The 57,341-nt window shown below is 69.3% G+C and carries 47 protein-coding genes and 5 pseudogenes (2 of these 52 cut by a window edge); 28 read left to right on the forward strand and 24 right to left on the reverse strand.

Annotation, left to right across the window (positions count from 1 at the left end):
* From ABT115_RS07275 to hutH, 4 genes are all read left to right on the forward strand, one after another.
* On the forward strand, positions 1-736 hold the 3' portion of the coding sequence (locus tag ABT115_RS07275) for an adenylate/guanylate cyclase domain-containing protein (RefSeq protein ID WP_351784966.1). 440 nt of this gene lie to the left of the window's left edge; 736 of the gene's 1,176 nt are visible here — the last part of the coding sequence; the start codon falls outside the window, past its left edge; the stop codon is at positions 734-736.
* An 89-nt stretch (positions 737-825) separates the two neighbouring features.
* Positions 826-1,638 carry an enoyl-CoA hydratase/isomerase family protein gene (locus ABT115_RS07280; RefSeq protein ID WP_351784968.1) on the forward strand — a complete coding sequence of 271 codons (813 nt, stop codon included), beginning with the start codon at positions 826-828 and terminating at the stop codon, positions 1,636-1,638.
* A gap of 110 nt (positions 1,639-1,748) precedes the next feature.
* Complete coding sequence (locus tag ABT115_RS07285; protein ID WP_351784970.1) at positions 1,749-2,912, forward strand: GGDEF domain-containing protein; 1,164 nt, start codon at positions 1,749-1,751, stop codon at positions 2,910-2,912.
* A gap of 78 nt (positions 2,913-2,990) precedes the next feature.
* Positions 2,991-4,541 carry a histidine ammonia-lyase gene (hutH, locus tag ABT115_RS07290; protein ID WP_351784972.1) on the forward strand — a complete coding sequence of 517 codons (1,551 nt, stop codon included), beginning with the start codon at positions 2,991-2,993 and terminating at the stop codon, positions 4,539-4,541.
* A 22-nt stretch (positions 4,542-4,563) separates the two neighbouring features.
* On the opposite strand, the gene ABT115_RS07295 is transcribed toward hutH, so the two are convergent.
* The gene (locus tag ABT115_RS07295) at positions 4,564-4,866 is read right to left on the reverse strand and encodes a hypothetical protein (RefSeq protein ID WP_351784974.1); all 303 of its coding nucleotides are present in this window, start codon (positions 4,864-4,866) and stop codon (positions 4,564-4,566) included.
* Between the two features lie 108 nt (positions 4,867-4,974).
* On the opposite strand from ABT115_RS07295, the gene ABT115_RS07300 reads away from it, so the two are divergent.
* The 3 genes from ABT115_RS07300 to gdhA all read left to right on the forward strand — a co-directional run bounded on the left by ABT115_RS07300 (position 4,975) and on the right by gdhA (position 8,956).
* Complete coding sequence (locus ABT115_RS07300) at positions 4,975-5,403, forward strand: hypothetical protein (protein WP_351784976.1); 429 nt, start codon at positions 4,975-4,977, stop codon at positions 5,401-5,403.
* Positions 5,404-5,621: 218 nt separating this feature from the next.
* Positions 5,622-6,872, forward strand: a complete 1,251-nt coding sequence (locus ABT115_RS07305; RefSeq protein WP_351784978.1) for a L,D-transpeptidase — start codon at positions 5,622-5,624, stop codon at positions 6,870-6,872.
* 746 nt (positions 6,873-7,618) lie between these two features.
* Positions 7,619-8,956, forward strand: coding sequence for an NADP-specific glutamate dehydrogenase (gene gdhA, locus ABT115_RS07310; RefSeq protein WP_351784980.1), 1,338 nt, complete (start codon positions 7,619-7,621; stop codon positions 8,954-8,956).
* A gap of 219 nt (positions 8,957-9,175) precedes the next feature.
* On the opposite strand, the gene msrA is transcribed toward gdhA, so the two are convergent.
* Together msrA and ABT115_RS07320 are read right to left on the reverse strand one after the other, a co-directional pair.
* Complete coding sequence (gene msrA, locus ABT115_RS07315) at positions 9,176-9,841, reverse strand: peptide-methionine (S)-S-oxide reductase MsrA (protein ID WP_351784982.1); 666 nt, start codon at positions 9,839-9,841, stop codon at positions 9,176-9,178.
* Between the two features lie 71 nt (positions 9,842-9,912).
* A complete protein-coding gene (locus ABT115_RS07320; protein ID WP_351784984.1) occupies positions 9,913-11,016 on the reverse strand; it encodes a hypothetical protein in 1,104 nt (367 codons plus the stop codon).
* 68 nt (positions 11,017-11,084) lie between these two features.
* Between ABT115_RS07320 and ABT115_RS07325 the strand changes: the two genes are divergently transcribed.
* Positions 11,085-12,230: a cystathionine gamma-synthase gene (locus ABT115_RS07325; RefSeq protein WP_351784986.1), complete on the forward strand. Its 1,146-nt coding sequence runs from the start codon at positions 11,085-11,087 to the stop codon at positions 12,228-12,230.
* 22 nt (positions 12,231-12,252) lie between these two features.
* Here ABT115_RS07325 and ABT115_RS07330 read toward each other — a convergent pair whose 3' ends face one another.
* The 4 genes from ABT115_RS07330 to ABT115_RS07345 form a co-directional block, all read right to left on the reverse strand.
* Entirely contained in the window at positions 12,253-12,453 is a 201-nt protein-coding gene (locus ABT115_RS07330; RefSeq protein ID WP_351784988.1) for a DUF1059 domain-containing protein, read from the reverse strand.
* A gap of 64 nt (positions 12,454-12,517) precedes the next feature.
* Positions 12,518-12,763, reverse strand: coding sequence for a hypothetical protein (locus ABT115_RS07335; RefSeq protein WP_351784990.1), 246 nt, complete (start codon positions 12,761-12,763; stop codon positions 12,518-12,520).
* Positions 12,760-13,251 carry a sigma factor-like helix-turn-helix DNA-binding protein gene (locus ABT115_RS07340; RefSeq protein ID WP_351784992.1) on the reverse strand — a complete coding sequence of 164 codons (492 nt, stop codon included), beginning with the start codon at positions 13,249-13,251 and terminating at the stop codon, positions 12,760-12,762. The genes ABT115_RS07335 and ABT115_RS07340 overlap by 4 nt, the downstream gene beginning before the upstream one ends.
* Positions 13,252-13,319: 68 nt before the next feature.
* A complete protein-coding gene (locus ABT115_RS07345) occupies positions 13,320-13,868 on the reverse strand; it encodes a MarR family winged helix-turn-helix transcriptional regulator (protein WP_351784994.1) in 549 nt (182 codons plus the stop codon).
* Between the two features lie 183 nt (positions 13,869-14,051).
* On the opposite strand from ABT115_RS07345, the gene ilvA reads away from it, so the two are divergent.
* Entirely contained in the window at positions 14,052-15,281 is a 1,230-nt protein-coding gene (ilvA, locus tag ABT115_RS07350; RefSeq protein WP_351784997.1) for a threonine ammonia-lyase, read from the forward strand.
* A gap of 177 nt (positions 15,282-15,458) precedes the next feature.
* Here ilvA and greA read toward each other — a convergent pair whose 3' ends face one another.
* Together greA and ABT115_RS07360 are read right to left on the reverse strand one after the other, a co-directional pair.
* Positions 15,459-15,956, reverse strand: coding sequence for a transcription elongation factor GreA (greA, locus tag ABT115_RS07355; RefSeq protein ID WP_351785000.1), 498 nt, complete (start codon positions 15,954-15,956; stop codon positions 15,459-15,461).
* A 182-nt stretch (positions 15,957-16,138) separates the two neighbouring features.
* The gene (locus tag ABT115_RS07360; protein ID WP_351785003.1) at positions 16,139-16,555 is read right to left on the reverse strand and encodes a DUF4307 domain-containing protein; all 417 of its coding nucleotides are present in this window, start codon (positions 16,553-16,555) and stop codon (positions 16,139-16,141) included.
* Between the two features lie 153 nt (positions 16,556-16,708).
* Here ABT115_RS07360 and mca point away from each other — a divergent pair, with 153 nt between their 5' ends.
* The gene (gene mca / locus ABT115_RS07365; protein ID WP_351785006.1) at positions 16,709-17,590 is read left to right on the forward strand and encodes a mycothiol conjugate amidase Mca; all 882 of its coding nucleotides are present in this window, start codon (positions 16,709-16,711) and stop codon (positions 17,588-17,590) included.
* 1 nt (position 17,591) lies between these two features.
* A complete protein-coding gene (locus tag ABT115_RS07370; protein ID WP_351785009.1) occupies positions 17,592-17,834 on the forward strand; it encodes a hypothetical protein in 243 nt (80 codons plus the stop codon).
* A gap of 126 nt (positions 17,835-17,960) precedes the next feature.
* Here the strand turns inward: ABT115_RS07370 and ABT115_RS07375 are convergent, their stop codons facing one another.
* Positions 17,961-21,221, reverse strand: a complete 3,261-nt coding sequence (locus tag ABT115_RS07375) for a tetratricopeptide repeat protein (RefSeq protein ID WP_351785012.1) — start codon at positions 21,219-21,221, stop codon at positions 17,961-17,963.
* Between the two features lie 232 nt (positions 21,222-21,453).
* On the opposite strand from ABT115_RS07375, the gene ABT115_RS07380 reads away from it, so the two are divergent.
* Positions 21,454-23,493, forward strand: coding sequence for a thioredoxin domain-containing protein (locus ABT115_RS07380; protein ID WP_351785015.1), 2,040 nt, complete (start codon positions 21,454-21,456; stop codon positions 23,491-23,493).
* A 101-nt stretch (positions 23,494-23,594) separates the two neighbouring features.
* Here ABT115_RS07380 and trhA read toward each other — a convergent pair whose 3' ends face one another.
* The gene (trhA, locus tag ABT115_RS07385; protein ID WP_351785018.1) at positions 23,595-24,287 is read right to left on the reverse strand and encodes a PAQR family membrane homeostasis protein TrhA; all 693 of its coding nucleotides are present in this window, start codon (positions 24,285-24,287) and stop codon (positions 23,595-23,597) included.
* A gap of 211 nt (positions 24,288-24,498) precedes the next feature.
* Here trhA and ABT115_RS07390 point away from each other — a divergent pair, with 211 nt between their 5' ends.
* Positions 24,499-26,325, forward strand: a complete 1,827-nt coding sequence (locus ABT115_RS07390) for a phosphoenolpyruvate carboxykinase (GTP) (RefSeq protein ID WP_351785021.1) — start codon at positions 24,499-24,501, stop codon at positions 26,323-26,325.
* Positions 26,326-26,546: 221 nt separating this feature from the next.
* Here ABT115_RS07390 and ABT115_RS07395 read toward each other — a convergent pair whose 3' ends face one another.
* Together ABT115_RS07395 and ABT115_RS07400 are read right to left on the reverse strand one after the other, a co-directional pair.
* Positions 26,547-26,951 (reverse strand): SCO4983 family protein, encoded by a 405-nt coding sequence (locus ABT115_RS07395; protein WP_351785024.1) that lies wholly within the window; start codon positions 26,949-26,951, stop codon positions 26,547-26,549.
* A 98-nt stretch (positions 26,952-27,049) separates the two neighbouring features.
* Positions 27,050-28,261 (reverse strand): pyridoxal phosphate-dependent aminotransferase, encoded by a 1,212-nt coding sequence (locus ABT115_RS07400; protein WP_351785026.1) that lies wholly within the window; start codon positions 28,259-28,261, stop codon positions 27,050-27,052.
* A gap of 371 nt (positions 28,262-28,632) precedes the next feature.
* Here ABT115_RS07400 and ABT115_RS07405 point away from each other — a divergent pair, with 371 nt between their 5' ends.
* The 3 genes and pseudogenes from ABT115_RS07405 to ABT115_RS07415 all read left to right on the forward strand — a co-directional run bounded on the left by ABT115_RS07405 (position 28,633) and on the right by ABT115_RS07415 (position 30,366).
* Complete coding sequence (locus tag ABT115_RS07405; RefSeq protein ID WP_351785029.1) at positions 28,633-28,941, forward strand: helix-turn-helix domain-containing protein; 309 nt, start codon at positions 28,633-28,635, stop codon at positions 28,939-28,941.
* A 115-nt stretch (positions 28,942-29,056) separates the two neighbouring features.
* Positions 29,057-29,326: pseudogene (locus tag ABT115_RS07410) on the forward strand (DUF3626 domain-containing protein); the annotation flags it as partial.
* Positions 29,327-29,487: 161 nt separating this feature from the next.
* Entirely contained in the window at positions 29,488-30,366 is an 879-nt protein-coding gene (locus ABT115_RS07415; RefSeq protein WP_351785032.1) for a S1 family peptidase, read from the forward strand.
* A gap of 153 nt (positions 30,367-30,519) precedes the next feature.
* Here the strand turns inward: ABT115_RS07415 and ABT115_RS07420 are convergent, their stop codons facing one another.
* A complete protein-coding gene (locus tag ABT115_RS07420; protein WP_351785035.1) occupies positions 30,520-31,911 on the reverse strand; it encodes an alanine racemase in 1,392 nt (463 codons plus the stop codon).
* A gap of 127 nt (positions 31,912-32,038) precedes the next feature.
* On the opposite strand from ABT115_RS07420, the gene ABT115_RS07425 reads away from it, so the two are divergent.
* Genes ABT115_RS07425 through ABT115_RS07435 form a run of 3 tightly spaced genes read left to right on the forward strand, consistent with a single transcriptional unit; the run spans position 32,039 to position 34,263 of the window.
* On the forward strand, positions 32,039-33,091 hold the full coding sequence (locus ABT115_RS07425; protein ID WP_351785038.1) for a sugar kinase: 1,053 nt from the start codon (positions 32,039-32,041) through the stop codon (positions 33,089-33,091).
* Positions 33,088-33,846, forward strand: a complete 759-nt coding sequence (locus ABT115_RS07430; RefSeq protein WP_351785041.1) for an IclR family transcriptional regulator — start codon at positions 33,088-33,090, stop codon at positions 33,844-33,846. The genes ABT115_RS07425 and ABT115_RS07430 overlap by 4 nt, the downstream gene beginning before the upstream one ends.
* A 6-nt stretch (positions 33,847-33,852) precedes the next feature.
* Complete coding sequence (locus tag ABT115_RS07435; RefSeq protein ID WP_351785043.1) at positions 33,853-34,263, forward strand: RidA family protein; 411 nt, start codon at positions 33,853-33,855, stop codon at positions 34,261-34,263.
* 21 nt (positions 34,264-34,284) lie between these two features.
* Here the strand turns inward: ABT115_RS07435 and ABT115_RS07440 are convergent.
* A pseudogene (locus ABT115_RS07440) lies at positions 34,285-34,476 on the reverse strand (IS630 family transposase); the annotation flags it as partial.
* 646 nt (positions 34,477-35,122) lie between these two features.
* Between ABT115_RS07440 and ABT115_RS07445 the strand changes: the two are divergent.
* Positions 35,123-35,302: a hypothetical protein gene (locus ABT115_RS07445; protein WP_351785046.1), complete on the forward strand. Its 180-nt coding sequence runs from the start codon at positions 35,123-35,125 to the stop codon at positions 35,300-35,302.
* 77 nt (positions 35,303-35,379) lie between these two features.
* On the opposite strand, the gene ABT115_RS07450 is transcribed toward ABT115_RS07445, so the two are convergent.
* Positions 35,380-35,976 carry a hypothetical protein gene (locus ABT115_RS07450; RefSeq protein WP_351785049.1) on the reverse strand — a complete coding sequence of 199 codons (597 nt, stop codon included), beginning with the start codon at positions 35,974-35,976 and terminating at the stop codon, positions 35,380-35,382.
* Positions 35,977-35,989: 13 nt separating this feature from the next.
* Positions 35,990-41,110 carry a polymorphic toxin type 28 domain-containing protein gene (locus ABT115_RS07455; protein ID WP_351785052.1) on the reverse strand — a complete coding sequence of 1,707 codons (5,121 nt, stop codon included), beginning with the start codon at positions 41,108-41,110 and terminating at the stop codon, positions 35,990-35,992.
* On the opposite strand from ABT115_RS07455, the pseudogene ABT115_RS07460 reads away from it, so the two are divergent.
* Positions 41,109-42,083 (forward strand): annotated as a pseudogene (locus ABT115_RS07460) (ISAs1 family transposase); the annotation flags it as partial. The gene ABT115_RS07455 and the pseudogene ABT115_RS07460 sit on opposite strands and share 2 nt — an antisense overlap.
* Here the strand turns inward: ABT115_RS07460 and ABT115_RS07465 are convergent.
* From ABT115_RS07465 to ABT115_RS07475, 3 genes and pseudogenes are all read right to left on the reverse strand, one after another.
* Positions 42,075-43,805: a hypothetical protein gene (locus tag ABT115_RS07465; protein ID WP_351785055.1), complete on the reverse strand. Its 1,731-nt coding sequence runs from the start codon at positions 43,803-43,805 to the stop codon at positions 42,075-42,077. The pseudogene ABT115_RS07460 and the gene ABT115_RS07465 sit on opposite strands and share 9 nt — an antisense overlap.
* Positions 43,806-44,013: 208 nt before the next feature.
* A complete protein-coding gene (locus tag ABT115_RS07470; RefSeq protein WP_351785275.1) occupies positions 44,014-44,961 on the reverse strand; it encodes a LamG-like jellyroll fold domain-containing protein in 948 nt (315 codons plus the stop codon).
* A pseudogene (locus ABT115_RS07475) lies at positions 44,898-47,495 on the reverse strand (LamG domain-containing protein); the annotation flags it as partial. The pseudogene ABT115_RS07475 and the gene ABT115_RS07470, both read right to left, overlap by 64 nt.
* A gap of 687 nt (positions 47,496-48,182) precedes the next feature.
* Here ABT115_RS07475 and ABT115_RS07480 point away from each other — a divergent pair.
* Positions 48,183-48,476, forward strand: a pseudogene (locus ABT115_RS07480) (IclR family transcriptional regulator domain-containing protein); the annotation flags it as partial.
* Here ABT115_RS07480 and ABT115_RS07485 read toward each other — a convergent pair.
* The 4 genes from ABT115_RS07485 to ABT115_RS07500 form a co-directional block, all read right to left on the reverse strand.
* Positions 48,457-49,746, reverse strand: a complete 1,290-nt coding sequence (locus tag ABT115_RS07485; RefSeq protein ID WP_351785058.1) for a glycosyltransferase family 39 protein — start codon at positions 49,744-49,746, stop codon at positions 48,457-48,459. The pseudogene ABT115_RS07480 and the gene ABT115_RS07485 sit on opposite strands and share 20 nt — an antisense overlap.
* Positions 49,743-50,966 (reverse strand): bifunctional glycosyltransferase family 2/GtrA family protein, encoded by a 1,224-nt coding sequence (locus tag ABT115_RS07490; protein ID WP_351785061.1) that lies wholly within the window; start codon positions 50,964-50,966, stop codon positions 49,743-49,745. The genes ABT115_RS07485 and ABT115_RS07490 overlap by 4 nt, the downstream gene beginning before the upstream one ends.
* Positions 50,967-51,093: 127 nt before the next feature.
* Positions 51,094-51,561: a cellulase gene (locus tag ABT115_RS07495; RefSeq protein WP_351785063.1), complete on the reverse strand. Its 468-nt coding sequence runs from the start codon at positions 51,559-51,561 to the stop codon at positions 51,094-51,096.
* Positions 51,562-51,572: 11 nt separating this feature from the next.
* Positions 51,573-52,079 carry a SigE family RNA polymerase sigma factor gene (locus tag ABT115_RS07500; protein WP_351785066.1) on the reverse strand — a complete coding sequence of 169 codons (507 nt, stop codon included), beginning with the start codon at positions 52,077-52,079 and terminating at the stop codon, positions 51,573-51,575.
* Positions 52,080-52,720: 641 nt separating this feature from the next.
* Between ABT115_RS07500 and ABT115_RS07505 the strand changes: the two genes are divergently transcribed.
* From ABT115_RS07505 to ABT115_RS07530, 6 genes are all read left to right on the forward strand, one after another.
* On the forward strand, positions 52,721-53,587 hold the full coding sequence (locus tag ABT115_RS07505; RefSeq protein ID WP_351785069.1) for a hypothetical protein: 867 nt from the start codon (positions 52,721-52,723) through the stop codon (positions 53,585-53,587).
* A gap of 75 nt (positions 53,588-53,662) precedes the next feature.
* Positions 53,663-54,370, forward strand: a complete 708-nt coding sequence (gene cpaB, locus ABT115_RS07510) for a Flp pilus assembly protein CpaB (protein WP_351785071.1) — start codon at positions 53,663-53,665, stop codon at positions 54,368-54,370.
* A gap of 7 nt (positions 54,371-54,377) precedes the next feature.
* A complete protein-coding gene (locus ABT115_RS07515) occupies positions 54,378-55,682 on the forward strand; it encodes a CpaE/TadZ family protein (protein ID WP_351785074.1) in 1,305 nt (434 codons plus the stop codon).
* 3 nt (positions 55,683-55,685) lie between these two features.
* Positions 55,686-56,159, forward strand: a complete 474-nt coding sequence (locus ABT115_RS07520; protein WP_351785076.1) for a TadE family protein — start codon at positions 55,686-55,688, stop codon at positions 56,157-56,159.
* Positions 56,160-56,162: 3 nt separating this feature from the next.
* On the forward strand, positions 56,163-56,564 hold the full coding sequence (locus ABT115_RS07525) for a TadE/TadG family type IV pilus assembly protein (RefSeq protein ID WP_351785079.1): 402 nt from the start codon (positions 56,163-56,165) through the stop codon (positions 56,562-56,564).
* A gap of 68 nt (positions 56,565-56,632) precedes the next feature.
* Positions 56,633-57,341: the 5' portion of a TadA family conjugal transfer-associated ATPase gene (locus ABT115_RS07530; protein WP_351785081.1), read on the forward strand. Its footprint extends 629 nt past the window's final position; 709 of the gene's 1,338 nt are visible here — the first part of the coding sequence; it begins with the start codon at positions 56,633-56,635; its stop codon lies beyond the right edge, outside the window.

The raw sequence follows: 57,341 nt of genomic DNA on the forward strand, positions 1-57,341 counted from the left end.
GACCCGGACCGAGGTGACGTACCCGCTGATCGAGCTGCTCCTCCCGGAGCTGGAGGAGTTCCTGGTCTACGTGTGGCGGCGCCAGCTCGCCGCCGCCACCGGCCGGGTCGTGCAGGCCGCCGACGACGAGGAGATGGTCGACCGGCGCCTGGCCGTCGGCTTCGCCGACCTCGTCGGGTTCACCAGGCTGACCCGGCGGCTGGAGGAGGAGGAGCTCGGCGAGCTGGTCGAGGCGTTCGAGACCACCTGTGCCGACCTGGTCGCCGCACACGGCGGCCGGCTCATCAAGACCCTCGGTGACGAGGTGCTCTACGCCGCCGACGACGCGGGCACCGCGGCCGAGATCGCGCTGCGCCTGATCGAGGCGATGACCCAGGACGAGACCATGCCCGCGCTGCGTGTCGGTATTGCCTTCGGCACGGTCACCACCCGAATGGGCGATGTCTTCGGTACGACGGTGAACCTCGCCAGCCGGCTGACCTCGATAGCGCCGAAGGACGCCGTGCTGGTGGACGGGGCGTTCGCGGAGGAGCTGACCCGTACCGGCGACGCCCCGGCCTCCGAGGCGCAGGTGGCGGAGGAGGAGGCCGCGGTGGCCGAGAAGGCGCGCCAGGAGGGCGTGGAGTCGGCGTCCGTGCCCAGGTACCGCTACGGGCTGCAGCCGATGTGGCAGCGCCCGGTGCGCGGACTCGGCGTCGTGGAGCCCTGGCTGCTGGCGCGTCGGCGTAGGTCCTGACCCGGAAGGTCTGAAACTCACCCGGACGTCTGTCCGGGGCGAGCCATAGGATCCTTCCGGTAACGATCGTTAACCGGAGGGGTGCAGTCATGACCATGACGTCCGAGCAGCGGTTCGGGGAATTCGTCGTCGTACGGGTTCACGAGGGGCAGGAACACGTCGCCGAGCTGGTCCTCGACCGACCCAAGGCAATGAACGCCGTGTCCACGGACATGGCCCGCTCGATCGCCGCCGCCTGTGCCTCGCTCGCCGCCGACCCGGGCGTACGGGTCACCGTCCTCACCTCCAGCCACGAGCGGGCCTTCTGCGTGGGTGCGGACCTGAAGGAGCGCAATTCGTTCACCGACGCCGAGCTGCTGCGCCAGCGCCCCACCGCCCGCGCCGCGTACACGGCCGTACTCGATCTGCCGATGCCGACGATCGCGGCTGTGCACGGCTTCGCACTCGGCGGCGGATTCGAGCTGGCCCTGTCCTGCGATCTGATCGTCGCCGACCGCACGGCCGTGGTGGGCCTGCCCGAGGTGTCGGTCGGTGTCATTCCGGGTGGCGGCGGTACGCAGTTGCTGCCGCGGCGGATCGGTGCGGCGCGCGCCGCCGAGCTGGTCTTCACGGCCCGGCGGGTGGAGGCGGCCGAGGCCCGTGATTCGGGGCTGGTCGACGAGCTGGTGGAGGCGGGGCGGGACCGCGAGTCCGCGCTGGCGCTCGCGGGCCGGATCGCCGCCAACTCCCCGGTGGGGCTGCGGGCCGCCAAGCGTGCGCTGCGGCTCGGGCACGGCCTCGATCTGCGGGCCGGTCTCGAAGTCGAGGACGCCGCCTGGCGTTCGGTGGCCTTCTCCGGCGACCGGGCCGAGGGGGTGGCCGCGTTCAACGAGAAGAGGAAGCCGAACTGGCCCGGAGAGTAACGACGAGTAACTACCTCGGTCGTAACTCTGCGTGCCCAAGAGGGCATGCAGCGGACATTGTCGAGGTCTCAAGCTGATCAGATCACTACAAAACTACATAAGCTGTAGCGATGGGTGGTGATGATGCGCGGCTGCGGGCCGTGGTTTCGCTTGCGCAGACGATGGCGGCGGCACACACCCCGCGGGGGTCGTGGCGAGCGGCCGCGCTGGGGGCGTGCGAGGCATTGGGCGGCAGTTTTGCCGCGCTCTCCGTGTGGGAGCGCGAGCGCGGGCAGTTGCGCGTACTGGTGAACGCGGGCGAACGGGGCGAAGGGGAGGAGGAGTTCCCCGATGAGGAGACGTACCCGGTGCACCAGTTCCCGGAGATCACCGAGTTCCTGCACGAACGGTGGGCCGCCGGCGGTGAGCCGGACGCCTGGGTGCAGACCGCTGACGACCCGGCGGACGGGGCGCCGGGCGCGGGGCTGCGGGGGTACGGGCGTCTGTACTGCCGGCAGCGGGTGGCAGCCCTGCGTCGGCGCGGGCGCGGCTGCTGTGTGGTCGCGCCGATCGTGCTGCACGGGCGGGCCTGGGGTGAGCTCTATGTGGCCCGCCCGCTGGGGGAGCCGGTGTTCGGGCGGGAGGACGCGGCCTTCGCGACCGTGCTGGCCTCGGTCGTCGCCGCCGGGATCTCCCAGACCGAGCGGCTCGAAGAGGTCCGCAAGCTCGCCTTCACCGATCCGCTCACCGGGCTGGCCAACCGCCGCGCCGTCGACATGCGGCTCGACGAGGCGGTGGATCAGCACCGGGCGGAAGGCTCGGTGGTCAGCCTGGTCGTCTGTGACCTCAACGGTCTGAAGCGGGTCAACGACACCCACGGCCATGCGGTCGGCGACCGCCTGCTGGAACGTTTCGGCTCGGTGTTGTCCCGCTGCGGTGCCATGCTGCCCGGTGCGCTGGCGGCCCGGCTCGGCGGCGATGAGTTCTGCCTGCTCGCGGTGGGCCCCGAGGAGGACGACGTGATCCGGGTGGCCGCCGAACTCTGCGAACGGGCGGCAGGGTTGGAGCTCGGCGACGGGGTGGCCTGCGGCGTTGCCTCGACCGGTGATCCGATCGGCCCGGTGGTGTCGGCGCGACGGCTGTTCCGGCTGGCTGACGCGGCCCAGTACCGGGCGAAGGCGGCCCGCTCCACGAAGCCGGTGGTGGCGGGGCGCGACGGCGAGGTGCTCCGGCTGGCCGACGCGCCGCCCAGGTCCCCGCACGACCGCCGCCACCTGCGCGGCAGCCGCCCCTGACCGTGTGACCGGATCGGTAAGGGGCCAACCGCACGACCACTAGTGACATGCCAGGATTCAATCCGTACGCTTCTGAATATGGATATGCATACAGTCGTGGTGGGGACGTCCGGTACCACCGCCCAGGACGTCATCGCCGTGGCCCGCGGCAACGCTCGCGTCGAGCTCTCCGCGGCCGCCGTGAGCGCACTTACCGCCGCCCGCGAGATCGTGGACGCGCTCGCCGCCAAGCCCGAGCCGGTCTACGGCGTCTCCACCGGCTTCGGGGCCCTGGCCAGTCGGCACATCAGCCAGGATCTCCGCGCGCAGCTCCAGCGCAACATCGTCCGCTCGCACGCTGCCGGCATGGGCCCGCGCGTCGAGCGCGAAGTCGTCCGCGCCCTGATGTTCCTGCGGCTGAAGACGGTCGCCTCCGGGCGTACCGGCGTACGGCCCGAGGTCGCACAGACCATGGCCGACGTCCTCAACGCGGGCATCACCCCCGTCGTCCACGAGTACGGCTCGCTCGGCTGCTCCGGCGACCTGGCCCCGCTCTCCCACTGTGCCCTGACGCTGATGGGCGAGGGCGACGCGGAGGGCCCCGATGGCACCGTGCGCCCCGCCGGTGAGTTGCTCGCCGCCCATGGCATTTCCCCGGTCGAGCTGCGCGAGAAGGAGGGCCTCGCCCTCCTCAACGGCACCGACGGCATGCTCGGCATGCTCATCATGGCCCTGGCCGACCTGAAGAGCCTCTACACCTCCGCCGACATCACAGCCGCTCTCTCGCTGGAGGCGCTGCTCGGCACGGACAATGTGCTCGCCCCGGAACTGCACGCCATCCGCCCGCACCCGGGCCAGGGCGTCAGCGCCGACAACATGCTGCGGGTCCTGGCCGGATCGGGCCTCACCGGCCACCACCAGGACGTCGCGCCCCGTGTGCAGGACGCCTACTCCGTGCGCTGCGCGCCCCAGGTCAACGGCGCCGGACGCGACACCCTCGACTACGCCGGGATCGTCGCGGACCGCGAGCTGGCCTCCGCCATCGACAACCCCGTCGTGCTGCCCGACAGCCGGGTCGAATCCAACGGGAACTTCCACGGCGCCCCCGTCGCATATGTACTCGACTTCCTGGCGATCGTCGCGGCCGACCTCGGTTCGATCACCGAGCGCCGCACCGACCGGCTGCTGGACAAGAACCGTTCGCACGGACTGCCGCCGTTCCTCGCCGCCGACGCCGGTGTGGACTCGGGCCTGATGATCGCTCAGTACACCCAGGCCGCCCTGGTCAGCGAGATGAAGCGGCTCGCCGTCCCCGCGTCGGCCGACTCGATCCCGTCCTCCGCGATGCAGGAGGACCACGTCTCCATGGGCTGGTCGGCGGCGCGCAAACTCCGTACCGCCGTCGACAACCTCGCCCGGATCGTCGCCGTCGAGCTGTACGCGGCGACCCGCGCCATCGAACTGCGCGCCGCCCAGGGCCTCACCCCCGCACCCGCCTCGCAGGCCGCCATCGAGGCGCTGCGCGCGGCAGGCGTCGAGGGTCCGGGACCGGACCGCTACCTGTCGCCGGACCTGGCCGCGGCGGACGCGTTCGTACGTGCGGGGAAGCTGATCGCGGCGGTCGAACCGGTGACCGGACCGCTGGCCTGAGGGCTGCCCCGGGAGGGCGTGTTCAGGCGGACAGGGCGTCGGTGCGGCGTACCGAGTAGCTGACGAATGCCGCACCGATGCCCAGGAGCGCCGTGCCGCCGATCAGGTATGGGGTGGTGTCGACCCCGGCCCCGGTGTCGGCGAGCCTCGGGCCGCTCGCGGTGTCCACGGCGGTGGTGTCCACGGTGGTGGTGACCTGCTGGCTCTGTGCGCCTGATGCGCCGGCCGACTCGTCCGTCGCGTTGGCGGACGGGACGAACCACAGGGCGGCCAGCAGAGTGCCCGCAGCGGTTGCGGTCAGAAGCGGGCGGCGAGCAGCGGCCACAGAATCGATCCTCCTTGTCACAGCCGTGAGTTAGGCATGTACACCGATGCTAGTGAAAGCAGCGGGTCGCAGGAAAGTCGGGAGGGCGGGAAGCTTACGCTCCGGCATATGAGCACTTCTGAGACATCACGGTTTGTTCGACTTCAAGTCGAAATGGTGCTGGAGATCACAGACCCCGCTGCCCTCAGCGGTACCGCGCTGGAGTCCATCGCCGCAGAGTACGGGGAGCCCGGCGGCGAGTCTGCCGAGGAACGCATGCAGGCCGAGGCTGCCGTACGGGAGGACGGCGCGGAGGCCCTCGCCTCCCTCATCGATCCGTTCGACCTGGTCAGCGAGGTGCCGGGGGTCGAGCTCACCCAGGCGTCCTGGAGCAGCGAGACCGTCGCCTACGACCCGGACGACATGGGTGACTGGGACCTCGACGACGACGAGGACGAAGAGGACGACGAAGGAGGCGGTGGCGACATCCCGCACAATGGTGTGGGCGACGGCGAGCACAGCGGTGTGAGCGGCGGTGCGGAGCGTCGGGTCAAGTAACGGCGGCCCCGGCCCGCTTTCCACGGGCCGGGGACGTCGTGCGTACTGGTACGCGACCGGCGCCGGGAACCACCGCTGGCGCGGATGCGTCGATGAGTGTTGTTCCCCACATCTGTCTTGGATGTGGAACGGAGGACTCCTTCCATGGGTTCTAGGAACGTGGACGGGTTACGCCGGTCACCGGCGGCTCTGCTCGGGGTTTTGGGGATTAGGCAACGATGGAGAAGCGTGTGATGACGGACAGTAAGCGGCGCAAGGGCCTGATGGTCGCGTCCGCACTGCTCGGTGGTGTTCTGGTACTCACTGCCTGCAACGACGGCGGCGCGAGCGCCGGAAGCGCGAAGAATTCGCAGGCGGAGGTCGACGAGGCGGCTGCCCGGGACGCGTCGGAAGCGCAGATCACGATCTCGCCGAAGAACGGCGCGACCAACGCGAGCATCAACAACGATGCCAAGGTCACCGTCGCCGATGGCACGCTGTCCCAGGTCGCCATGACCACGTCGGCCGGCGCTCCCGTCAAGGGCACGCTCGCCGCCGACGGCAAGAGCTGGAAGCCGGACGTCCAGCTGGAGCGCTCGACCACGTACAAGATCAATGCGACGGCCAAGGACTCCAAGGGCCGCGAGTCGCATGAGAACTCCTCGTTCACCACCGTGTCGCCCGCCAACAGCTTTATAGGCAATTTCACGCCCGAGGATGGTTCTACGGTCGGCGTCGGCATGCCGGTCTCGATCAACTTCGACAAGCCGATCACGAACAAGAAGGCCGTCGAGGACGCCATCACCGTGACGTCCAGCAGCGGTCAGGAAGTCGTCGGCCACTGGTTCAACTCCCAGCGTCTTGACTTCCGCCCCGAGGACTACTGGCAGGGCGGCTCCACCGTCACGCTGAAGCTCGCGCTGGACGGCGTCGAGGGCTCGGACGGCGTCTACGGTGTGCAGCAGAAGACGGTCAACTTCAAGGTCGGCCGCAACCAGGTCTCGACGGTCGACGCCGACACGAAGATGATGACCGTCACCCAGGACGGCAAGACGATCAAGACCATCCCGATCTCCGCCGGCTCCCCCGAAAACCCCACGTACAACGGGCAGATGGTGATCTCCGAGAAGTTCAAGGAGACCCGGATGAACGGCGCGACGGTCGGCTTCACCGACGCCGACGGCAAGGGTGAGTACGACATCAAGGACGTTCCGCACGCCATGCGGCTGTCCACCTCGGGCACCTTCATCCACGGCAACTACTGGGGCGCCCCCTTCGGCAGCGCCAACACCAGCCACGGCTGTGTCGGCCTCGCCGACGTGAAGGGCGCGGGCGACCCCAATCAGCCCGCTGCCTGGTTCTACGACAACTCCCTCGTCGGCGACGTGGTCATCGTCAAGAACTCCCCGGACAAGACCATCACCCCCGACAACGGCCTCAACGGCTGGAACATGAGCTGGTCGGAGTGGACGGCGGGCTCCGCGGTCTGACCCGCACACCCCTTTCCCGCCGCAGTCCCGAATCCTGTACGAAGGCGGCGGCACCCGGATCCCCTCGGATCCGCGGTGCCGCCGCCTTCGGCGTCCGTAAGCGTTCTCCGTGAGGTCGCCCCGGTGGACCTGACGCAGGCCCACCGGATCGTCGTGCCCGCTGCTCCAGAAGGCGCTGCGGGGGAGAACGCCGGAGCCCGCGAGGAACGGACGCAGCTTTCCTGCCGCCGCGTGCACCGCCCGTCAAGCGCCTCGACCGGGGCCTCGCCCGTGACGGCGAGAGCGTCGGGCGGGCCCTGGAGGAGCTGAGAGCGGCCGACCCCTGCCTCGACACCATGCGGCACCTGATGCGCCAGGACCTCGGCGTCAGCGACTGAGCTTTCCGCCCGCGCCCGCGCCCCGGTCCTCCGTCCGCGCCCGCGCCCCAGTCCTCCGTCCGCGCCCGCGTCCGCTGGTGCTGCGACCGGAGAGATGTGCCGGGAAGCCGCGGCGTCCGCGTCCGGAGCGGGGCTGTGGATGCTGCGCCGCCCGGCCGAGTCGTAGATCGAGTCCGGGATACGGATACCGTGCACGGCGTTCCGGCGGCCCTGGGACAATCGACACGCCACAACGGTTCTGTACGTCGCTTTCGTGAGCCGCAGAGCGTGCGATGTCTGGGCGACGCCCTCAATGGGGAGGGGGACCGCGGGTGTCCCTCGACGGGGCACCTTCGCGCGCGACGCCGACCCACGGAAGGTCTCACTCACATGCGTGTCATCGAGCCGCTCTACGCGGAGATTCTCCGCCGCAACCAAGGCGAGAACGAATTCCACCAGGCAGTACGGGAGGTCCTGGAGACCCTCGGCCCCGTCCTCGAACAGCGGCCGGAGTTCATGGACGCCCGGATCATCGAGCGAGTCTGCGAGCCGGAGCGCCAGCTCATCTTCCGCGTGCCGTGGTCCGACGACTCGGGCGACATCCATGTGAACCGCGGCTTCCGGGTCGAGTTCAACAGCTCGCTCGGACCGTACAAGGGCGGGCTGCGCTTTCACCCCTCGGTCAACCTCGGCATCGTGAAGTTCCTCGGCTTCGAGCAGATCTTCAAGAACGCGCTCACCGGCATGCCCATCGGTGGCGGCAAGGGCGGCGCCGACTTCGACCCGAAGGGCCGCTCCGACGCCGAGATCATGCGGTTCTGCCAGTCGTTCATGACCGAACTCCACCGTCACCTCGGCGAGTACACCGATGTTCCCGCAGGTGACATCGGTGTTGGCGGCCGCGAGATCGGCTACCTGTTCGGCCAGTACAAGCGGATCACCAACCGTTACGAATCCGGAGTCCTCACCGGAAAGGGCCTGGGCTGGGGTGGCGCCCAGGCACGCACCGAGGCGACCGGGTACGGCTGTGTGCTCTTCACCGCCGAGATGCTCCGCAGCCGGGGCGAGTCCCTCGATGGACAGCGCATCGCGGTCTCGGGCTCGGGCAATGTCGCGATCTACGCGATCGAGAAGGCACAGCAGCTCGGCGCGACCGTGGTGACCTGCTCCGACTCCAACGGGTACGTCGTGGACGAGAAGGGCATCGACCTCGCCCTGCTCAAGGAGATCAAGGAGGCCGGCCGCGGCCGGGTCTCCGAGTACGCGGAGCGCCGCGGCGAACACGCCACGTACGTCCCCGGCAGTGGCCTCTGGAACGTCCCCTGCGACGTGGCCCTGCCCTGCGCCACTCAGAACGAACTGCACGAGACCGACGCCCTGGCCCTCGTACGCAACGGCGTGAAGGCGGTCGCCGAGGGCGCCAACATGCCCACCACACCGGAGGCCGTACGCGTCCTCCAGGAAGCGGGCGTCGCCTTCGCCCCCGGCAAGGCGGCCAACGCGGGCGGCGTCGCCACCAGCGCCCTGGAGATGCAGCAGAACGCCTCACGCGACTCCTGGACGTTCGCCCACACCGAGCAGCGCCTCGCGGAGATCATGCGCCACATCCACGACTCCTGCTACACCACGGCGGAGCGCTACGGCAGCCCCGGCAACTACGTGGTGGGCGCCAACATTGCCGGCTTCGAACTGGTCGCGGACGCGATGCTGGCGCAGGGGCTCATCTGATCTGCTGCTCCTTTGAGTGATCGCTCGGCCCGACCGCCTTCCGCGGCCGGGCCGATGGCAGGTCAGGCGCCCGAGAACTCAAGGGCGCGCCTGCGGCGTTCCGCCGGTCCCGGCCGAACGGCCACTGCCCGCACCCCGAAACGTCGCCCCTGATCAGGCAGGAAGGCGCCCGCCGGCCAAAAGCAGGGAGGCGGGCACTGACTGGGCCCCAGTCAGCTGTCACTCTCCTGCCGGAGCGACCCCCACCGGGCATGCAACGCCCGTCCCCCCGATCCCGCAGTAGCCCGCCGGGTTCTTGTCCAGGTACTGCTGGTGATACGCCTCCGCAGGCCAGAACGTGCGGCCCTCCGCCGGGAGGATCTCCGTGGTGATCTCGCCGTAGCCGGAGCCGGTGAGGACCTTCTGGTACGCCTCGCGGGAGGTCGCCGCGGCCGCCGCCTGCTCGGGGGAGTGGGTGTAGATCGCCGAGCGGTACTGCGTGCCCACGTCATTGCCCTGGCGGAAGCCCTGCGTCGGGTCGTGGGACTCCCAGAACAGCTTCAGCAGCTCGGCGTACGAGACCCCCTTCGGGTCGAAGACGACGCGGACCGCTTCCGTGTGGCCGGTCAGGCCTGAGCACACCTCTTCGTACGTGGGGTTCTCCGTGGAGCCGCCCTGGTAGCCGACGAGCGTTGTCCACACACCGTCGGTCTGCCAGAACTTGCGCTCGGCGCCCCAGAAACAGCCCAGCGCGAAGTCCGCGACCTCCATGCCCTCCGGGTACGGGCCCAGCAGCGGGTTGCCGAGGACGGTGTGGCGGTCCGGGACGGCGAACACGGGCTCGGGGCGACCCTTCAGGGCCTCCTCAGGGGTGGGGAGCTGGGGCGTACGGCGTTGCAGGAACATGCGGGGGCTCCTCCTGGGGTCGGTTTGCCCTTGGTGCAACGCACCCGCAACGTCATGGATTCCGCACGCGGCTACCGCGGCAGCGTCGCCGGGCTACCGCCGTTCGCCTCGTAGCCGGCCACTGCCAGCGCCCGGTGGACCGTGTACGCGGCGGCCGGGTCGGGGTTCTGCGTCCACGGCAGCGCACCCACGTGGCCGTCGATGTGGACGATCTGGTTCATCGCCTCGCCCCAGCGCTCCATCCGGACCAGGAAGAAGAGCAGCAGGTGGCGTACGTGGGCAAGCATCGGGTCGTCCGGACGGGCCGCCTGCACCGCGAACAGGGCGCCCTCGACCGCCTTGGTCACCACCGCGCTCCGGTAGAAGCCCTGTACGAGATTGACCTCGGGCAGATGCTCGTACACCGCGAACAGCGGCAGCGCGGCCAGCAGCGAGCCCTGCGGGGCGCGGGCGGCGGCCGTGGTGGCGAAGCGGTCGGCGTCCTCGCGCGATCCGTGCCACTTCTCGCACCAGTAGTGCAGCGCGGCGATGTGCGCGCCCATGTGGGCCGGGGCCCGGTCGATCACCTTCGCCCAGAGCTGGTCGAACTCCTCGTGCGGGTAACCGAGTCCACGGGAGACCGCCAGCTCGACGAGGTACGGAATGGGGTCGCCCGGTGCCAGCAGCGCCGCTTCGCCGCAGACCGTACGGGCCTCCTCCAGGATGATTCGGAAGTCGTCCGTCCCCGCCGTCGACGTACGCCATGCCTGCTGCACCAGGAATTCGGCGTGCACCGCCGCACCGCCCGCGTCCTTCGGCGCATCGGCCCGCCACTTGCGCAGCCACGAACCACCGACACCGGGCTGCTGCGCCAGCTCCAGCGAGGCGGCACCGGCGAACGCCTGCACCCGCTGCCACCGCACCTCACCCTCCATGGGTGTACCGGCCAGCAATTGCGAAGCCGCCCGCCAGTCCTGGGAACGCTGCACGACATCGAGCACATCGAGAAGATCCTGATCCGGGCCCGGGAGCCGGATGTCCAGCTCCTCCTGGCGCACAAAGCCGTAGTTCTCCGGATCGGCGGCGTCCGGCGAACCGGGCGCGACCTGACGGATACCGCCGCGGCGGCGCAGCACGAAGGGGCCGATGATCGCGGCGAGCATGCACAGTGCGATCAGGAACCAGAGAATCTCCATGCCCCCATTGTCACCGGACGGCCAGGAAGCACAGTGAGCGCCCTCGCGACGAACTACGCTCGGGCCCCATGAGCGACCAGCACAGCTTCGAGACTCTCGCGATCCACGCGGGAAACATCGCCGATCCCCTCACCGGCGCCGTTGTACCGCCCATCTACCAGGTGTCCACGTACAAGCAGGACGGCGTGGGCGGCCTGCGCGGCGGCTACGAGTACAGTCGCAGCGCCAATCCGACCCGTACCGCCCTGGAGGACAACCTCGCGGCGCTGGAGGGCGGCCGGCGCGGGCTTGCCTTCGCCTCCGGCCTCGCCGCCGAGGACTGCCTGCTCCGTACGCTGCTCACCCCCGGTGACCATGTGGTCATCCCGAACGACGCCTACGGCGGCACGTTCCGGCTTTTCGCGAAGGTCGTCTCGCGGTGGGGCGTTGACTTCTCGGTCGCCGACACCTCGGACGTGGCGGCGGTACGGGCGGCGATCACCCCGCGCACCAAGGCGATCTGGGTGGAGACCCCGTCCAACCCGCTGCTCGGCATCACCGACATCGCCGCGATCGCCGGTGTGGCCCACGCGGCGGGTGCGCGGCTGGTCGTCGACAACACCTTCGCCAGCCCCTACCTCCAGCAGCCCCTCGCTCTGGGTGCCGACGTCGTGGTGCACTCCACCACGAAGTACATGGGCGGCCACTCGGACGTCGTCGGCGGCGCACTGATCGTCAACGAGCCGGAACTGGCCGAGGAGCTGGCGTACCACCAGAACGCGATGGGCGCGGTCGCCGGACCGTTCGACGCGTGGCTGGTGCTGCGCGGCATCAAGACCCTCGCGGTCCGCATGGACCGGCACAGCGAGAACGCCACGAAGATCGCCGATCTGCTGACCCGGCACCCCAAGGTCACCCAGGTCCTCTACCCGGGGCTGCCCGAGCACCCGGGCCACGAGGTCGCCGCCAAGCAGATGAAGGCCTTCGGTGGCATGGTGTCCTTCCGCGTCGCGGGCGGCGAGGACGCGGCGGTCCACGTCTGCAACCGGGCGAAGCTGTTCACCCTCGGTGAGTCGCTGGGCGGCGTCGAGTCCCTCGTGGAGCACCCGGGTCGCATGACGCACGCCTCGGCGGCCGGCTCCCCGCTGGAGGTGCCGGCCGACCTTGTCCGGCTCTCCGTCGGCATCGAGTCCGCAGACGACCTGATCGCCGATCTGACGCAGGCGCTCGGCTAGGGCGTGTTTCGTCCGGCCGCCTTCAGCACCCTTGGGCGCCGGCCTTCTCGTCGTCCAGCGATGCCCGGATCTGTTCACGCAGCTCCGGGCTGTCGGTGTGCTCATGGACGGAGACCGCGTGCTCCGCTGCGGCCCGTACGACTTCCTCTTCCTCGCCGGAGATGGTCAGCGAGCAGTTCGTGACGCTCGGATACTTGCGGCAGTCGGCGACTTTCCTGGTCATCGCAGCCTCCTCGGCCGGTTACCCATGACGCCCCGTTTCAGGATAGTTCGCCCCGGACCGGCCCTCACCAGCCGTCCGGCGGCGTCGTCTCGGCCGGAGGCAGCTGCCACGGCTGCGCCGCCACCGCCCACACCGTGAAGGCCACCACCGCGGCGAACGCCACCGACATCACCAGCCAGCGGGTGAAACGGCGCCGGCGCAGCAGGCGGCCGCCGCGCTCCGCCGCCCGTTGTGCCAGGTCGGCGGGCACTTGCGGATGCGGACCGGCCAGCATGCGCCGGACCTCGTCCTCCCGGCTGCCACGGCTCATGGCGTGACCAGCGGCCGCGGCAATCCCCACCGCGCCGTGGGCCGGCGGGTGCCGCGCATCGTGGCCACCGCACGGTTGCAGATCGCCCGGATCCGCTCCACCGGAAGCCCGAGCAGTGCCGCGGCCTGCTCCTCCGCGACGCCCTCGTACAGTCGCAGCACGAGAACGAGGCGCTCCTGCGGGGTCAGCCGGTCCAGCAGCCCGCCGCGCGGCCGGCGGTGCCGCCAGACCTCATGGGCGAACCGGACGGCCAGCTCCCCCCGGGTGCGGTCGTACGGGTCCTCGCCGCGCAGCCGTCCCCACTGTGCGTACGTTCGTGCCAGCGCGGCTGTGAGCATCCGCTGGGCCCGGGGGTTCGCTCCGGGCGGCTGCATGGGCTCGGCGGTGAGCAGCGTGGCCGTGTGCAGCAGTCGGCCGGCCGCGCCCGTCACGAAGGTCTCGAACTCCTGGGCGCGGCGCCGCTCCCGGCCCGCCTGGCGTTCTCGCACGGTCCTCATCCGAGCCGTTGCGGGGCTCCCGGTCAAGAGGCGTGCGCACGGCAGCCCGCACAGCACCGTCAGGCGCTGCCGCTCCCGTTACCCGGCCGGAGCGCCTGGGACGAGGCCTGGCGGGCGGCCAGTGCCAGATTGAACCGGGTGAGCAGCGTGCAGAACGTCTCGCGCTCCTCGGCCGTCCAGTCGTCCGTCACCTGGGTCATGAGCTCGCGCCGGGATTCGCGGACCTCGTCGAGCCGTGTCTGGCCGCGTGGCGACAGCTGGAGCACGACGGCCCGGCCGTCCTCCGGGTGCGAGGTGCGCTTGACCAGACCGGTGTCGACGAGGGGTGCGACCTGCCGGGTCACGGTCGAGGAGTCGATCCCCATGCCCGCGGCCAGTGCCTTGACGCCCATCGGCCCTTCCCGGTCCAGCCGGTTGAGCAGCAGATAGGCGGCCCGGTCCATGGAATTGCGCACCTGGCCGAGACCGCCGAGGCGGGTCTGCTCGGCACGGCGGGCGAATACCGCGACCTGGTGCTGCAGTGCGTCGAGGACCTGGTCGGAATCCGTGGGTTCGGGGGTGGCGCCCCCGGAAGGAGACGCAGCTGTCGTCATGTCCTGAGGGGGCATGGCCGGGGGCTCTCTTCGTGCGGTGTCATATGGGTGGGGGACAGAGTACGCGGCCACAGGGCAACACGCCCCAGTGCTGCACAAACCTGTGGACAACGGCGCAGGACGTGACCGCACCAGGGGCCCGGAACCCCTGCCCGGACGCAACGTCCGGTACCCCTGCCGAGCTGCAAGACTTGCGGTATGAACTTCCGCGCGCCCGGCCATTTTTCCCCGCTGATCCTCGATGACATCCGCGGGGCGCAGAAGATGCTCTCCGGCGTGGCCAGGGTGACCGCCATGGAAGGCAGCCGCCACCTGACCGAGCTCGTGGGCGCGCCGGTCCACTTCAAGTGCGAGAACCTGCAACGGACCGGTTCGTTCAAACTGCGAGGCGCATATGTGCGGATCGCGGGCCTGTCCCCGGAAGAGCGGGCGGCCGGAGTAGTCGCCGCGAGCGCCGGAAACCATGCGCAGGGTGTCGCACTCGCCTCCACGTTGCTCGGTGTGCGGTCGACGGTCTTCATGCCGGTCGGGGCGCCGCTGCCGAAGGTGGCAGCCACCCGCCAGTACGGGGCACGGGTCCGGCTGCACGGCCATGTCGTCGACGATGCGCTGGCCGCCGCCCAGGAGTACGCGCAGGAGACCGGTGCGGTCTTCATCCACCCCTTCGACCACCCGGACATCATCGCCGGACAGGGCACGGTGGGCCTGGAGATCCTCGAACAGTGCCCCGAGGTGCGCACCATCGTCGTCGGGATCGGCGGTGGCGGCCTCGCCGCGGGCATCGCGGTGGCGGTCAAGGCGGTCCGGCCCGATGTGCGGATCGTCGGCGTGCAGGCGGCGGGCGCGGCCTGCTATCCGCCGTCGCTGGCCGCGGGGCACCCGGTGTCGATCGGCTCGCTGAACACAATGGCGGACGGCATCAAGGTGGGGCGCCCCGGTGATGTGCCGTTCGAGCTGGTCAGAGAGCTGGTCGACGAGGTTCGTACGGTCTCCGAGGACGAGCTGTCCAGTGCGCTGCTGCTCTGTCTGGAGCGGGCGAAGCTGGTGGTGGAACCGGCCGGTGCGAGCCCGGTCGCTGCGCTGCTGAGCAATCCGAAGTCGTTCCACGGGCCGGTGGTCGCGCTGCTGTCGGGCGGCAATGTGGACCCATTGCTGATGCAGCGCATCCTGACCCACGGCATGGTGGCGGCCGGCCGCTATCTGAGTCTGCGGCTGCGGCTGTCCGACCGCCCCGGCGCGCTGGCGACGCTGCTGGCCGTGCTCTCGGTGGTCGACGCCAACGTTCTCGACATCGGCCATGTGCGGACCGATCCCCGGCTCGGCCTCACCGAGGTCGAGGTGGAGCTGCATCTGGAGACGAAGGGGCCGGAGCACTGCGAGGAGGTCTCGGCGGCGCTGCGCGACGCGGGCTATCTGGTGATGAGCTGACCCCGTGCATCGCGATGTATCGCGTTACGGTGCCGGTTCGCCCGGTGGCCGCAGGCGTGTTCCCTGGTGTCCCTCCGTAAGGCGGCGGTGCGCAAGTGCCGGCAGGTCGCGGACGCCACCCACGCAGGGAGCCTTTGGCCCGACGGGCCGAAGGCTCCCTGCGTCAGTGGTGCGGGATCAGCCTGTGTAGGGCTTCGCCGCGAGGATCTTCACGGTGGCCGTCTTGCCGTTCGGCAGCTCGTACTCGGCGTCCTCGCCCATCTTCTTGCCGTTCACACCGGTGCCGAGCGGCGACTGCGGGGAGTACGTCTCGATGTTCGAGCTCGCGTACTCGCGCGAGGCGAGCAGGAAGGTCATCGTGTCGTCCGGGTCGCCGTCGAAGGCGATCGTCACAACCATGCCGGGCTCGACCACGCCGTCGTCGGCAGGTGACTCGCCGACCTTCGCATGCTCCAGGAGCTGGGTGAGCTGGCGCACCCGCAGCTCCATCTTGCCCTGCTCCTCCTTGGCCGCGTGGTACCCGCCATTTTCCCGGAGGTCGCCCTCCTCACGGGCCGCCGCGATCTTTACGGAGATTTCCGTGCGCGCGGGACCAGAGAGGTACTCCAGCTCGGCCTTGAGCTGGTTGTACGCCTCCTGCGTGAGCCAGGTGACGTTTTCGCTGGTCTGGGTCACAGGTGCTCCTCGTCGGTACTGGGAATACAAAGCATCGCCCTACCCGTAAGCATGTGCCTCCACGGGTGGGCGAAACCACGAGCCTAACAATTCCCCAGGAAAAGGGGGAGGAGGTAAACCGTCAGGGCGGCGTATGTGCAGGTCAGCGCCTACTACTGCGGTTCAGTGTCGGCGCGCGGCGGTCAATGTGCCGCTCCGCCGTCCTCGGTACAGCCCAGCAGCTCGACGCTGGTCGCCCTGGACGTCGTACGCAGCGACAGGGCGCGGTCGATATTGTCCGTGCTGTCGTCGAAGCGGATGTCCTTGCGGGCCACGTCGCTGCCGTCCTCGTGCTGCGCGCGGATTGTGCAGTAGCCCTTGGCGTCCGTGTCCTTGCGCACCTTCAGGTGCACATCGACCCGCTCGTCCGAGACGACCTTGAACGTGATCACCTCGGCGCTGATGCCCTGGCCGGAGACGTAGTCGTAACCGATCCAGCCGACCATGCCGAGAAGAGCGACGCCCAGCACCGAACCGATGATTTTGAGCTTGCGGTCCGTGCGCTGATCGGCGGAGCGGCCGTAGCGGTTCTCCGGAAGCGCTTCACGCACCGCAGTCATGATCGTTCCTCCCGTACCGGGGATCGAGGAATTTTCCACCCCCCGGTTCGGTCACTATAGAAGCCTGCCGCCCGCCACCCGACCGCCACCCCGGACCGGCGTCCCTTCGGGACGAAGCCTCTCCATGGCGTTCAAATCAATGAGGATCGAGTCTTGACTGAGCAGCTGCGACTGATGGCCGTTCATGCCCACCCCGACGACGAGTCGAGCAAGGGGGCGGCCACCATGGCCAAGTATGTGTCCGAGGGGGTGGACGTGCTGGTTGTGACCTGCACGGGAGGCGAGCGCGGCTCCATCCTCAACCCGAAGCTTCAGGGCGACGCGTACATCGAGGAAAACATCCACGAGGTGCGCAAGAAGGAGATGGACGAGGCCAGGGAGATCCTGGGCGTCAAGCAGGAGTGGCTCGGCTTCGTCGACTCGGGTCTGCCCGAGGGCGACCCGCTGCCGCCGCTGCCCGAGGGCTGCTTCGCGCTGGAGGACGAGGAGAAGGCCGCGGGGCGTCTCGTCCGCAGCATCCGTGCGTACCGGCCGCAGGTCGTCACGACGTACGACGAGAACGGCGGGTACCCGCACCCCGACCACATCATGACCCACAAGATCACGATGATCGCGTTCGACGGTGCGGCGGACACCGAGACGTTCCCCGAGTCGGAATTCGGCCCGGCCTGGCAGCCGCAGAAGCTCTACTACAACCAGGGCTTCAACCGCCCGCGCACGGTGGCGCTCCACGAGGCGCTGCTGGCCCGTGGCCTGGAATCCCCGTACGGCGAGTGGCTGAAGCGCTGGAAGGAGTTCGAGCGCGACGAACGCACACTGACCACGCATGTTCCGTGCGCGGACTTCTTCGAGATCCGCGACAAGGCGCTGATCGCGCACGCGACGCAGATCGACCCCGACGGTGGCTGGTTCCGCGTCCCGATGGACATCCAGAAGGAGGTCTGGCCGACCGAGGAGTACGAGCTGGCGAAGTCTCTCGTCGATACTTCCCTCCCCGAGAGCGACCTCTTCGCGGGCATCCGCGACAATGCCTGATATGTACGCGACCCAGGCACTGAACCATCTCGTCCCTCTCGCCGAGTTCGACGCCGACAAAGTGACGCCCGGCCTTCTCGGCTTCCTCGTCTTCGCGGCGCTCGCCGTGGGCGTGTGGCTTCTGATGAAGTCCATGAACCGCCACATGGGCAAGGTCGACTTCGAGGAGGCCCCGGACCCGGATGAGGCGTCCGGAGACGCCGTTGCCGCGGGTGCGGGGTCCACGAAGCGGAAGCAGGCGTAGGCCCCTCATTTACCGGTCGGCCCCGGGCACTGGCGGGCACCGGGGCGTCCGGTGGTTGCCACGCGCTCGCGGGCCGGTTGTGGCCGGCTCGGCTCGAAGACGTCCTCGATCGCCGGACGGGCCTGGTCATGACCGGAGCGGTACGCCCATGATCTCCCGTGCGTGGCGTGTGGGCGTCATGCCCAGGCGCCACGCCTGCCAGCCGTCCTCCAGGTCCACGCCGCGGTTCAGCACCACGGTGAACGCCTCCGCGAAGTCCTCCAGTTTGCTGTCGCGCGTCGAGTGGCCGGCCAGGAGCAGGTCGGCCAGTTCCTGCTGGGCCACCACCGTGCCCACCTCGCTACCGCCCGGTGACGCGTACGGCAGCAGCGTGCAGCGCAGGAAGCGGGCCCAGTCCTCGCCCCGCCTGTCGCCGTAGGAGTCGAACAACTCCGCCGCCTCGCCGCACAGCTCCAGCGCCTGCGCGGCGCGGTTGTTGCCCGCGTCGATCAGGGCCAGCTCCAGGCACGTCCAGGCCTCGCCGTGGGCGACCCCGATGCGCCGGAAGTCGGCACGGGCGTCGACCAGGAGCTGGCGGGCGAAGCCGGAGTTGCGGAGGTTCCCGGTCTGGGCGGCCCGCTGGTCACGAGTGACCCGGCCCGAGTGGTGCCGGGCACACGCCAGCCCGTACGCGTCCCGCATCCGGGCGAACATCGTGCGGGCCCGCTCCAGCTGCCGCAGCGCCTGGTCGGTGTCGCCGTTCTCCTCCAGCGCCTGGCCCAGGTAGTACAGCGTCCACGCCTCGCCGCGCGCGTCCTCGTTGTCGCGGTGGCGGGCCAGGGCCAGATACAGGTCCTCGGCCGCCGGGCCAGGGACACCGTCCAGCAGCCGGGCCCGGGCCAGCTGGGTCAGCGCCCACGCCTCGCCGCGCTCGTCCCGGGTACGGCTGTACAGCTCCAGCGCCGTACGCAGCGCGTCCCGCGCCCGCTCCACATCGCCCATCCGCAGCAGGGTCTGGCCCAGTTGGAACTGCGTCCACGCCTCGCCGTGCAGCGACTCGCCCTCCCGGTGCAGGGCCAGCGCGGTGTCCAGGAGGGTCAGCGCCTGGGCCGGATGGGCACGGTCGCGTTCGACGGCGGCCAGGGCGTGCAGCGACCAGGCCCGGTCCTCGGCCTGCTCCTCGGAGGACTGCAGCTCGATCGCCTCACGCAGCCGCGCCGACGCCTCGGTCAGATTGCCCTGGTGGTGCAGGGTGATGCCGAGCGAGCAGAGCGCCAGCGCCGTGCCCGCCTCGTGCTGCGCCTCGCGGTACAGCCCGACGACCGACGACAGCGTGGTGCGCGCCTTGTCCAGCTCGCCGAGCTGACGCGCCGCGATGCCGGTACGCCACTGCACGGACCGCTCCAACAGCCCCTTGTCCACGGCCTGCGTCAACTCGCTGATCTCGCCCAGCCGGTAGAGGTCGCCGCGCAACAGGCAGTAGTCGCACAGCGCGCCCAGGAGATCCAGTACGGCCCCCTGGCCGATGCCCTCCGCGTGCCGCAGCGCCGAGGTGATGAAACTCGACTCGTCGTCCAGCCAGCGCAGCGCCGCGTCCAGCGAACCGAACCCGTGCGAGCCGAACTGCCCGGCCCGGGTGGACATCTTGCCGTCCACCATGCGGATCACGGCACCGGCCAGCTCCGCGTAGTTCTGGATCAGCCGCTCCTGGGCCGCGGTACGGTCCGCCGCCTCCTCCTCGTCCCGCAGCCGGGCCAGGGCGAAACTCCGTACGAGATCGTGCAGCCGGTAGCGCGAGCCCCGCACATGGTCCAGGAGCCCGGCCCCGGCCAGGACCGTCAGCAGCCGCTCGGCCTCCTGCTCGTCGACCGAGAGCAGCGCGGCCGCCGCAGCGGCGCCCAGGCTGGCCCGCCCGGCCAGCGCGAGCCGGCGCAGCAGCCGCCGCGCCTGTTCGGACTGGTCGGTGTAGCGCAGCCACAGCGCCCGCTCGATGGGCGCGACCGGACCGTACGCGGCGAGATCGGCGGCGAGCGCGCTCCGGGTACGTGGACCGAGCGAGGAGCCCGCCAGGCGCAGCGCCAGCGGCAGCCCGCCGCACAACTCGGTGACCTTGTCCGTCGACTGGGAGTCGTACGGCCCCTGCTCCTGCGCTTCGGCCGCCTCGCGCAGCAGCTCCTCCGCGCCCGCCGCGTCCAGCGCGCCGACCGGCAGCTGATGGACCCGGGCCGGAATGCCGGCGGGCAGCTCCAGCGGCTCGCGGGTGGTGACGAGGACGAGGCTGTCGGAACGCTCGGGGACCAGCGCGCGGACCTGGGCCGCGTCGCTGGCGTCGTCCAGGACGATCGTCACGGGGGTGTCGGTCAGATGCTCGTGGTACAGCCCGCTCAGCCGCCGCACCTGCTGCTCGGCCAGGGCGCTTCCCCCAGCATTCGAGCCCGCTCGACCAGGGGAGACCCCGTCCCGGAACAGCAGCTGATCGCGGGGCGCCCCCAGCCGGTTCAGCAGATGCAGCAGCGCGTCACGGGTCGGCAGCGGCGTCTCCCCGGCCACATCACCGCGCAGGTCCACCACGCAGGCACCCCGGAACTGATCCTTCAGGCTGTGCGCCGCCCGTACCGCGAGCGTGGTGCGTCCGGCGCCGGGCGCACCGTGCAGGACGACGACGGTCGGCTTGCTCTCCGTCGACGCGCGGGCCTCCCGCACCCACTGCGCGATCTGCGCCAGCTCGGCCCGCCGCCCGGCGAACGGCCCCTCGGACGCGGGCAGATGGCCGAACGACTGCTCAAGGAGCGCGCGCGTACGGGCCGCGGCGCTGCGGTCCCCGCCACGCAGCGACGGGGCGGTCCGCGACTGCGCGGGTGCCTTCTTCCCCGGTGTGCGCGACGAGGCGATGAGCATCCGCTGCTGGTCGAGGTACGGGCGGATGCACCGTACCTCCAGCGCCGCCAGCCACTGCAGCCGCAGCTGTTCGGCGCCGCCGGGCTGCCCGAGTGCACCCGCACGCCTGTGGGCGGCGGGCCAGTGCGATGCGGTGACCTTGGCGACGGTCGCCGCGGCCCCCGCGACCGCGACGACGGCGCCCGCGCCGAGCGCCGGCCCCGCCGCCGTACCGAACGCGATATCCGCACCGAAGGCGGCGACTGCGGCAACTCCCGTGACCAGCAATGGAGTTCCCATGGCCGATCGGCTGAACAGCTGTGACAGCGGCCGCTGTCCGGCCTCCGCCGCGTCCAGCGCCTGGAGATACGCCGCGTACTCGTCGGCCGCGCCGGCCGCCAGGGAGTCGAGCGCGGCCCGCCCGCGCGCCATCAGCGCACCGGCGTCGGCCCGGCCACCCGACCGCCGTACCTCTTCCTCGACGGCGCGTACCAACAGCCGTTCGGCTTCCGCCCGATGGCTGTCCCGCATGTGCGTCCCCCTCCGGATACGACGAATGCAACTGCCCCTGCTGCCATCGCCGCCCAGTCTGCTGGGTGCGGCGCGTCAGCGCGAGAGAGCGATGCGATCAACCGGGCCCAAGAGAGGAGTAGGTATACCGAATCGCCTGGACCGTGAGACTTCCCCGTACCTCCTGCGGCATGCCGACAATCCGGTCGATCGGTGGGATGTCGATCGGAGGTGGGTGCGGGAGGATGGTGGTATGCCCAACCGACTCGTGCAGGCCACGTCCCCGTATCTCCTTCAACACGCGGACAACCCGGTTGACTGGTGGCCATGGGAGACCGACGCGTTCGAAGAAGCCCGGCGGCGCGACGTCCCCGTGTTCTTGAGCGTCGGCTACAGCGCCTGCCACTGGTGCCACGTCATGGCGCACGAGTCCTTCGAGGACGACGACACCGCTGCCTACATGAACGAGCACTTCGTGTCCGTCAAGGTGGACCGTGAGGAGCGTCCCGACGTGGACGCTGTGTACATGGAGGCTGTGCAGGCCGCCACCGGGCAGGGCGGCTGGCCCATGTCCGTGTTCATGACGCCGGACGGGGAGCCCTTCTACTTCGGCACGTACTTCCCGCCCGGGGCTCGCCATGGCTTGCCGTCCTTCCGGCAGGTGCTCGAAGGCGTGCGCAACGCCTGGACGAGCCGACGGGGCGAGGTGGGAGAAGTCGCGCGGAAGATCACTCAGGATCTTGCCGGACGGCAGCTGAGCACCGGGGACGCCGGGCTGCCCGATGAGGAGACTCAGGCCCATTCACTCCTCCAGTTGACTCGGGACATCGACCCCGCGAGCGGTTGGTTCAAGGGCGACACCAAGTTCCCGCCGTCGATGGTTGTCGAGTTCCTGTTGCGCCACCACGCGCGGATCGGTTCCGTGGCGGCGCGGGAGATGGCGGAAGGGCTGTGCGGCGCGATGGCTCGCTCGAGCCTGTACGACCAGGTGGGAGGCGGGTTCCACCGATACGTACTCACGGCGAAGCCGGGTGGGCCCTTGGTACCCCACTTCGAGAAGATGCTCTATGACAACGCGCTGCTCTGCCGGGTGTACGCACACCTGTGGCGAGCGACTGGCTCGGAACTGGCCCGCCGGGTCGCTCTGGAGACCGCCGACTTCATGGTGCGCGAGCTGCGCACGCCCGAGGGCGGTTTCGCCTCCGCGCTCGACGCCGACAGCGACGGCGGGGGTGGCCGGCATGTCGAGGGCGCGTACTACGTATGGACGCCCGAACAACTGCGGGAGGTCCTCGGCGATCAGGACGCCGCCTTCGCCGCCGAGTACTTCGGGGTGACGGAGGAGGGCACGTTCGAGGAGGGCGCCTCGGTTCTCCGGCTCGCGGGGGTGGGCACCGCGGTGGACGCGGACCGGGCCGCCGACGTACGGGCCAGGCTGCTGGCCGCCCGTGAGCTGCGCCCGCGTCCCGGGCGGGACGACAAGGTGGTCGCCGCCTGGAACGGTCTGGCGATCGCTGCGCTCGCCGAGACGGGGGCCTACTTCGACCGGCCCGACCTGATCGAGCGCGCCACCGAGGCGGCGGATCTGCTGGTCCGGGTCCACATGGGCGAGGTCGCCCGGCTGAGCCGGACGTCCAAGGACGGCCGGGCAGGAGCCAACGCCGGGGTGCTGGACGACTACGGCGATGTCGCGGAGGGCTTCCTCGCGCTGGCCGCGGTCACCGGCGAGGGCGTCTGGCTGGAGTTCGCCGGCTTCCTGCTCGACATCGTGCTCCAGCACTTCACCGGTGAGGGCGGGCAGTTGTACGACACGGCGGACGACGCCGAGCAGCTCATCCGCCGCCCGCAGGACCCCACCGACAGCGCGACGCCGGCGGGCTGGACGGCGGCGGCCGGCGCGCTGCTCTCGTACGCCGCGTACACCGGCTCCGAGGCCCATCGCACCGCCGCGGAGGCGGCGTTGGGTGTGGTGAAGACGCTCGGCCCGCGGGTTCCCCGGTTCATCGGCTGGGGGCTTGCTGTTGCCGAGGCACTGCTCGACGGGCCGCGCGAGGTCGCGGTCGCCGGACCGGCCGGCGGCGAACTGCACCGTACGGCGCTGCTGGGACGGGCGCCCGGTGCGGTGGTGGCTGCGGGGGAGACAGCAGGGACGGAGTTCGCGCTGCTCGCGGATCGGCCGATGGCGGGCGGGGCACCGACGGCGTATGTGTGCAGGCACTTCGTGTGCGATGCGCCGACGACGGATCCGCAGGAACTGGCGCGGAGCCTCGGATCGAGCCTGTCCGGGGGGTGAGGGCGGAGCCGTACGGGGGCCCGCGTCGGGACCCCGGCATGGCGAATGGCCGCGGCTTCAAAGCCACGGCCATTGCGGGAGAGGAGGTGGAAGGGGGGTGGTCAGGCGTGGTTGTAGGCCACCAGCGAGATGCCGACGTAGTGCACGACGAAGGCCGCCAGGGTCAGCGAGTGGAAGACCTCGTGGAAGCCGAACCACCGCGGTGACGGATTGGGTCGCTTGATGCCGTAGATGATGCCGCCGGCGCTGTAGAGCAGCCCGCCGACGACGACCAGTACCAGCACCGCGATCCCGCCGGTCTGCATGAAGTCCGGCAGGAAGAAGACCGCCGCCCAGCCCATCGCCAGGTAGCAGGGTGTGTAGAGCCAGCGCGGGGCGCCGACCCAGAACACCCGGAAGGCTATGCCCACGGCCGCTGCCGCCCAGACCGCCCACAGCAGCGGCGTCGCGGTCGACTCGGGGAGCAGGAGCAGGGTCAGCGGGGTGTAGGTGCCCGCGATGATCAGGAAAATATTGGCGTGATCGAGCCTGCGGAGCACCGCCTCGCCACGCGGCCCCCAGGTGCCGCGGTGGTAGAGCGCGCTCACACCGAACAGCAGGCACGCGGTCAGGACGTAGATGCCGCAGGCGATCCGGCCGCGGACGCTGTCCGTCAGTGCGATCAGCACGATCCCCGCGACGATCACGGCGGGAAACATCCCGGCGTGCAGCCAGCCACGCATCCGTGGTTTCACCGGGACGGTGTCGGAGTCGGTTGGTTCCAGCACGGCTGGCTCGGGCGTGGCGGCAATCATCCCCGCATCGTACCTACGGCACCGTAGGTACGAGCCACGAGTGGCAATGCTCACGTGTGCGCTCCCCTGGACAGATGGGCGAATCGGTCGGATGATCAAATGAGTGCGGTCGGCACCGGATGAGCGCCAACGAGATTCGAAGGGGTCGAAGCGTCCGGGTCGCAGCCCCCACGGGGCAACTACAAACAGACACCCTCATCAAGGAGCGATCGTGGCGCGCGACATCGCGGCTCCCCTCACTGCCCCCACCCATCACCAGGAGCTCATCTCCTGGGTGAACGAGATCGCAGCCATCACCGAGCCGGACCGGGTGGTCTGGTGCGACGGCTCCGAGTCCGAGTACGAGCGCCTGTGCGGTGAGCTCGTGGCCAAGGGCACGTTCAAGAAGCTGGACGAGACCAAGCGCCCGAACTCCTACTACGCCGCGTCCGACCCGAGCGATGTCGCCCGCGTCGAGGACCGCACGTTCATCTGCTCCGAGAAGGAGGAGGACGCGGGCCCGACGAACCACTGGAAGGCCCCCGCCGAGATGCGGGAGATCTTCACGGGCGAGCAGGGTGTCTTCCGCGGCTCCATGCGCGGCCGCACGATGTACGTCGTCCCGTTCTGCATGGGCCCCGTCGGCTCACCGCTGTCCGCGATCGGCGTCGAGATCACCGACTCCGCGTACGTCGCCGTCTCGATGCGCACCATGACGCGCATGGGACAGGCCGTGCTCGACGAGCTCGGCACCGACGGCTTCTTCGTCAAGGCCGTCCACACGCTCGGCGCGCCCCTGGAAGAGGGCCAGGAAGACGTTCCGTGGCCGTGCAACTCCACCAAGTACATCTCGCACTTCCCCGAGGACCGCGAGATCTGGTCGTACGGCTCCGGCTACGGCGGCAACGCCCTGCTCGGCAAGAAGTGCTACGCGCTGCGCATCGCCTCCGTCATGGCGCGTGACGAGGGCTGGCTCGCCGAGCACATGCTGATCCTCAAGCTCACGCCGCCGCAGGGTGAGGCGAAATACGTCGCCGCCGCGTTCCCGAGCGCCTGCGGCAAGACCAACCTCGCCATGCTGGAGCCCACGATCCCCGGCTGGACCGTCGAGACCATCGGCGACGACATCGCCTGGATGCGATTCGGCGAGGACGGCCGCCTCTACGCGATCAACCCCGAGGCCGGCTTCTTCGGCGTCGCGCCCGGCACCGGCGAGCACACCAACGCCAACGCCATGAAGACCATGTGGGGCAACTCCGTCTTCACGAACGTCGCGCTCACCGACGACGGCGACGTCTGGTGGGAGGGCATGACGGAGACGGCACCGGCCCACCTCACGGACTGGAAGGGCAACGACTGGACGCCCGCGTCCGACACGCCCGCCGCCCACCCCAACGCCCGCTTCACCGTCCCGGCCGGCCAGTGCCCGATCATCGCGCCCGAGTGGGAGGACCCGAAGGGTGTGCCGATCTCGGCCATCCTCTTCGGCGGCCGCCGCGCCTCGGCCGTACCGCTGGTCACCGAGTCCTTCGACTGGCAGCACGGCGTCTTCCTCGGAGCCAACGTCGCCTCCGAGAAGACCGCCGCCGCCGAGGGCAAGGTCGGCGAGCTGCGCCGCGACCCGTTCGCCATGCTGCCGTTCTGCGGCTACAACATGGGCGACTACATGAACCACTGGATCAAGGTCGGCGCCGACAAGCCCGACCAGTCCAAGCTGCCGAAGATCTACTACGTGAACTGGTTCCGCAAGAACGAAGCGGGCAAGTTCGTGTGGCCGGGCTTCGGTGAGAACAGCCGCGTCCTGAAGTGGATCGTCGAGCGCCTGGACGGCAAGGCCGAGGGCGTCGAGACGCCGATCGGCATCCTGCCCGCCAAGGGCGCCCTGGACACCGACGGCCTGGACCTCTCCGACTCCGACCTGGACTTCCTGCTCAACGTCGACAAGGAGGTCTGGCGCGAGGAGGCGGGGCTGATCCCCGAGCACCTCAACACCTTCGGTGACCACGCGCCGAAGGAGCTGTGGGACGAGTACCGCGCGCTGGTCCAGCGCCTGGGCTGACGCCCCCGGGCGCACCCCGCGTGGGTGCGCCCCTCCCTCCCCACACCCCGCGGCCGGGTCTCCAGACGTCCGCCCTGACCTGTGGGGTCAACGGCCCGCCGCGGTACGGCCCCCGGAATCCCCTCACGATTCCGGGGGTCGCCCTTTCCCGTGTCCGGTCGGCGACACACCGTGGCCAAGCTGCCGGTCCACGTGCCGCAGCGGCCCGCGGACCGGGTCCGTCAGGGGGCGCCGACCAGGTGCGACGAGGCGGCGGTGGCGGTGGCGACCGTCGCCGCGTGGGCGTCCATGCGCTCGGCCGCGAGGATTGCGACGGCTGTGTCGGCGCGGGACGCGGCCACCACCAGTGCGCGGCCCGCGAGGGCATGGGCGCGGCGGTGCAGCGCGAGTGCGGGTGCGTCGGTCCGGCCGGTGTGCCGGGCGGGCGCCGCGCCGCGCAGCCTGGTCACCTGCTCGGCGATGCGGTCGCCCGCCGCGCCGAGGTCCAGCTCGTCGGTGACCGCGAGAAGCGCGGCCAGGTGTCCGGCGAGCTGGATGTCCAGCTCTTCCTCGCGGGAACGGTGCGGGAAGTCGTCGGCGTGGTCGGCCGGTGTGTGGACCGATTTGGTGCGGATCGGTTCGTACATGGATGGCCTCCTGGTGTCGCTGTGGAACCATCCTACATTGGATTAAGTCTAAAGTTATTTGCGATCGATGCCGGGGGAGGCGGGGACCGGCCCGCCCGCTAAGGCTGGCCGTATCCGTCCAGGAAGTGCGCGATCCGGGTCACCGCGTCCGTCAGATCCTCGGTCGAGGGCAGCGTCACCACACGGAAGTGATCGGGCTCCGGCCAGTTGAAGCCGGTGCCGTGCACGACCATGATCTTCTCGGCCCGCAGCAGGTCGAGGACCATCTGCCGGTCGTCCTTGATCTTGTAGACCTTGGGGTCCAGGCGCGGGAAGAGATACAGCGCCCCCTTCGGCTTCACGCAGGTCACGCCCGGAATCCGGGTCAGCAGGTCGTATGCGACATCCCGCTGCTCCAGGATCCGCCCGCCCGGCAGCACCAGATCGTTGATCGACTGCCGCCCGTTGAGCGCGGTGGCCACGGCGTGCTGCGACGGCATATTGGCGCAGAGCCGCATATTGGCGAGGATCGTCAGCCCCTCGATGTACGAGGAGGCGTGCACCTTCGGACCGCAGACCGCCATCCACCCCGAGCGGTATCCGGCCACCCGGTAGTTCTTGGAGAGCCCGTTGAACGTGAGCACCATCAGATCGGGCGCGATCGTCGCGGTCGGGGTGTGGGTGGCTCCGTCGTACAGGATCCGGTCGTAGATCTCGTCGGAGCAGACGACCAGATTGTGCCGCCGGGCGATCTCCGTCAGCCCGCGCAGCATCTCGTCGTCGTACACCGCACCCGTCGGATTGTTCGGGTTGATGATCACGAGCGCCTTGGTGCGGTCGGTGATCTTTCGCTCGATGTCGGCGAGGTCCGGCATCCAGTCGGCCTGCTCGTCGCACCGGTAGTGCACGGCCGTACCGCCGGCCAGTGACACCGAGGCGGTCCACAGCGGATAGTCCGGAGCCGGTACGAGGACCTCGTCGCCGTCGTCGAGCAGCGCCTGCATCGACATCTGGATCAGCTCGGAGACGCCGTTGCCCAGGTAGATGTCCTCGACGTCGAGGTCGATCCCCTTGGTCTGGTAGTGCTGCATCACCGCCCGCCGCGCGGACAGCAGCCCCTTCGCGTCGCCGTATCCGTGCGCCCCGGCAAGGTTGCGCAGTATGTCTTCGAGAATCTCGGGCGGGCACTCGAACCCGAAAGCGGCAGGGTTGCCGGTGTTCAGCTTGAGGATGCGGTGACCGGCTGCTTCCAGCCGCATCGCCTCCTCGAGCACGGGGCCGCGGATTTCGTAACAGACATTGGCGAGCTTCGTGGACTGGATGACCTGCATGTCTGGGAGCTTACGGCCGCGTTTCGCGCGCCGCCCGGACATTCGACCCCGGTTACCCCGCCCGAGTAACCCGGGTACGCCGCTCCGGCTTTCATAACCATGAGCCCACCACCCCTCGACCGTGGGAACGCCGGTCGGGGACAAGGGTCGGGCTTGGAAATAGGCGGAACGGGGACGTGACGGGCGTAGACGGGTGAGATGCGCCACGTGAGCGGAGGTGTTCGGGGCGTGAAGGGGGGCCGAGGGGGGCGTGGGGGCGCGAGAGGCGTGACGAATTGTCCGGGCCAGATCGACCGCGCTGTACGCGCCCAGAAGGTCTGCGAGAGCGTGAATCATGAACCGGTGACCGCGACGTATGAGAGGAAGGCGTGATGGCCGTACAGCACACTCGCTGGATTCCCTCGGACACCCGGACGGAAGACCCGGAGCGGATCGCCATTCGCGAGGCCCTGGCCTTCGGTAAGGCCCTCTACGACCGCCGGACCGCACTCGGGCTCAGCGTGTCGGAGCTGGCCGTGTGTACCGGCATGGACGAGGACGACATCGAGTGCATCGAAGAGGGCGGGACAGTGCCGACACTCGAACTGCTCAGGAGTCTCGCGGCTGCCCTGGACGCGGACGTACGCCTCACTCCCGGCCATGACTTCGGCTCGCTCTGGTTCGAAGCGCACGCGGCCTGACGGATCGGGATGCCCAGCGCGTGGGCACGGTGCGCGGGACGCAGTACCTCCCCGGTCCAGCCGATGAGGGAGAGACTGGCGTCGAGGCCGAGGCCGAGGCTGAGGGCGGAGCGTCGGCCGATCCGCGCGCCCGGGCGGCGGCCGGTGGCGCTGGGAGAGCCGGATCTTCGACGGCGCGTATGACGACAAGCCTGCCGAACAGAGGCCGGTGTACGGCGCGTTGAACTTCCGTCGGAAGTTTGTCGGCGCGGCGCCGACGTTCGGTTCCTCGCACTTCCGGCTGACCACGGAAACCCGGCCTCGGGCCACGTTCTGCTACCTGGACAGTGCCGCCGGGCCGACGGACTTCAAAGTCGCTTCCGGTACGCACCTCATCGAACTGGCAATGCCTACCCGTGGTTTGGGACCGCGCGGCCTGAGACCCGGCGGCTTGAATCCGCCCCTTGTGGGGGTCCCTGCCATGCGTCAACATGCGCATGTCAAACCGAAGTAACTTCGGTCGCAGGCCATTTGGGCCCTGCGTAGGTCACTAGAGGGGACCCCCACATGAAGAAGCCTCTCGTCGGCGCGCTCTTCACCGTTCTGCTGCTCGGGGCGGGAATCGCACCCGCAACCGCGGCCACCAGCCACGACGCGGCAGCGACCGGCACGGTCAAGGCACAGGTCAAGTCCAAGGAACAGATCAAGCCGAAGGCGGTCAACTTCGCCGGGACCGTCGCGCTCAGCAACTGTTCCGGCTCCGTCGTCCGCACCCCCGGCTCCCAGCCCTCCGACCCCGCGCTCGTGCTCTCCAACGGGCACTGCATGGAATCGGGATTCCCGGGGCCGGGCGAGGTGGTGTTCAATCAGCCGTCCACCCGTAGCTTCACCCTGCTGAACGCCGCCGGCAGCGGTGTCGGCACCCTGCGAGCGAGCAAGATCGCGTACGGGACGATGACCGACACCGACATATCGGTGTACCAACTCACCCGCACCTACGCCCAGATCGAGAGCAGCTACGGCATCAAGGCCCTGGAGCTCAACACCGCGCACCCGGTCCAGGGCACCGCGATCACGGTCGTCTCCGGCTACTGGAAGCGCACGTACGCCTGCAACGTGGACGGTTTCGTCTACCGGCTCAAGGAGGGGGCATGGACCTGGAAGGACTCGGTCCGCTACACCTCCGCCTGCCAGACCATCGGCGGTACGTCCGGCTCCCCGGTGATCGACAACGCGACCGGCAAGGTCGTCGCCGTCAACAACACGGGCAACGAGGACGGGCAGCAGTGCACGGACAACAACCCGTGCGAGGTCGACGAGAGCGGCAATGTAACGGTCCGCCAGGGCATCAACTACGCCCAGGAGACCTACGGCATCGTGCCGTGTATCGGCGCCGGCAACAAGTTCGACCTCAACCGGCCCGGGTGTGCCCTGCCCAAGCCGTGAGTCTGTGAGCTCCGTCGTCGCCGCGATTGCCCGGTCGGGTGTCGCGGCGACGAGGGGCCCGGAGGCCTCATAGGGCCTGGGTGTGTCCCGCTCTCCGTACCGCCCGGCCCGCCGGCGCCTGGGTCCGGCGGGCGGAGAACAACCCCGTCGGGATCAGAAGAAGGTGCGGATGTAGTCCGTGACCGTGCCGTCCGCCGTCACCAGCGGAATCAGCTGCCACTTGTCGAAGCTGGTGCACGGGTGCGACAGGCCCATCTTTACCCAGTCACCCACTTCCAGCTCCGCGCCCGGCTCAGTACGCAGCCACGTGTGCTGGTCCGACAGGCGGCTCACCGAGAGACCCGTCGCGGGCCGGACCGCGCCGTCGCGGCCGGACCGTACGACCTGCGCCTCGGGGAGGTCGAGGTCGTACGCCGCATCCCGCTTGCCCGCGTTGAGGAACGCCTGCTCGGCGGACGGGCGTGACACGACCTGCGCCCACAGCCGGAAGGCGGGCTGCAGTGCCCCCTCGTCCGGCACGCGGTTGAACGGGGTGAGATGGCGGTAGTGGCCGTCGTCGTGCGAGACGTACGCCCCCGAGCGCAGCAGCCTCAGCACCGGAGCGGAAAGTTCCGGAATCTCCGCCAGCACGTCCGCCACCGCGTCGAACCACGCACTGCCGCCCGCACTGATCACGATCCGCTCGCCATCCGCGAGCGCCGCGAACCGGCCCGCGCGGTCAAAGGTGACGGCCAGCGCGACGAGCCGGCGCACCCACTCCCGCACCCGCTCGCCGGACGCGTCCGGCACCTCGGCCTCATAACCCGCCACGCCCACCAGACGCAGGGTCCCCGTCGCGGCCACGGCGTCGGCGACCGCTGCGCACTCGGCGTCGGTCCGGACACCGGTACGCGCACCCTCGCCCGCGCCCAATTCGACAACGACATCGACGGGGCGGGTGGCGCCCGTAGTCCGCAGTGCCTCGTTCATCAGCTCCACGCCGCGCTCCGAGTCGACGTAGCAGATGAAGTGGAAGTCCGGGTCGGCGTCCAGCTCGCCGGCGATCCAGCGCAGGGCCGCCGCGTCGACGAGCTCGTTGGCGAGGAAGATCCGCTGGATTCCGTACGCCCGGTAGACCCGCGCCTGGTGGGGCACGGCCGCGGTGATGCCCCAGGCGCCGTACTCCAGCTGACGGGCGAAGAGCTGCGGGGACATGGAGGTCTTGCCGTGCGGGGCGAAGGCGAGCCCGTGGCGCTCCGCGTACGTCTCCAGAAGGGCGAGATTATGCTCGACCGACTCGGCGGACAGGGCGAGCACCGGGGTGGTGAAGCCGCCCGTGAAGAGATTGCGTCGCTCGGCGGCGAGGGCGCCGACGGTCAGCCCTTGCGCGTCGGGCGGGAGCGCCTTGAAGCGGTGGTCGACCAGCTCGTCGGCGAGTCCGGCCACTGGGTTGTCGGGGCGGTCGGGGCGACAAGAGCGGTCGGGACGGTCAAGGCGGTCGGGACGGTCGGCGCCCAAGGGGGCCTCCTCGATCGAAGCAGTCGTTGCAACATATGCAACGTTCATTGCGTATATCGCTTAGCGCTGTCTAACATCCGAACCGACGCCGGGTCAATGGTGAGAGCCGGCGCCGCCCGCCCAGATAACCACTGCCCCGAACCGCCGAACCCGCCCACCCCGCGAGGAGCCCCGAGTGCCCGGAACCCCGGCCAGGACCGCCGACGCCGTCACGGCCACCGAAGTCGTGTGCCTCGGCGAGTCCATGGTGACGTTCCTGCCGTCGCAGCCCGGACGCCTCGCCGACGTGCCCTCCTTCGGCCGCGGTATCGGCGGCGCCGAGTCCAACGTCGCCTGCGCGCTCGCCGCCGCCGGGCACCGCGCGGCCTGGGTCAGCAGGGTCGGGGCGGACGGGTTCGGCGACCATCTCATCGAGGCGATCGCCGGCTACGGGGTCGACACCTCCACCGTGCGGCGCGATCCGGCGCGGCCCACCGGGATCTACTTCCGTACGGCGACGGACCGGGCCGCCGATGTGCACGAGGTCGCCTACTACCGGGCCGGGTCCGCCGCCTCCGCGATGTCCCCGGACAACGTCCCGTACGAGGCGCTGTTCGCGGGCCACGTCCTGCACCTGTCCGGCATCACGGCGGCGCTTTCCGCCGACTGCCTGGCCCTGCTCCACGACCTGACCGCGCCCCGTCCCGCCCGCCCGCTGATCTCCTTCGACGTCAATCACCGGCCGGGTCTGTGGCGCGACGCCGACGCGGCTCCCGAGGTGCTCCTGGACCTGGCGCGCCGCTCCGACCTCGTCTTCGTCGGCGAGGACGAGGCGGAGGAGGCGTGGGGGGTGAAGGGCGCGGAGGCGATTCGCGCGGCGCTGCCGGAGCCGGACGTGCTGGTCGTGAAGCGCGGGTCCGACGGGGCGATGGTCTTCTCGAACGTGGGCGAGGCCGACGTCGTCACCACCGTCCCCGCCCTCCGGGTCGACGTCGTCGCCCCCGTCGGCGCCGGTGACGCCTTCGCCGCCGGCTTCCTCTCCGCCACCCTCCGCGGCCTCCCCGTACGCGACCGCGTCCGGCACGGACACCTCATGGCCGCCGCCGTCCTCACCGTCCCCGGCGACCTCACCGACCCCCCGGCCCGCGCCCACGCCGACTCCCTTGCCGCACTGGACGACGCGTCCTGGGGGAGACTGCGTCTCGGCCCCGGGTGGACGGGGGACGACCAGGAGGTACGTACGACATGAGTCAGACCGTCGACCGGGCACTGAGCATCCTGCCGCTGCTCGCCCAAGGGCCTGCCGACCTCGGGCAGGTCGCCGAGCGGCTCGGCGTCCACAAGTCCACCGCGCTGCGCCTGCTCCGTACGCTCCACGAACACGGGCTCGTGTACCGCCAGCAGGACCAGCGCTACCGCCTCGGCGCCCGGCTCTTCGCGCTCGCGCAGGAGGCCGTCGAGAACCTCGACGTACGGGAGATCGCCCACCCCCACCTCGTCGAACTCAACGAGAGCTGCGGCCACACCGTGCATCTCGCGGTGTACGAGGAGCACGAGGTTCTCTACATCGACAAGGTCGAGAGCCGCTACCCGGTCCGGATGTACTCGCGGATCGGGAAGCCCGTCGCGATCACCGTCGCCGCCGTGGCGAAGCTGCTCCTCGCCGATCTCGCCGAGCCCGAACGGCGCGCCATCGCCGAAAAGCTCGACTACCCCATGTACACCTCCCGTTCGACGCCGAACGCCGGTGCCTTCCTCAAGGAACTCGCCCTCGTCCGCGAACAGGGCTGGGCCACCGACCTCGGTGGCCACGAGGAGTCCATCAACTGCGTCGGCGCCCCGATCCGGGGTGCGGACGGGCGGGCCGTCGCCGCGGTGTCGGTGTCCGCACCCAATGTCGTCGTCACGGCCGAGGAACTCCTCACCCTGCTACCCCTGGTGCGCCGCACCGCCGACACCATCAGCCGGGAGTACTCCGGCACCAATCCACCCAAGAAAGCCTGACCAGCCGTGACCGAGAAGATCGCCCTCATCCCGAGCACCCACACCACGCCGCCCGCGAAGTTCTCGCACGGGGTGAAGAAGGGGAACATCCTCCAGGTCGCCGGCCAGGTCGGCTTCCTCCCCGCCGAGGAGGGCCGGCCCCCGACCCCGGCTGGTCCGACGCTGCGCGAGCAGACCCTCCAGACCTTCGCCAACGTCAAGGCGATCCTGGAGGAGGGCGGCGCGAGCTGGGACGACGTGATGATGATGCGTGTCTACCTCACGGACGTGGACCACTTCGCCGAGATGAACGAGATCTACAACGCTTACTTCGGCGCGCAGAACCTCCAGGCGGCCCCGGCCGCCCGTACGACGGTCTACGTCGGCCTTCCCAAGGGTCTGCTGATCGAGATCGACGCGCTCGCGGTCCTCGGCTGAACCAGCTGATCCAGTGCCGTATCAGGCAATGTTTGCCCTGTCGATGACAGCGCGTTGCCGCCGGTCGTCGGCATGGCGGTTTCGCCAGATGATGTAGCGGCGGATCATGCTGCCCTGTTCCCTGTGGGTGGCGTGGTCGGTGCCGTCGAAGGTGAAGTAGCGCACGGCGGTGAACTGGGCCTCGATCCGGTTCATCCAGGAGCTGTTGGTCGGAAGTTGGCTGGGCCTTCGGCTCCGGACGCGGGCGGGCATCTGATCGTGGGCCTGGACGGGGTGCGGCGTAGTCCGAGAAGTTCGGCCGCGCGTGCACCCGCAGGCTGCCGCGCGCCTCAGAACCCGGGGGGCGGGAGGAAGCCCGGCCACCACGGGGGCACGCCACTGGGGCAGTCGTAGGTGGTGCCGCTTCAGAAGATGGAGAGCGCGCACCAGGAAACGGCGAAGAGCACCACCGCGAGGGCGAGGGCGTGGAGAAGGGGACGGTCTCCCAGGAAGGCGCCCACCGCCAGCCAGCCGAGCAGCAGAACCGCCCAGAGCGTCATACCAGGCCCATGGGCGCAGCAGCCCCTGGATCGTCTTTACCTCGTCGGACCGGGCGTTGTGCATCAGTTCGTCGTACATGTAGCTCTCCATCTCGGAGAACAGGTCCTCGCCCTTCTTCAAGTCGGGTTTGGGCTCGGGGCCCTTCTTGAAGGTGGCCTTGCGGGAGATCTTCCCGCCGTCGTTCTTGACGGTGATGGTGAAGACTCCGCCGCTGCCGCTGAAGCCGGTGAAGGGTGCGGACAGCGTGTAGGTCTCCGTGGAGTGGTAGACCCAGGTGCCGTTGGGGCCCATCGTCATGTAGTCCCGGTAGCTGCCGCCCTTGCCGTCGCTGCACTACACCGGCGTCCGCCACCACGCCGACACCTCCATGGTCTTGGTCCTTGGCCTGACCGCCCTCGTCTTCTTCTACGACTCGGTCATCGCCGTCTGCCAGACCTGGCGCACCACCAACGGCACGGCACGCGGGCAACACCGCGACGACAGAAGCAAGGCCGCCTGAGACACCTCAAGGAGATCCCACCGCTCGGTGCCTGAACAGGCGTCGGCCGGCCGACGCCTGTTCGGTTGGCAGCAGAATCAGGGCTGACGCGCCGCCTCATTCAGTCGGTCACGCGCGGCCCTCAGCAGGCCCTGCGACCAGTCCGCACGCGTGACTCCCTCGGGGAATCTCATCGACTCGGCGTGGCTGGCGCCCAGCGCGCGGGCAATCGCCTCCACCGCAAAACCCTGCATGAGCTCGTCGTTGTACTCACCGCGGCCCTCCTCGGCGAGCTTCAGCAGTGCCCTCAGGAGGTCGGCGTCGAACCCGTCGTGCAGGATCTCCCCCGCTCCCGAGATCGCGGCCATGAACGCGTCATCGCTTGCATCCCACTCGGGGGAGCCCAGCAACTCGAGGATCTGCTTCCTGTACTTCGCCCCCACTCTCCAGTGCGCCGTGAGTACCTGCACGGCGAGCGCCGAGACCTCGGGATCCTCGGGATAGATCAGATACGTGGCGATCAGCGGCTCGTATGCCGGGCCCCCCGCACGGGCCACCGCGTACAGCCGCGGGTAGAGCTCCCGGCCGGCCCGGCACTCAGTGACGGCTTGGGCGATCTGCTTCACCTCCTGCGGCGGGATAGTGCCGTCCTTCGCCCGTGCGATCAGCTGCCGCACATATGCATCCTTCGCCACTATCATGCTCCACTCACTTGGGGGGTCTGGGGACGAACTGCTCGGAGAAGTCCAGCATTCTGCTCGCCCGCCCCAGGTCGGCGACGAGAAGGTCCCGCTCGGCACCACCCGTCTTGGGATGGGCCAGCTTCCTGTTGATGTCACCGATCGTGTTGAGCAGGCCGTTCTGGGCATCCCGAACCTCGTGGACATGATCCCACGGGGTACCGTTCGCCTTCCGCGCGACGACCTCTCCCTTCAGTTCCCGCGCAGCCGCGGTGAGGTCCTTCATCTGCAGATGCCCGGAGACCCGGTCCAGCTTGGCCGAGAACGGCGAGGTGGGGATCTTGTTTCCGAGCTTGATCGCGTCGGCTATGTTGTCGAGTTGCTTGGGCAGTTTGGCCGCGTCGCCCGCGAGCGGAAGGAAGCCGGCCGCTCCGAGGCTGACCCCGAGCGCGTCCTTGTTCATGGCGGAGCGACCCAGGTCCACGGCGTCGCATCCGGCGCCGGCCACGGGCACCCAGCCGCAGGCCATCAGAGCGATCTCACCGGCCACGCCCCACGACGGTCCCGCATAACTCCCCTTGTAGTCGGGGTCCGGGGCCTTTCCCGGGCTGGGGCTGGGCGTCGCCGTGTACGGTTCGTCGCTGCCGTACTTCACCGCTGGCAGCGGGCTCGGTCCAGTCTTGAAGCTGACCTTGTACGACACGGCCTTGCCGCGGGTGTTGACGGTGAGCGTCAGCGACGATCCGTCGGGATAGCTGTAGTGGTAGGTCTGGGTCGAATGGTAGACCCAGGTCCCGTTGGGGCCCATCGTCAGGTGGTCCCGGTAGGTGCCGCCATTGCCGTCGCTGCACCCGCGTTCGCAGGCCGTGATCGGTCGCAGGCCGGTGGGGTCGGCCAGGGTGACGGGGGTGTTGTTGGCGTACGCGTAGCCGTTGATCGACTCGTGGTCGTCCGCGGACAGGATCGGGTCCGCGGACAGGAACCGGCCGATCAGCGGGTCGTACTCGCGGGCGCTGACATGCGTCAGGCCGGTCTCGGTGTCGGCGGGCTTGCCCAGGAATCCCTTGTCGTCCGGCCAGGAGGCCGCCGCCGGGCCACGGGACTCGCCGAACGGCTTGGTGTAGCGGCGCGTCACCTGCTGGGTGGTGGCGTCCACGGCCATCGACGCGGTGCTGTGGTGGTCGTCGACCATCCAGGAGAGCGAGGTCTGCGTCCGGACCGCGGTCGCGTCACCGGCCGCGTAGTACCGCAGGCCGCTGAACTTCTTGGCGGCGGTGTCGTAGCGCAGTTCCTGGCCGTCCAGGTAGAGGACCGTGGTGCCCGGGCCCTGGCGGATCAGCAGACCGCCGTTCGCGTCGTAGAGGTACTCAGTGGTCTTGTCGCCCTCGACGAGGCGGGTCAGTTCGCCCTCGATGTCCCAGGTCAGCGTCTGGGTGGCAGTCGAGGGGCCGGGGCGCTGCCGGGTGTTGCCCTGGTCGTCGTACTGGTACGACGTCACCGTCCCGCCGACCGAGGTCGAACTCAGCGTATGGGGTTGGCCGCCTCCGGTGGCGTTGACGGGCGGGTACGAGTAGTCGGTGCGGACGTCACCGGTGGACCGGTGCTCGACCTGGGTATCCCGCAGGCCTCCGACCTTGTAGCTCCAGCTGGTCCAGTACGGGGCCGGGCCCCCGAGGGTACTCGCCGAGCGGGCGGTGGCACAGTCGTTGGAAGACGGGGTCCACGCCTCGGTCAGCCTGCGGTAGCCGTCGTAGGCGAAGCACTGGGTGTCCTTGCCGTTCGCCTTGTCCGTGATGGACTTGACGTTTCCGGAGGCGTCATAGACGTAGTCGGCGTCGCTGGTGTAGCCGGTGTTCGTCTCGTCGACCGTGTGCGTGTTCAGCAGGCGCCGGGTGCCGTCCTCGTAGCGGTTGAGGATCTGGAACTGCTTGGCACCGCTGGAGGTTCCGAGCCGCGTCTCCTCGATCTCGCCAAACGGCGAGTAGCCGATCGAGCGGACGTAGTCCGTCATACCGCTGGTGCCGGTGAGCATGCCGAGGCCGTTGTACGAGCGGGCGACGGTCTCGGCGGGCAGGGCACCGACGGCCGGCAGCGAGGTGCTCTGGAGGGTGCCGTCGATGTTGTACACCGCGGACGTGGTGTACGTCTGCGGGGCGCCCGCCACGACGAGCGGGTCGGCTGCGGCGATGACGGTCTTGTTGCCCTTGGGGCGGCCGAGGCTGTCATAGCCGGTGACGACCTGGGAGTAGATCCTGCCGGTGGTGCCGCCGACGTAGCGGATGGCGGCGGTGGGCAGTCCCTTGGCCAGGCTGTCATACGTGAACTTGGTCAGCTGGTGTGCGCCGTCCTTCACGTCCTCCCAGGTGCCGGTCTTGCGGCCGAGTTCGTCGTACCCGGTGATGAGGGTCTTGGCGACGTCGTCCACCGTGGTGGTGACGGTCAGCGGACGGTCGTTGTCGTCGTAGGTGGTGGTGATCTTGCCCTTGTCGGGGTCGACGACCTCGACCTGACGGCCCATCAGGTCATATCCGTAGTCCCAGACGGCGTTGTCGGGGCCGGTCATGGTGTCAAGCAGGCCGGCGGGGGTGTAGGTGTACAGCGTCCGCGTGTAGGCGGTGCCGGTCGGGGACGGGCCGGCGTACTCACGGCGTTCGACGATCCGGCCCTGAGCGTCGGTGACGGTCAGGGTGCCGGTGCCGCCCGGCGCGGCCGTGACGGCGGTCCGGTCGCCCTGGTCGCTGATCGCGGTCCGCCACTTCTCCTGGTCGTAAACCCGGAAGATGGTGCCGGTGGCTCGTCCGGCCGCGTCGAAGACCGTCTCGGTGGAGGCGGGGACGGAACCGGGGAACGTGTTGGCGAGCGTGCCCTCGGGAGCGACGTTGTCGTGAACCTGCTCGTTGACGAGGTAGGGCTGGCCCCGGTCGTCGTAGAGGGTCTCGGTGATCACTCGGCCGCCGGACGGCGCGGGCATCTGCCTCTGGCGGGAGCGCAGCAGCGAGTCGAAGATCTCGTAGGAGTAGTTGTACGTGTTGCCGTCCGACTTGAGCGCGCCGGTCCGGACCCAAGTCTCCTTGTCCGGGTTGACGCTGTACGAGTAGACGAGACTCGCGGCATCGCCGAGGGCGCGGGATCGGTCCGGCTTCCAGACGGCGGCCAGGCGGCCCAGCGCGTCGAGGGACCACTCGGTCACATAGCCGTTGGTGTCGGTCACCTTCGTCGCTGTGCCCCAGGCGGGGTCCATGTCCGTGACGGTGCTGTAGAGCTTGGGGTCGGTCGAGGTCGCCCGGGTCAGCGGACCGTAACCGGTATCGTCGGGCACGTACGACGTCGTCGTGGTCTGGTTTACGGCGTCGGTCGCGGACAGCGGCCGGCCGAGCCGGTCGTAGGTCGCCGAGGATGCCTTCTGGTAGACCGGCTTCTTGTCGGCGCCGTAGTCGGCGAGGCGGTACGTCGACGTCACGTCGCCCTTGGTTGGTGCGACGCCGACGGCCTGGTTGTCGTATCCAGTTGTGACGTCGCTGACGGCGTCCCGGGGCAGAACCGGGGTCACCGAGCAGGCGACCGCGTAGGTCTCGACGCGGGAGACCGCGTCGACGAGCCAGTCGGTGGTGTTGCGCGCGTAGGTCTTGCGCGTGCAGGTCTCATCGCCGGACTTGGCCGCGTCGCCGAGGTCCTCGACGGTGACGGGCAGCCCGTACGCCGGATCGTAGGTGCTCTTGGTGACGACCGTGCGGGTGGCCGTGGCGGTCTTGGTCCGGGTGGCGCTCTCGGCCGGCTGGACGATCCACGCCTCGGTGGTGCCCCAGCTGTAGGTGTGGCTGCCGGTCTTGTGGGACCAGGGGGTGTTGATGGTGCCGCTGACTTCCTCGGTGCCGTTGTAGACGATGGTCTCGCGGACGAAGCCGGCGTACTGGCGGGAGTCGTCGATGGCGGTGCCTGCGGAGTCGGTGACCTTCTCCGCCCGGGAGGTGCCGTCGAGTTCCTTCTCGCCGTTCAGGCCGCGCATGTAGAGGGTGGACTTCTTGGAGCGCGGGCCCTCGGAGTCGCCGGAGGTCTCCACGACCTTGCCGTAGCCGCGCCACTGCGACCAGGTGCGGTTGGACGGCTTGGTCAGGCCCTCGTCGTCGGCGTAGGCCCAGCCGGCGCCGCCCTGGTAGTCGTAGTACGTCTCGCCGGTGTCGCCGTGGCCGTGGGGGTCGTCCTGGAAGACGGACGTGACCACGTACTTGTGGAACCAGTCGAGGACCGGACTCGCCCCGGACTGAGACCACTTGACCGGGAAGCAGCGGCGGGTGTTCTTGTCGACGTCCGTCGGCATGCTGGAGCCCCAGATGCAGTCGGGGTCGGAGTAGTTGGCGGTGAGGGTCGAGCCGGTCTCCGACTTGATGGTCCGCACCCGCCACTTGATGTAGCGCAGGGTGTCCGGGCCGCTGCCCTCGACGTGGTTGGAGAGCTGGACGCCGCCGAAGACCACCGGCGGCATCGCCGCGGCGGTGCTGTTGGCCTTGCCGGTGTTCTGGATGGACTTCAGCCACAGGCTCGCCGAGGAGGCGTCACCGGTGTCGGGGAAGCTCTGGTCCAGGTGCCAGGTGTCGACGTCCCGTTGGGTGGTGCCGGTGCCGGTCCACACCGAGGTGGTGACATCGGTGAGGCGCTTGCGGGTGAAGAACGCCGGGCCGATCTGGGTGGTGCACTTGGTGCTCGCCGCGCAGATCATGTCGAAGGGCACGTCGGGCCAGTTGGCCTTGGTGTCCTTGGTCAGGTCGGCGCAGCCGCCCGAGACGACGCAGCGCTCGGCGTAGCTGAAGCGGACCTGCTGGGCGGCGGGCTTGCTGTAGATGAGGTCGCTGCGCAGGCCGTAGTCGATGCGGTTGAGGTAGCCGCCGCGGGTGTAGGCGGTGCCGTTGACGGTGGTGTCGGCGTTCTTGGAGTAGTAGTTCGTCTCCTTGCCGTACCAGTACGTGGAGGCGTTGCCGTGGGTGTCCACGACGTAGTCCAGGTTCCAGCGCAGGGCTGTTGCAAGGTCGTTTGGCCTCGTGAACGTGCTGGTCAGCGAGGGTGTGACTGATACAGGCGAAGCTCCGTTGTGATCGATGACCTCCAAGTCGTCGACACACAACGGAGCTTCGGTGATTCGTGAGTCTGCCATGTCCTGTGGCTGTCCTGGGCACATCGAGGCCGTGTCACCTGAACGAGGGGTGTTCGACCTGGTCAACGGGTTGCGGGATCCGCGTGACGCGCGGGGTCGGCAGTACCCGTTGGGGGCGGTGCTGCTGGTCGCGCTGTGCGCAATCGCCTGCCGTTTCGACTCCTTCCGGGCGATGGGCCAGTGGGCCGCCGCCGCGCCGCAGACGACCCTGGAGCGGCTGGGGCTGCGCCGCCGTGGGGCGTTCGCCCTGGTGAAGGCCCCCAGCCAGCACACGATCCGGCGGGTGGTCGGCGCGGTGCTGCCCGGCGGGCTGGAGGAGTTGCTCCGGGCGTTCGGGGAGAAGGCTCAGGTGGTGGCGGTGGACGGGAAGTGCCTGCGCGGCTCGCGGGATGTGGAAGGGCGGGCGGTGACGGTGCTGGGCGCGATGCTGCAGGACGGCACCCTGGCCGCGCAGCAGCGGGTCGCGGACAAGGGCAGCGAGATCACGGGCTTCGCGGCCCTGCTGTCCGCGCTCGACCTTGAGGGTGCGGTGGTGGTCGCCGATGCGTTGCACACTCAGCGCGAGCACGCGAAGGTGCTGGTGGAGGAGTTCGGTGCGCACTACGCGCTGCCGGTCAAGCGGAACCAGCCGGAGTTGTGGAAGGCATGCCGCAAAGTGCCCTGGGAGACGGTGCGGGCCGTCTTCCGCTCCACCGTGCGAGCTCACGGCCGTATCGACACGCGGGTGGTGGAGGTGGTGAGTTTCGCCGGCCTGGATTTCCCCTACGCGCGTCAGGTCGCCCGGATCACCCGGTACCGAACCGTTCAGGCGACCGGGAAGCGCAGCCGGGAGACCGTGTATGTGATCACCGACCTGTCGTCCGGCCAGGCCGACCCGCGGCGCATCGGCGAGATCGCGCAGGCGGAGTGGGGCATCGAGAACAAGATCCATTACGTGCGGGATGTGGCCTTCGGGGAGGACGCCTCACGCATCCGTACCGGCCACGGGCCACAGAACATGGCCACGTTGAGGTCGGTCACCATGAACTTCCTGCGTAAGTCGGGAAGTTCCATCGCCGACGCACGTCGACAGCTCGCCCTCGCACCACACACCGCCCCGCTCGAACTCTTCGGCATCCCCTGCGACCTGCACATTCATGCCTGAAATCCGACCTTGCAACAGCCCTGGGTTCCAGCGCCAAGCCTGGGCGCAGGAGGAGTCGGCGAAGCCGGTGGACTTGTAGCAGGGTTCCCCGGAGTCGTCGCCGAAGACCGGGACGGTGAACACGGAGTTGGTGACCGGGTCGTCGTCGGCGGTGCCGTTGTCGCTCCAGCCGGGCAGCCGGTGCTTGCCGAAGAAGTACTGGGTGCCGGAGACGTCCGTGACCTTCCAGTACTCGGTGTTGTTGTCGCCGTTGCCGGTGGCGCCGGTCAGGTGCTCGACGCGGGTGCCGTCCTCGTTCTTCAGCTTCCACGAGCCGCCCGACGCCTCGGACAGGGCGGCGGTGTCACAGGCCGCTTTGTCGGCGCAGGTGTTGACCAGCTCGACGGCCTTGCCGTTGAGGACCAGGGTGGAGTTGGCGTACTTCCAGCACAGGTCGCCCTTGCCGGACTGGCCGTCGTCCTTGCAGGAGCCGTACTTGCGCTCGATGTAGGACTCCGTGATCGCGAAGCCCTCGCCGACCACCGAGGTCTGGTTGTTCTCGCCGGCCGTGCGGCCGTCCACGGATGCGGAGTCGTAGGAGATGGACAGGTTCGGGGACGGGCCGGCCGTCGCCGGGGGAACCCGCAGCGGGTAGTTCCAGGTGAAGTCACCCGTGCTGCCGCCGGCCTCCCAGGTCGCGGTCGGGGACAGCGGGGTGGCGCTGTAGTCGCCCCCGCCGCCCGAGCTGTCCGCCGCCGCCGCGAGCAGCATCGGCGTGCCGGAAGCGAGGGCGCGGGCGGAGACGGTGCCCGTCAGGGTTTGCGCCCCGGCGTCGTTGCCCGCACCCGCCGCGGGGGTCTGGGTGCGGCAGGACTTCTTCTCCGGGGTGGTCAGCGCACACTTCGGGAGCGTCACCAGGTGCAGACGGGGGCCGAAGTTGCCGCCGTAGACGTCGCTGAAGGAGGAGTAGTCGAGGGAGACGCGAAGCTTGTCCGTGTCATCGGCGGACCGCCCGGCGGAGTGTCCGCCCGCGGTTCCCGCTGGGTCGATGGTGAGCAGGACGCCGTTGACACCCGCCTTCCGTGCGGCCGACCGGGAGTGGAAGCTGAGCGCCACCTCCTCGGCCGGACCGGTGGCTTTCGCCTTCGTCCTACCCTTCGCCGGTTTTGCTGCGGCTGCCGGGGCGGCGGGCTCCTGGGCCAGCTCCACGCCGAGCCCGCCGACGGTGACCGATGTCTCACCGGTCGCCGCGACCTCGGCCTCGGCCTTGCCGGGCTTGGGCCAGGCGGCCTTTTTCACCCGCTCGCGGGTCTTCTGGGAGGCGGCGGCGGCCTTGTCCTTCGGGGCCTTGGAGGTGCCGGGCTTGAGCCTGCCTACCTTGTCTATCTTCGCCTCGGGCCGGTTCTCCAGCTGCTTGTGGGCTGTTGCGGCCTGGGCCTGGGCAGCGAAGTCGTAGCCCGAGGGGACCAGGACTTGCGGAAGGAAAGAGAGGGACGCGACGAGGGCGCCGCGGCCGAGCCAGCGGCGTACGACCGCTCCTGGCAGTCGTCTACGGAAGGGCGGCGAGGACACAGTTACTCTCCGTGTTCAATCGTGGATGAGAACGCCCCAGCGACGGCATTGGCGCCGCGAGCGCTGGCCTTGGCGCGCGTCCGTCAAGGCGCGCGTGCTACGGAAGGCTTCGAGAGGTGCGGGACAGCCCGGGCGACAGCATCTGCGGAACCCGGGCTGGATCAGGGCGAAGGCCGGGCGTGGCGCAAGCCCCCGGCCTGCCTCGCTTCTACCGCTGCTCGATGTTGTGCCGGTTGGCGATCGTGTCGGTGGAGGTGACTCCGGCCCAGACACGGACGCTGTCGATCTTGCCAGGGAAGTAGCGCGCGGCGGCGCCGTTGATCTTGGCCCGGCCGATCTCAAACGCTCCGCCGCCCTGCCACGGGGTGGAGTACGGCACGCCGTCGTCGTCGCCCATCAGAGCGCTGTCGACGTACAGCCTGAGCGCGCCGAGCTTGGAGGTATCCTCCGGGTCGGTTGCCGCCTGGGCGTCATAGACGACCGTCAGCATGACCGGGACCCCTAGCTGAGCGGTCGTGAGAGCGGTGGATTCACTCTCGGTCCACGCTGCTCCGGTGCCGTCCTTGTCGGGGCGGCCGAACGTCCACCGTCCCCCTGGGCGCTGCCGGCGGGCTGTTCGTACCAGACGCCCCAGGAGGACTGGCTCGTCCCCGACTGGCCGAACACCTGCACCGCGTAGGACTTGCTGGTGTCGGTGAGCTTGGCGGGATCCAGCGTCACCCAGGCGGTCGCGGTGAACGAACCGGAATCGTCGACGACGGGACCGGAGGCAGCCGCATAGGCGGTGGTGCCGTTCAGGGTCATCGTCTGCGCGGTCGTGACCTCTTCGCCGAGATCCGGGTCGCCGGTGGTGATCTGGGTGAGCGCGGCCCCGTTGAGGGTGAGGTTCCGAACGAAGCCGCTGGTGTCCTTCACGGTGGTGCCGGTGGCGTTGGCCATGTCGGTGGCGTCCCACTTGGCGACGAGCGCCGGGACCGGGTCGCCGGCAGTGCCGTCGCTGATGTCCTCGTCCTCCAGCCAGGCGTCGTGGGTGATCTCGGTGTCCGCCAGCGCACGGGACCAGACTTGCACCTCGTCGATGGTCCCGGCGAAGTTCTCCTTGCCGGTTGCCGATGCCCACAGCCGCCCGACCTGCAGGCCCCCGGACGCCTTCCACGGGGTGACCGTGAACGGCACCGGATCGCCCTGCGGGGCGCCGTTGACGTAGAGCTGCAGGTTCTGCGCCGCCGCGTCGTAGACGCCCGCCAGGTGGGTCCAGGCGTTCAGGACTGGCGGCTTGGTACCGATCGAGCGGGTGATCGCGGGGCCCGCCACGTCCGTCTGGTGGCGGTTGAAGACCCAGGTGTCGTAGGCGGTCGAGTAGTACAGCTGGAAACCAGAGGCGTTCGTCCCCGCCTGTGACAGGACGGTGTAGTTGACATCCTTCTTGCCCAGGCGTGCCCAGGCCGAGACGGTGAAGGACTTGGTGGTGTCCAGCACCGCGCCGGAGGTGGAGAGGTAGGCGCTCGTTCCGTTGAGCTTCGCGGCACCCGTTCCGTTACGGGCCAGGACGTCCCAGGTGGCGCCCGAGGAGGTCAGCGGGTGCTGGGTGACGGTGGTGGCGTCGGTGAGGGCGTTGTCCAGGTGCCAGATCCCGGAGGGCTTCTCGGCGCCCTTCACCAGGAAGCTGTAGTAGCCGGTGAGGGAGCTGTGGCCAGCCGCGTCGTAGCCCCAGACCTGGATGGTGTTCTCGCCGGCCTGGTTGGGGGTGATGGTCTGGGTGGTGGCCGCGCCCTTGGCGACGCTGATCGGGGCGGAGACAGCTCCGCTGTTCAGCTTGAACTTGTAGCTGACGACATCGGACTGGATGCCGGCCATGGTGGGGTTGGTGTCCGCGGGGGTGAAGGTGAACTTGCCGGCGGTGCCCACGCCGCCTGCGGCAGGGTCGGTCTCGGCCGGCTTGTAGACGCCGTCCGCGCTGGTCACCACCGGCGGCGGCGGTGAATCGGTGTCTATGCGGAAGTAGCACCAGGATGACCAGGCCGAGTCCAGGACACCGGTGGCGCCCCGGTCCGTCTTGTAGTACGCCTGCGTCTTGACCCGCATCCGGTAGTCCGTCTGCGCCGGCAGCGTGCTCGAGGTCGCGGTGCGGGCAGCGTTGTCTGCCACCCAGGCGCCATCCGGCGAGGCCGCGTACCAGGCGCGGCTGGAGCCGTCGGCCTTCCACACCTCGAACAGGGCGCGCAGCTGGGCGTTGGAGCCGTCGGCCGACTGCACTGTGGCCAGCATCTTGGGCGTGGTGTCGCTGGTGGCGAAGGGCAGAGTGGAGGCGTTGCAGGCCCGCCCGGTGGTGCCCTGCTGCACGCCGTAGGAGGTCGGCTTGTCCGGGTAGGAGACGTAAGTCACCGACAGCTTGGCGTCGTTGCGGAACCGCGCCCAGGCGGCGGCGTCGGACTCGTCGTGCGCGGTCAGCGAAAAGGTGATCTGTGAGGTCTTGTTCGCGGCGTAGGACGCGAGGGTGGTCGTCAGGTTCTCGTTCGTCTCGTCGCCCACGTTGTCACTGAAGCGGACCCAGTTCGCCGGCTGCGCCGGGCTGCACAGGCTGCCCCGTCCGTAGGCCACGTTCCGGTCGCCCATCAGGTCCACCCCGGTGGGGCGGGACGACCAGGTGGTGCTGGAGGAGATGCCCTTGTCCACCCGGCTCAGGTCGTACCAGTGCGGATCGCAGGTGAACGTCCACTCCTGGTACACCTCCATCGTCGCGTCCAGGACCTTCTTACCGTGGATCGACGAGAGCGGGTATTCGAAGTACATGCGCTGCGTGTACGGGCTGTTGGAGCACAGGTAGCCGGCGTAGTTGGAGCAGTGTCCGACGCCCTTGTCGCCGTCGAACTCCCAGTACTTGGTGCCGTTGGAGGCCAGCGCCGTCCAGTCGCCCAGCGCGATGCCCTTGGTCGGCGGGTCGATGTAGAGCGGGAAGACGGTGTCCTCGCCGTGCAGCAGGGCCGGATCGGGCGTGATCTCCAGGGTGGTGTCGGTGACCTTGAGCGGAAGCTTGGCCGCCGTGTCACCGCTGCCCGGCCCCTCCAAAGGGGCTGGCTCGCCCCCGGCATCGGGCAGCGGGGCTGTCCCCGTCGCCTTGGGCCCTTCCTCCGCCTCTGCGGAAGAAGTGGTGAAGGCGGACTGCCTGGTGGCTGAGAAGGCCGCAGCGCCAGCGGCGGCGGGGGCGTCACCGGCCGAGTCCCACATGCGCCCGGCGGGGCTTTCGAAGACCGGGGTGCCCTCGCCGTCGCGCGCGACGAAACCGCCGTCGGCCGTCGGGGCGATGCCGAGGCTGCCGCCGGAGACGCTCATCCTGATCGTTGCGAGCGCCGGGTTCCTGGCGGCCTCGGCAGTCTTGACGACAAGCACCGAGGTGTAGCCGGAGCTCAGCGCGGTCAGTTGCAGGTCGACGTCCGGGAGGACATCGGCGTAGGTGGCGGTGTCGCCGTCGAGCCGGGGCTCAGGCAGTGCGGTGGGCCAGCCGAGTTGCAGCTTGTGGCCCTCGTCCTCCAGCGTCACCAGCGTGTCTCCACTGCCGCCGCCCGAGAAGGTGACACCGGCAGTCGTGTTCTGCGCCTGCACCAAGCCGTCGGCCTCACGCACGAGTGATGTGTCGATGGGGGCCCAGGCTCCGTCGCTCTTGCGGGCACGGACCGGAGCGGCGTTCATCTCCTGCGTGAACGTGCCGTCCGGGTTGGCGAAGACCTGCGACGACTCGGTGGTCGCCGTTTCCACAGCGACCCGCTCACCAGTCTCCGCCGCGAGAGTACTCGCCTTCGACTCCGGAGTCTGGTCAGCCTCTTGCGAGGCCGCCCCCCCCGTCGGCGAATACCGGTGTCGCCCCCACCCCGGCCACCGAAATCGCACCCGCCAGAAGCACGACGGCTATCGCCCCGCTCTGCACCGCTCGGCGCCAGCTATGCCGCCGTCTCAGCTTGAACACGCCCCCACCCGCCCGTCCCCTTTAGGTGATCAATACAAGAACCTGTGAGGATCATGTGATGGCCGAACGTGCCGGTCAACGGTGTCGCACATCACACTCCCCTCCTCAATAGGCCTGTTGTGCGCCTTGGTTGGGCTGATGACCTTCGCGCACAAGATCCCGGTAGACAGTGCAATGACCTGGATTCACTGCCGGAGACACCGGTACAAATGCCCCGCCCTCTCTCCAGGCGGCGGGTATGGTGCCGCATCACACCTCTCGCGCCCCACCCCCATGCACTCGGTGGTTATCAGGCCACGGAGCCGGGCCTGTGGCCGGTTGGCATCGCCCTGCCACCTGTCCAAGGTCGGACCGTCTGCTAGCGCGAGGCCCACAACCGCGGCAGAGGGCACCCCCCCACACACACAGGGCACGAGATCCTCTACATCGACAAGGTCGAGAGCCGCTACCCGGTCCGGATGTACTCGCGCATCGGCAAGCCCGTCGCGATCACCGTCGCCGCCGTGGCGAAACTGCTCCTCGCCGATCTCACCGAGCCCGAGCGGCGCGCCATCGCCGAAAAGCTCGACTACCCCATGTACACGTCCCGTTCGACGCCGAACGCCGGTGCGTTCCTCGAGGAGCTCGCCGTCGTCCGCGAACAGGGCTGGGCCACCGACCTCGGTGGCGCATTCCTGGGTCCGTCGGTCATGGGACGCCGAGTTCGAAAAGGCCGTAGCCCGCGTACGAGCCGGAAGCCAGGGCCGCGATGCCGAGGAGCATGAGCTGGTGGGTCAGGCTGAGGCGGCGCAGGGCGAGGGCGACCGGGAGAAAGAGCGGGAAGAGGGGGAGCAGATAGCGGGAGACGTTGCCGAATATCTGCTGGCTGCCCAGGACGAGGACAAGGGTGAGGATGGTGTAGACCATCAGGACGGCCGGGGGACGCAGCCGGATCAGCAGCGGGAGCAGCGCGAGCGCGAGCAGGACGACACCGACGCCGATCAGGTCCTCGAAGGGGCAGGCGGAGAGATAGTCGAAGTGGCCCACCGGGACGGATGTGAGGACGTCCAGGGTGTGCCGGCCGTAGTCCCACTCGTGGGCCCAGGCGCCGGACTGAAGCTTGAAGTAGCCGCTGTAGTCGCCCATTTGGTGACCCACCCAGCCGAGATAGGCGAGGAGGCCGAGCGGGGCGACGGCCATCGCGGCCGCCGGACGCAGGATGCCGTCCCGGCGACGGCAGAGCGCAAGCAGGGCCGCGACGGCGACGGCGGCGATCAGCGCCACGGCGGTGGGCCGGTTGAGCCCTGCCACGCAGGTGAGGAGGCCGGCGGTGAGCCAGCGGCGGCTCAGGACGGCATGGCAGGCCCAGACAGCCAGGGCCACGTAGAGGGAGTCGGAGTAGACCGCCCACTCCACGCCGGAACCGGGCCAGACGGCCCAGAGTCCGGCCGCGGCCAGCCCGGCCCGTCTGCCGCCGAGGCGTGCGGTGACGGCGTAGATGCCCAGGGCGGCGGCCAAGGAGGCGACGACGGAGACCAGCAGACCGGCGCCGTACGGGCCGAGGCCGGTGAGCTCGGAGACCAGCCGCATCAGCGCCGGGTAGAGCGGGAAGAACGCCGCTGAGTTCCCTTCGAGGGTGATCGGGCCGGTGGCGCCGGGGATCGGGACCAGTCGAGGGTCGTACCCGTGCGCGGCGATCTGCTGGTACCACCAGCCGTCCCAGCTGGCCAGGACGTCCCACGGGTGGGCGCCGCCGCCGAAGCGCGGGTGCTTCGTGCGGTAGTCCCCGGCGGAGTGCAGCAGCCACATGAAGGCGGCGAAGCCGATGAACTTGAGCGTGCCGTAGACGGCCAGTACGGGGCCGTAGTGCTCGGCTGTGCGGCGCAGCCGGCGCCGGCGGCCCGGGCCCGTGGCGGCGGGCTGCTGCGACAGCCTCGCGTTCCAGCTCGGGGTGCCGGTCGTGCCGGTCGCGGTCGTACGGGTGGTGGTCCTGATCATGCGCGGAACACCCACGCTCGGAAGAACAGGAACCGCAGCAGCGTCGCGGCCAGGTTGGCGGCGAGGAGTATGGCGAGTTCGGTGGCCTGCCCGGCCGAGGGCGCCGCGTGGTGCAGGGCAGCGAGCGATCCGCCGGTGAGCGCCAGGCCGATCAGGAGGACGACCAGGCCCCTGCCCTGATGGCGCAGCACACCGCCGCGGCCACGGAGGCCGAAGGTGAGCCGCCTGTTCACGGCCGTGTTGGCGACGGCGCAGACCAGCAGCGCGAGTGCGTTGGCGGCCTGGGATCCGGCCACCGGGCGCAGCGCCGCGTAGAGGAGCAGGTATGCGAGGGTGCTGACGGCTCCTACGGCGGCGAAGCACATGAGTTGGGTGGCGAGCCTGCCCGGTGCGTCGGTGCCACCGTCGCGGAGCGACCCGCCCGGCGGCAGCGTGTTCCGCGCCAGTGCCCCGCCGATCCTGGCGATGCCGCGCAGGTCGGCCAGTGCCGTGGCGAGGATGTCGACCCGGCTGTCGGGATCGTCCACCCAGTCGACCGGCACCTCATGGATGCGCAGCCCGGCACGCTCGGCGATCACCAGCAGTTCGGTGTCGAAGAACCACTCCGAGTCCTTTATGAGGGGCAGCAGTCGCTCGGCCACATCACGCCGCACCGCCTTGAACCCGCACTGCGCGTCGGAGAAGCCCACGGCGAGGACGGAGCGCAGGAGGGCGTTGTAGCAACGAGAGGTGATCTCTCGCTTGGGGCCGCGCACCACCCGGGAACCGGGGGCCAGGCGGGTGCCGATGGCTATATCGGAGTGGCCGGAGAGCAGCGGGGCGACGAGCGGCAGCAACGCCGTCAGTTCCGTGGACAAGTCCACGTCCATGTACGCGAGTACGGGGGCCGACGAGAGCGACCAGGCGGTACGCAGCGCCCGGCCGCGCCCCTTCTCGGCCAGCCGAAGCCACTGTGCTTCGGGCAGTTCGTCTGCCAGCCGAGCGGCGATCCGTGGGGTGCTGTCCGTGCTGGCGTTGTCGACGATGGTGATACGGAACGGATAGGGAAAGGTCTCGGACAGGTGTGTGTGGAGCCGCCGCACGCTCGGTTCCACATCTCTCTCCTCATTGAATACGGGGACGACCACGTCCAGGACGGGCTCCGGGTGGTGTGTCGCCACCGGTGCGCGGTGCGGCAGTCGGCTCAGGTCCTTCAGGGCAAGTGACCCTTGGTTTCTCATGTTTTGTCCTTTTTGTGACCTGGTACGGGGCAGGCCGAAGACACTCGGGACGGCGGTGCGCTACGGCGCTACGGCGTTACGGGGTGAGGGGTGACGGGGTGAGGAGCGAGGGCGAGGCGGCCGGCGGTTAGTAGTGCCTGGTCGCCGTGTCCGAAGGTGCAGGCGAGGTCGAGGGCGGTGACGCGCCCTCCGTGCCCCCCGGCGGGGTCTCGGTGGCCGTGGCCGTGCTCCCGGTCGCGTCTGGCGGCATGATTGCGGCGGTACCGTCCGGGGACGCGGGGGTAGTGGTGGTGCCCGAGGAGGGCGCGCTCGGGGAGGCGTCGGGTGTCGTGGGCGAGGCGGAGGGCGACAGGGTCGTCGCGGGCTGTGGGCCGGGGTGGCTGGGCTCGACCCGGGGCGCATGGCCGGGCAGCAGGGACAGCCCGATACTGAGGCCGACGACGGCCAGGGCGGAGCCGGCTGCCCTCTGCGCGGCCCGTCTCCGACGGCGGACACGCACCCCTGCCCAGAGACGTTCGCGGTGCTTCGGCTCGAATGGTGCGGGCGCCTCGGTGTCGCGCATCATCTGTGCCAGCTGCCGCTCGAAGTGATCCACGGGGTTCTCCTTCACCGTGCCGGCTCGTTCACATTGCCCAGGAGCTGCCTCAGTCGCGCCACTCCGCGTGCGGCGTGGGACCGGGCCGTGCCCACCGGGCACCCGAGCGCCTCCGCCACCTGCCCCTCGGGCAGGTCCTGGTAGTAGCGCAGTACCACCGCCACCCTCTGCTTCGGCGACAACTGGGCCAGCGCGGCCTCCAGTCGAGAACGCTCCGCCACATCCGTGGACACATCGCCGACCACCGCCGTCTCCGGCAGCTGTTCGACGGGGCGTTCACCCCACCAACGCCGCTGTCCCGAGCGTGCCGCCGCGCGCATCATCACCTTGCGGACGTACGGCTCCGGTGCGTCATCCGCGACCTTGGGCCAGACGAACCAGAGCTTGACCAAGGACTCCTGCAACAAGTCCTCGGCCCGATGCCGATCGCCGCCGACGAGCAGACGCGCCAGGTGGACCAGCGCCGACCAGCGGGCAGCCACGAATTCGTCGAACGCACGGGCTCGACTCTGTTTCATCCGCACTGTCCCTGTTCTCGCCGGTCGCCTTCACTCTGTAGAAGGCACTGGCCCACGGCTCACGATGCACCTGCGACCGGTGATCTGGATCACATGACATGTAGGCGACAAGCGTGAGATGTTCCTCCCCCTGTCCCGCCCCGTCTCGTCCCGCCCCGTGCCGTTCAGGTCCGCCATGTCCAGGCTGAAGGCACCCGCGAGCACCCGCAGAGGTTCCGCAACGGCCTTGACCCACCAACGAATTGACGTTTTGTTGATCCCGGGCGTCCCCGTGCGGGTGACGCGGCCAAGATGCTCGGACAGTGACGACACGGCCCCGTCACAGCCCCGTGCGACAGGTTCCGCATCCGGCTTGACGTGCGGAAATGAATTCCGGGTCACAGGTAATCGGAAGTCGGATTCGTAACGCTCCGCAGTTGTACGGGAGTTAACGAATTTCGATTTGATCCGATTTAGTATGGAGGTGTTGTGCAGGTGGCTCACACAGGTTGTCGTACTGACCTCCGAAAAGTGTTCTCTGCCAGGTAGGACGTGGATAAAGTGCTGAGGCAGAACCGCGGAGCAGGAGCGATTGCGGCCGACGTCATGACCGTCGTTTGGCCGGAGCCGAAACGGGGAACAGTGTGCCGACCGCAATAGCAGTGACCAGTGCTGACTTGGTACTACCTCCGACTGACCAGCAGACACCGACAGCTGCCCTGCTGCAGGCGCCCGACGCCCAGGCACTGGAGATGGCCATCGGCGACATGCATGTGCTGCTCGAACAGCACGGCTACGTCGTCGCCGTCTACCCGACCGGCATCGCGCCCGCCCATGAACGCCGGCTCTACTCCGTACGGTCCGTTCTGGAGAGTGACCGCATCGCTCTGCTCAAGGTGGACCTCCCCCCCTTGGGCGTCGCCGTGCTCGTGAGGCAGCTCCGCCAGCTTTCCATCTGCGACTTCAGCCCGGGAGTGGTCGCCTCCGCCGCCCGGCTGCTGTCCCACTACATCCATGCGGGCGCCCTGCTGAACTCCGTCACCAAGTTCGACCGGGTCCCGGTCGACCTCAGGACGCACGCCAAGTCGTGGGTGCCGGGTTCCCAGTTCGCCGTGGTCGCGGGCCCCAACCCGCAGCTCGTCAAGGTCGGCCCGAAGGCGGACCTGCCGACCGGTCCGGAGTTCGCCACCCATCTGATGACCGCCAAAGGGCAGTCACAGTCCGAGTGGGTGAAGCAGACCCTGGCACCCGCGTGGCAGGTCCAGTCCGTTCACGAGGCCGCGCTTCCTTCCGATTCCCCGGCATGGTGGGGAACCGGAAAACTAGTCGAATTCGCTGCCTACCTTCCAGACATCTCCATCCTGTACCAACTGGTGTCCTCCGTACGTCGGGAGAACTGCCACTGGTGCGGAATGGACCTCATCGGTGACCGCTGCGGGTTCTGCTCCTCCCCGCTACCCGCAGCCGAAAGCCGAATGCACTCCGCCGGTGTCCTCAGCCAGCAAGCGCCCGCACCACCGCAGTCCTAGCGCTTCCGCTTTCCTCCGTGGACGCCCTCCTGTCCGCTGCTCCACGCATCCGAATCGAACGAGGTTGTCCGGCCCATGAACTCCCGCCAGCGCCGCGGCGTGATACTCCTGCTTTTGTCGGTTCTGTGCGCCTTCGGCGCCTTCGCCGGCGTGCTCTCGGTGATCAGTGATGTCAACACCAAGGTCGGCCCCGAAATCTCGGCCTACCAGCTGAAGTCCGACGTCGCTCCCTATACCGCCCTGTCGGCCGGGCAGTTCGAGAAGATCTCGATGCCCAAGCGCTGGCTCTCCACCAACGCGGTCACCGACATCTCCGAGGTGAACGGCAAGATCGCCGTCACCCAGCTGCGCAAGGGCTCGCTGCTCCAGTCCGACATGATGCAGAAGCGCCCCGAACTGCAGCCCGGGGAACAGGAGATCGCCATCATGATCGACGCCGCGACCGGCGTCGCGGGCAAGATCACCCCCGGCGCCACGGTCAACATCTACGCCACCTTCGGGGGTGAGCGCGACGGCGACCCCTCCCAGTCGAAGGTCATCGTCTCCAACGCCAAGGTGCTGGACGTCGGCAAGCTGACAGCCCTGGAGCCGAGCCGCGACGGCAAGTCCAACATGGGCACCGAGGCCGTCCCGATCACCTTCGCACTCAACACGCTCGACACCCAGCGCATCGCCTACGCCGAGTCCTTCGCGGAGCACGTACGCCTTGCGCTCCTCGCCCCCGGCAGTGACAGCACCATCCGCCCGGGCGACCGCACCTACACGATCGACAAGGACAAGTGAGGATCGAATGACCACCAGGATCCTCCCGGCCGTCGGTGACGTCGACGCGGCCAGATCCGTCACCACCCTGCTCAGCCAGCTCCCCGATGCTGAACCGGCCACTCCGGCGGGTGACTCGACCCAGCTCATCGACACTCTCGCCCGCCTCGCGGGCGAATCGCTCGAGGAGCTGCCCGAGGTCGTGCTGGTCCACGAGCGGATCGGTCCGGTGCCGGCGCTGGAACTGATCCGGGAGGTCTCCCTGCGCTTCCCCGCCATCGGGGTCGTGCTGATCACCGCCGACGTCACCCCAGGCCTGTTCTCGTCCGCCATGGAGTCGGGTGCACGAGGCGTCGTCACCCTGCCCCTGAGTTACGAGGAACTGGCCAACCGGGTTCAGTCCGCCGCCCAGTGGTCCGTCGGCGTCCGCCGCCACCTGAGCACTGGCACCGATGTCTTCACCGGCCCCGGCGGTACCGTCATCACGGTCAGCGGCGCCAAGGGCGGGGTCGGCGCCACTGTCACCGCCGTCCAACTCGCCCTGGCGGCCCAGGCGTCCGGGCGCTCCGTCGCCCTGGTCGACATGGATCTCCAGGCCGGCGACATCGGCTCCTACCTCGATGTGCAGTTCCGGCGCTCCATCGTCGACCTGTCGACGATCACCGACATCTCGCCGCGCGTCCTGTCCGACGCCGTGTTCAGCCACGGCACCGGCCTCGCGCTGCTGCTGGCACCCGGCGAGGGCGAGAGCGCCGAGGAGGTCAGCGACCGCTCGGCCCGGCAGATCGTCAGCGCCCTGCGTTCGCGCCACGAGGTCGTGGTGATCGACTGCGGCAGCCAGCTGCAGGGCGCCAGCGCCGCGGCCATCGAGATGGCCGACGCGGCGCTGCTGGTCACCACGCCCGATGTGATCGCGGTGCGCGGAGCCAAGCGCCTCGTACGGATGTGGGAACGGCTCCAGATCCGCAAGGCGGAGGAGACGGTCACCGTGGTCAACCGGTTCATCCGCAACACCGAGATCCAGCCGCAGCTGATCGAGAAGATCACCGGGACCAGGACGGCGAACACGGCCGTTCCCGCGAACTTCAAAGAACTCCAGAACGTCGTCGACGCGGGCCGGCTGCACGAACTCGATTCCAAGAGCACGGTCAAACAGGCCCTCTGGGCCCTTGCGGGCGAGCTCGGCATCGTGAAGGTTCCGGACAAGGCCGAGAAGAGCGGCGCCAAGAGCGGCGGAATGTTCAAGAACGACCGGGGCTCGATCGGGCGTCCACGCATCGGCCGACGCGACGGCGACGCCCGGAACCGGGCGACGACCAAGGGGGCAAGTTGACCAATGGCACTTACCGAGACGGCAGACATGGAGATACGGGGAAGGCGTTGCGGTGAGCCGTCCCCGGAGCGGGGACTGACGCGGGGCCGGCTGTACGGCAGGCTGCTCGGCCGTAAGCGTGACAGCGGCCAGACCGCGATCGAGGCCCTGGGCATGACACCGTTGATCATCCTGCTGGCGGTCGCGCTCTGGCAGTGCGCGCTGATCGGCTACACGTTCTCCCTGGCGGGGAACGCGGCGGACAAGGCGGCGCACCAGGGGGCCATCACGGAAGGCCTGCGGGTGCAGGAATGCCGGCATGAGGCCAAGGAGCACCTGCCGAGGGCCTGGCAGAGGTCGATGAGGCAGACGAAGTGCCGTTCCAGGTCCGGCATGTACACGGCCGAGGTCAGGCTGCAAGTGCCGGTCCTGCTGCCCGGTGTACTCAACTGGCCGTTCCCCGTCGAAGGCAACGCCGCGTTCCCGCTGGAGGGCTGAGCGATGAGCAAGCGCACGCACACACCCGGCCGGACGGCCGCTACCACCACCGCCCCTCGCCGCGACCGCGGCCAGGTCGCCATCGAGTATCTGGGTTTCCTCCCCCTCCTGCTCCTGGTCGGCCTCCTCGCGATCCAGGCGGGCCTCGCCGCGTATGCCGCCAACCAGGCGGGGACCGGGGCCCGGGCGGGAGCCCGTATGGCCAGCATGTCGAGGGGCGGCTGCGACAAGCAGGCAGCCAAGGACGCGATGAGCGACTGGACCGCCGACCGGGTCAAGTTCTTGCGCTCATCCTCCTCCTTCGACGAGGTCACCTGCACCGTCCGTGTCGAGGTGCCCGACATCATCCCGGGCGTCCATATCTGGGGTCCGGCCGAACGCAGCTCCACGATGCCCCGCACCTGACCCCCGCGGCGCACGCGCCGCTGCCACACCAGCGGCTCAACAAGCGAGTCGGAACGAGGAGTTACGCAATGAGTCTGCGGGCACGCATGACCGCCCCCGAGAAGAACGGCGGGGCGCGGGAGGACAGCCACATGGTGGCCGCCTATCGCGCCAAGCTGCTCGAAGAGATCGACCTGGCCGAGATGTCCTCGCTCGCCGCCGCAGACCGGCGGGCCCGGCTGGAGCGCGTGCTCAGCCACATCATCAGCCGTGAAGGCCCGGTCCTCTCAACCGTCGAACGCACTCAGCTGATTCGCCGGGTTGTCGACGAGGCCCTCGGTCTCGGCATCCTGGAACCGCTCCTCGAAGACGCGTCCATCACCGAAATCATGGTGAACGGACCGGACCAGATCTTCGTCGAGCGCAGCGGCAAGGTCGAACAGCTCCCGATGCGCTTCAGTTCGCACGAGCAGCTGATGCAGACCATCGAGCGCATCGTGTCGACCGTCAACCGCCGCGTCGACGAGTCGAACCCCATGGTTGACGCGCGTCTACCCAGTGGTGAGCGTGTCAACGTGATCATCCCGCCGCTCTCGCTGTCCGGTGCCACGCTCACCATCCGACGGTTCCCGAGGGCCTTCACGCTCCAGGAGATGATCAATGTCGGCTCGCTCGACGAGCAGATGCTGATCCTGCTCTCCGGGCTCGTCCAGGCCAAGCTCAACGTGATCGTCTCCGGCGCCACCGGTACCGGGAAGACGACGCTCCTCAACGCGCTCTCCGGCCTGATCCCCGACA

This window comes from Streptomyces sp. NPDC001832 (genome assembly GCF_040297265.1).
Taxonomy (GTDB): Bacteria; Actinomycetota; Actinomycetes; order Streptomycetales; family Streptomycetaceae; genus Streptomyces.

Coding starts and splice junctions, on each gene's coding strand:
- ABT115_RS07285 (WP_351784970.1), top strand. CDS start 1,749: ATGGGTGGTGATGATGCGCGGCTGCGGGCCGTGGTTTCGCTTGCGCAG.
- ABT115_RS07335 (WP_351784990.1), bottom strand. CDS start 12,763: ATGAGCCGTGGCAGCCGGGAGGACGAGGTCCGGCGCATGCTGGCCGGT.
- ABT115_RS07415 (WP_351785032.1), top strand. CDS start 29,488: ATGAAGAAGCCTCTCGTCGGCGCGCTCTTCACCGTTCTGCTGCTCGGG.
- ABT115_RS07320 (WP_351784984.1), bottom strand. CDS start 11,016: ATGGAGATTCTCTGGTTCCTGATCGCACTGTGCATGCTCGCCGCGATC.
- ABT115_RS07300 (WP_351784976.1), top strand. CDS start 4,975: ATGAGCACTTCTGAGACATCACGGTTTGTTCGACTTCAAGTCGAAATG.
- cpaB (WP_351785071.1), top strand. CDS start 53,663: ATGAACTCCCGCCAGCGCCGCGGCGTGATACTCCTGCTTTTGTCGGTT.
- hutH (WP_351784972.1), top strand. CDS start 2,991: ATGGATATGCATACAGTCGTGGTGGGGACGTCCGGTACCACCGCCCAG.
- ABT115_RS07455 (WP_351785052.1), bottom strand. CDS start 41,110: ATGGCAGACTCACGAATCACCGAAGCTCCGTTGTGTGTCGACGACTTG.
- msrA (WP_351784982.1), bottom strand. CDS start 9,841: ATGTTCCTGCAACGCCGTACGCCCCAGCTCCCCACCCCTGAGGAGGCC.
- ilvA (WP_351784997.1), top strand. CDS start 14,052: ATGAACTTCCGCGCGCCCGGCCATTTTTCCCCGCTGATCCTCGATGAC.
- ABT115_RS07520 (WP_351785076.1), top strand. CDS start 55,686: ATGGCACTTACCGAGACGGCAGACATGGAGATACGGGGAAGGCGTTGC.
- ABT115_RS07405 (WP_351785029.1), top strand. CDS start 28,633: ATGGCCGTACAGCACACTCGCTGGATTCCCTCGGACACCCGGACGGAA.
- ABT115_RS07345 (WP_351784994.1), bottom strand. CDS start 13,868: ATGCCCCCTCAGGACATGACGACAGCTGCGTCTCCTTCCGGGGGCGCC.
- ABT115_RS07515 (WP_351785074.1), top strand. CDS start 54,378: ATGACCACCAGGATCCTCCCGGCCGTCGGTGACGTCGACGCGGCCAGA.
- ABT115_RS07485 (WP_351785058.1), bottom strand. CDS start 49,746: ATGATCAGGACCACCACCCGTACGACCGCGACCGGCACGACCGGCACC.
- ABT115_RS07360 (WP_351785003.1), bottom strand. CDS start 16,555: ATGACTGCGGTGCGTGAAGCGCTTCCGGAGAACCGCTACGGCCGCTCC.
- ABT115_RS07420 (WP_351785035.1), bottom strand. CDS start 31,911: ATGAACGTTGCATATGTTGCAACGACTGCTTCGATCGAGGAGGCCCCC.
- ABT115_RS07370 (WP_351785009.1), top strand. CDS start 17,592: ATGTACGCGACCCAGGCACTGAACCATCTCGTCCCTCTCGCCGAGTTC.
- trhA (WP_351785018.1), bottom strand. CDS start 24,287: ATGATTGCCGCCACGCCCGAGCCAGCCGTGCTGGAACCAACCGACTCC.
- ABT115_RS07380 (WP_351785015.1), top strand. CDS start 21,454: ATGCCCAACCGACTCGTGCAGGCCACGTCCCCGTATCTCCTTCAACAC.
- ABT115_RS07525 (WP_351785079.1), top strand. CDS start 56,163: ATGAGCAAGCGCACGCACACACCCGGCCGGACGGCCGCTACCACCACC.
- ABT115_RS07395 (WP_351785024.1), bottom strand. CDS start 26,951: ATGTACGAACCGATCCGCACCAAATCGGTCCACACACCGGCCGACCAC.
- ABT115_RS07280 (WP_351784968.1), top strand. CDS start 826: ATGACCATGACGTCCGAGCAGCGGTTCGGGGAATTCGTCGTCGTACGG.
- ABT115_RS07430 (WP_351785041.1), top strand. CDS start 33,088: ATGAGTCAGACCGTCGACCGGGCACTGAGCATCCTGCCGCTGCTCGCC.
- ABT115_RS07500 (WP_351785066.1), bottom strand. CDS start 52,079: ATGAAACAGAGTCGAGCCCGTGCGTTCGACGAATTCGTGGCTGCCCGC.
- ABT115_RS07400 (WP_351785026.1), bottom strand. CDS start 28,261: ATGCAGGTCATCCAGTCCACGAAGCTCGCCAATGTCTGTTACGAAATC.
- ABT115_RS07375 (WP_351785012.1), bottom strand. CDS start 21,221: ATGCGGGACAGCCATCGGGCGGAAGCCGAACGGCTGTTGGTACGCGCC.
- gdhA (WP_351784980.1), top strand. CDS start 7,619: ATGCGTGTCATCGAGCCGCTCTACGCGGAGATTCTCCGCCGCAACCAA.
- ABT115_RS07490 (WP_351785061.1), bottom strand. CDS start 50,966: ATGAGAAACCAAGGGTCACTTGCCCTGAAGGACCTGAGCCGACTGCCG.
- ABT115_RS07330 (WP_351784988.1), bottom strand. CDS start 12,453: ATGACCAGGAAAGTCGCCGACTGCCGCAAGTATCCGAGCGTCACGAAC.
- ABT115_RS07325 (WP_351784986.1), top strand. CDS start 11,085: ATGAGCGACCAGCACAGCTTCGAGACTCTCGCGATCCACGCGGGAAAC.
- ABT115_RS07305 (WP_351784978.1), top strand. CDS start 5,622: ATGGAGAAGCGTGTGATGACGGACAGTAAGCGGCGCAAGGGCCTGATG.